This is a genomic window from Streptomyces sp. NPDC001515 (assembly GCF_053597115.1).
Window position 1 is genome coordinate 1 of the sequence record NZ_JBSFHN010000011.1, and the last position, 57,671, is coordinate 57,671.

Below are 57,671 nucleotides of genomic sequence, written 5' to 3' on the forward strand. Positions count from 1 at the left end.
CTTCCCGTACAGGAACCGGAAGAGGGCGAGCTGCAACTCCACCCAGTCCAGGCCGGTGGGCTCGGGGTAGCCGTGCCGAACGAGCACGTCCGCCAGGTCGATGGACAGCCCCCGGGTGAACCGGGCGTCGTCCTCGGGCGCGGGGTTGAGGGGGTAGGCGCGGGCGCTCACGCCGCACCGGCCGGCTGCACCGCGTCGGTGCGGTTGCTCAGGTCCCGGCGGGCGGCCATGACCCGGTTCCGGGCACGGCGGATACGCCGGACGTCCAGCTCGCTGGCCGGCCGGTCCAGGGTCATGATCTGCGCGTCCAGCAACTCGACCTCCGCCACGATGACGGGCATCTCGTGCTCGATCGCGTCCAGCTCCGTGTCCGTCGGCTCGAAGTCGAGCGACGCCGTAACGGCGCTCTGAAGCGCTCCGATGGTCTGCATGGGTCGTTTTCTCCTAGCGGTTGAACGGCCTGTAAGGGCACCCCCGGAGCGGCTACTCCGGGGGTGCTGGCCGTTTGGGTGGAGGCCACCTGGGCGGGTGGCAGTGCCCCGGGCCGGATTCGATCCGGCGGCATCACGCCGGGTCCGGGGCGGGCGTCTCTCAGCGGCCAGAACCGCCGGAGGAACGGCGGTTGACCTCGGCGAGCTTCTTCGACAGCGCGGCGCGCTCGTCTTCTGTCAGACTGATGAACACAGGTGCCTCCCATACAAGGGCCTGTTTCGCGGCACCCCGGTTGCCCCCGGGGTGCCGCTCGTGGTTCCGGACCATCCGGCTCCCCGCGACCCCGCCCGCACAGCCACACGGGCCGGACGGGCGGGGGAGGCAGCCGACCCCAGCTCAGGGGCTGCGGGCGGTCAGATGACGCGTTGGGCGTAGCCGTCCGTGCTGGTCAAGCCGGACGGCGCCTGCGGTCTTCGGAGATTCATCAGGGGCTCCGCTCTGTGTGGGTGGTCGGGGTCATGCCTTGCGAGGGGGACCTTGTCCCCGCTCTCCGACCACAGCTCAGGGGCTGCGGGCGGTCAGATGACGCGGTGGGCGCGGCCGGCGTGCCGGTCCAGCACGGACGGCGCCTGCGGTCTTCGTTGGAACATCAGCACTCCCTCGGTCGCGGGAGACGGGGTGAGGGCTCGGTTCTCGTTCGCGCGGCGCCGCTCGATCCGGGGAGATCCGAAGTCCCGGACGTCTGAGGGGGCGGCTTCAAGGTGTGCCGCGCGGTTCTTTGGAGTCGGTGGCGTGTCCCCCGTCTGGGGTGTCGGGCCCCGGTGTGACGGGGGCCCCTTCTCGGCCGACTGGTCTCCACTCGCCTCGGCCGGAACGGTCACGGTCGTCGTACTGCGGTGGATCACGCTATGGAGTTTTGGCGTGGCGGAGTCGGCCCCATCCGGGAGATTCCGGATCGGGCGACGGCCACACCAAGAGACTGGACCGGTGGACCGGTCCAGTCAAGTGGTGCGGTTCCGAGTTGCTGTTGCGTTGCAAGTAAAAGCGCTGGTGAGGCGGGGTGGGGAGGCATCAAAAAAAGCTGGACCGGTTCACCGGTCCAGCCCTTTCTGGTGCGCCTGTGATGCCTACATGGCGTAGGTGTCTACCTGCTCGAAGAGTGAGGATGGCGTCACGCCCTCCTCGCACACCAGCGGATTCCCCTGCTCGTCATACGCCGTGTGCAGAAGCACGGCCACGGGTGTGCCCTGGGGCACCCTCAAGCGGTCCGCCTCGATCTCGGACGCAAGGCGCACGGTGGTCACGTCCACGCCTTCGGTCGGGCCTCGGCCGGTCTGCCGACGGACGTAGCGCGTTGTGCCTTCGGCGATCGGGTTGGCGTCGGCGAGGCGTGGTGACGCCTCCGCGATCTCCGGGGGGAACCACGCCTCAACACAGCTATTCGGGGTTCCGTCAGGGAGTTGGAGGATGCGAACGCGCCGAAGTGCCTTAGCTCCCGGGGAGAGGCGGAGGGCGGTAGCGACGTGGACGGGGGGTTCCGCCCAGTCAGGCGTGCCGACGCGCAGGAACGGCATGCCGCCCAGGGTGCGTGCCGACCCTGCGCGGCGGGCGCCAGCGGGGCGTGCCACAGGCGTTTCCGTGACGACGAAGCCGGTTCCCTGCTTGGCCACGAGCAGACCATCATTCCGCAGTACGTCGACGGCCTTGATGGCGGTAGCCCGTGATACCTCCCACTGCTCGGCCAGTTCGCGGCCGGACGGGATCGTGTCCCCAGGGGCGATCTCGCCGGCAGCGATGCGGGCGCGCAGGGACTCTGCGATCTCTTCGTACTTCAAAACTGCCATGGTTTCTCCTATATCCCTGCGCTGGACTGGTCCACCGGTACACAGGATACTGCGACTATGTCGAATCTCGAATTGGCTCCTTCCGTGATGCAGTTCTATGGCGAGACGGTCAACGAGGACGGCCGCCTGCGCAGTTCGGCAGACGGCCGGATGGAACTGCTCAGAACCCAAGAACTCCTCCGACGCTTCCTGCCTCCCGCGCCAGCACGTGTGCTCGATGTGGGCGGGGGGACGGGGATTCATGCCGAGTGGCTGGTGAAGGACGGCTATGACGTCACCCTGGTGGACCCGGTACCTCGCCACGTTGAGGCCGCGTCGGCAGTGTGCTCAGCAACCGTTGAGGACGCGCGGGCCTTGTCTGAGCCGGACGCCACCTTTGACGTTGTGCAGCTCCTCGGGCCGCTGTACCACCTGCCCGACCCTGCTGACCGGCGACAGGCACTCGCAGAGGCCTGCCGGGTCGTCAAGCCGGGCGGATTGATCGCCGCTGCGGCGATCAACCGCTACGCGTCGCTATTCGAGCACGTGGCGTACGCCCACTTGCACACCGACCGAATCCATGCGTCTGTCTCCAAGATTCTGGAGACGGCCGTCTATGACGGCGCTAGGGGATTCACCCTGTCGTACTTCCATCGAGCCGAAGAGCTTGTGGCGGAACTGGCCGCCGCCGGCCTCCAGGATGTTCAGGTCTTCGGCATTGAGGGGCCAGCGTGGTCTCTTGTGAAAGCGGCTGAGCAGCAGCCAGGCGACGGACCGACGGATGACCTGATCAACTCCGCCATGGCGGCGGCGCGGATGGCAGAGCCATACCCGGAACTGCTCGCCGCCAGCTCCCACCTACTCGCCGTCGGCAGGGCGCCTGACAGCAGTCAGTGACGGCACTATCTGCTCCCATGTGTCCCGTGGGCCGTACCTACCGACGGTCCTGACCTGCGGATGGGGCCGTGGTGCTGGGCCGGTCATGGGCCGGTAAACGACGACCAAAGACGGCCAAGGACGACGAACGACGACAGGTAGTGAGAAGGCCCCGGGCGCTCCGCCGCAGGTCACGGGCCCCTGAGGTACCCATTTCCGTCCGGGGATGGACGTCAGGCAAGATGGGGTGTATCTGCCCACACATCGATAGCCGGACGGTTTCTCTTGGCTGAGTACATCTACACCATGCGCAAGACGCGCAAGGCGCACGGCGACAAGGTGATCCTCGATGACGTCACCCTGAACTTCCTGCCCGGCGCGAAGATCGGTGTCGTGGGTCCCAACGGCGCCGGTAAGTCCACGGTGCTGAAGATCATGGCGGGGCTGGAGCAGCCGTCCAACGGTGACGCGTTCCTGTCGCCCGGGTTCACCGTCGGCATCCTCATGCAGGAGCCGGAGCTCGACGAGTCGAAGACCGTTCTGGAGAACGTCCAGGACGGGGCCGCCGAGATCATGGGCAAGCTCAAGCGGTTCAACGAGGTCGCCGAGCTGATGGCGACCGACTACTCGGACGCGCTGATGGAGGAGATGGGCAAGCTCCAGGAGGACCTGGACCACGCCAACGCGTGGGACCTGGACGCCCAGCTGGAGCAGGCCATGGACGCCCTGGGCTGCCCGCCCGGCGACTGGCCGGTCGTGAACCTGTCCGGTGGCGAGAAGCGCCGCGTCGCGCTCTGCAAGCTCCTCATCGAGGCGCCCGACCTGCTGCTGCTCGACGAGCCCACCAACCACCTCGACGCCGAGTCGGTCAACTGGCTGGAGCAGCACCTCTCCAAGTACGCCGGCGCCGTCGTCGCGGTCACCCACGACCGCTACTTCCTGAACAACGTCGCCGAGTGGATCCTCGAACTCGACCGCGGCCGCGCGCACCCGTACGAGGGCAACTACTCCACCTACCTCGACAAGAAGGCCGCCCGCCTCAAGGTCGAGGGCCGCAAGGACGAGAAGCGCGCCAAGCGGCTCAAGGAAGAGCTGGAGTGGGTGCGGTCCAACGCCAAGGGCCGCCAGACCAAGTCCAAGGCCCGTCTCGCCCGGTACGAGGAGATGGCGGCCGAAGCCGACAAGATGCGGAAGCTGGACTTCGAGGAGATCCAGATCCCGCCGGGGCCGCGCCTCGGTTCCATCGTCGTCGAGGTCGAGCACCTCTCGAAGGCGTTCGGCGACAAGGTCCTCATCGACGACCTGTCGTTCACGCTGCCGCGCAACGGCATCGTCGGCGTCATCGGTCCGAACGGCGCGGGCAAGACCACGCTGTTCAAGATGATCCAGGGCCTGGAGACCCCCGACTCCGGATCGATCAAGATCGGTGAGACGGTCAAGATCTCCTACGTCGACCAGTCCCGCGCCAACATCGACCCGAAGAAGACCCTCTGGGCCGTCGTCTCGGACGAGCTGGACTACATCAACGTCGGCCAGGTCGAGATGCCGTCCCGCGCCTACGTCTCCGCGTTCGGCTTCAAGGGCCCGGACCAGCAGAAGCCGGCCGGGGTGCTCTCCGGTGGTGAGCGCAACCGCCTCAACCTGGCGCTGACGCTCAAGGAGGGCGGCAACCTGCTGCTCCTCGACGAGCCCACCAACGACCTGGACGTCGAGACCCTCTCCTCGCTGGAGAACGCCCTGCTCGAATTCCCGGGCGCGGCCGTGGTCATCTCCCACGACCGCTGGTTCCTGGACCGCGTCGCCACGCACATCCTGGCGTACGAGGGCGACTCCAAGTGGTACTGGTTCGAGGGCAACTTCGAGTCGTACGAGAAGAACAAGGTCGAGCGCCTCGGTGCGGACGCGGCCCGTCCGCACCGCGCCACGTACAAGAAGCTCACGCGAGGCTGATCGTCTTGGCTCGTCATCTCTACAGCTGCCCGCTGCGCTGGTCGGACATGGATGCCTTCGGCCACGTCAACAACGTGGTCTTCCTCCGCTATCTGGAGGAGGCGCGCATCGACTTCATGTTCCGGCTGGCGCCGGGGGACGGATCGCCGTCCTTCGCGGGAGGCTCCGTCGTGGCCCGGCACGAGATCGACTACGTGCGCCCGCTGGTCCACCGGCACGCGCCGGTGACCGTCGAGTCCTGGGTCACGAAGATCGGCGCCGCCTCGCTGACGATCGCGTACGAGATCAAGGACCCCGAGCAGGTCTACGTCCGCGCGTCGACGATCGTCGTCCCGTACGACCTGGCCGCGGAGCGGCCCCGGCGGATCACCGCCGAGGAGAGGCTCTTCCTCCAGGAGTACCTGGCCGAGGAGCCCGCGGCGGCATGACCGCACCCGTGCAGTCCCTGCTGTTCGCCGACCCGAGGGAGGCCGCGGATCTCGCGGCCTTCCTCGGCCGGCTGCTTCACTACGACCGGGGCGCGGCCGTGCGGCTCCAGGCGTCCGGCGGCGCGCTGGCCGTCTTCGGCCGGCCGCCGTCGTTCGAGGTGCTCGCGGTCCGCGCGGTACGGCTGGCCGGCACCCACGACCTCGATGTCACGGTCTCGGCCGGCGAACTGCTCGAATCGCTGGACACCGAGGGCCCTTCCGCCGGTACGGGCGGGCTGCCCGCCCCGGTGACCGGGCCGCCCTGGACCGGGGTGCTGCCCCCGCGCGGCGGCTGGCGCGAGGCGCCGCCCGGCGCCCTGCCCGGCCCCGTCGACCTCCGGGCCGCGCTGACCGCCGCCGTGACCGAGTTCCGCCGCCGCGACGAGGCCCTGCCCGAGCAACGGCGTACGCGCGCGGAGCGGGACCTCATCGGACGCGACATCTGGTCGCGCACCGTCGGGGACACGGAACTCCCGCTGCGCGCCGTCCACGCCGCCCAGGCGCTCGGCTTCCTGCGCGCCGCCCCGGACTTCCCCGTCGCCCTGCTCACCGCCGGTGCCTGGCTGCGGCTGCGCACCCCGTTCGGCGCGATCGCCGTCCGCCGCGCCGGCGCGGCCGGCGGGCTCGGGGGCCTCGCCGTCTCGGTCGGCGGCTGACGGCTGTCCGGACACGCCCTGAGCGCTACCAGCGCATATGGACGTCCTCCGCCCAGCCCAGCAGGCCCTCCACCGGGATCTCCGCGCCCTCGTCGGTGCGGATGTGCCCGTTGTAGTGGCCGAAGCACTGGTCGGTGCGGTTGGCGATCAGGCCCGCGTCGGTGCGGGTGCTGCGGTTGTGGAACGGGGTGAACGTCAGGTCGACCTGGTCGGACGAGGGCGTACGGACGGTCCAGGGGGCGAGCGGGTCGGTGGGCGACCAGCGCCACTCCAGCTCCTCGCCGATCTTGGTGAGCCGGCCGTCCACGCACAGGCCGTTCTCCGTGGAGCCGGTGCCCCGGGTCCAGCGCCCGCCGAACTGGAGGCCCACCGTCCGGCCCCCGGTGCGGCCGGAGGCGGCGCCCCAGTTCCAGTCGACGGTGCGGGGCCAGCGGCCCCGGCCGTGGTCCAGGACCGCCCAGGTGTCGTCCCCGTCGAAGTCCAGGAAGGCGTCACCGACGCGGACCCGGCCCGAGGCGGGGAGCGCGGTCTGCTTGGAGGTGTACTGGAAGCGCCGGTCGTTCCACGGCACCACGACGGAGAGCGACTCGTGCCCCGGCGGGCGGGCGACCAGGAGGTCCACCTCCAGCGGCACCCGTTCCGGAGTGAGACAGCGGGCCCTGAGACGGGTGCCGCCGGGCTCGTCGCGGATCTCGATCCTGACCTTGCCGGCGGACGGCCGCTCCGGGCCCACCACCACCGGCGGGACGCCCGGCGCACCCGCGACCGCGTCGGGGAGGCGCACGCCGAAGCCGCCGGGGACGATCGCGGAGCGTTCCGTCTCCAGCCCGCCCGGCGCGTACTCCAGCAGATAGACGGTGTTCAGGGCGAGGAAGTCGAGGTCGCTGACCGTCAGCGCCACCAGATGCGTGGGCGTCGTCACGCACCAGTACTCCCACCGCTTGGTACGGCCCCAGCCGGGCAGCCGGGTCCGGTGCAGCGGAAGCCGGGACCAGCCGACGGCGTCCGGGTTCAGCCGCCCGTCGGGCAGACAGAGGTCGACCGGCTCGGTGATCTCGCGTTCGGACGTCGTCATGCGCGGATCCTATAGCCGGCCCGGACCGGGGCCGGAGGCGGTCCGGAAGCGGTCACCCCTGCTTGGGGCCGTCCGGCCACACGCCGATGTGGTCCTGCTCCAGCTCCAGCATGACCCGGTGCTCCATGCCCAGCGCCTCCGTGTAGTCCGCGGGCAGTTGGAGCCGGCCGGCCCGGTCGAGCATCGCGTACTCGCGCGCCACCTGGGACTCCTGGCCCGTCGCCGCGTCCACCTCGGTGCGGCGCAGCACCTCGAACGAGGTGCGGCCGTCGCGGATGGCGACCGTGCGGCGGACCTCGTTGGCGACCGCCTGGTCGTGGGTGACGATCACGATCGTCGTGCCCAGCTCCTCGTTGGCCCGGCGGAACGCGGCGAAGACCTGCTCGCCGGTGGCCGAGTCCAGCTCACCGGTCGGTTCGTCCGCGAGGAGGACCGAGGGGGAGTTGGCCAGCGAGACGGCGATCGCCACCCGCTGCTGCTGGCCGCCGGACATCTGCTGCGGGCGCTTGTCCCGGCAGTCCTCGACCTCCAGCATCTTCAGCAGCGACTCGGCGCGGACCGTGCGCTCGCGGGTGCGGCCCCGCCCGCGCAACTGCATCGGCAGGGTGACGTTCTGGATCGCCGTCAGATACGGCAGGAGGTTGCGGGCGGTCTGCTGCCAGACGAAGCCGACGATGTCCCGGCGGTAGCGCAGCCGTTCCTTCTGTCCCATGGACAGCAGGTCGCAGCCCGCGACCTTCGCCGCCCCGGCGGTGGGCTCGTCGAGACCGGCCAGGATGTTCATCAGGGTCGACTTGCCGCTGCCGGACGCGCCGACCAGCGCCAGCAGTTCGCCCTCGGCGACCAGCAGGTCCAGACCCTGGAGGGCCTGCACCTCCACGCCGTCCGTGGTGAAGATGCGCACCAGCCGGTCGCAGGCGATCAGCGCGTCGTGCCCGTAGGAGGGCCGGTCGCGACGGGCCGTCGCCCGCTCTTCGAGCTCGGCGAGCGTGGAATCGGTCGACGGAGTCGTCATCGGGAGTCTCCTGCCCTGAGTTCGGTGATCGATCCGCGCCGCCCGGCCCACCAGGCCTGCACGCCCGCCACCGCCCCGGTCAGGACGATGACGCCGAGCGCCGGGAGGACCAGCGACCACGGATCGGTACGCAGCGGTGCGGTGTCGAGCAGGCCCGCGCCGGGGCCGGACGAGAGTGCCAGGCGCACGAGGTCGACGCCCGGGGCCAGCAGGGCGATGGTCGCCCAGCCGACGAGGAGCCCGCCGCCGGCCGCCAGCAGCGCCTGCGGCAGGGCCTCGAAGCCCAGCAGCCGGCCGCCCTGGCGGGAGGTCAGCCCCATGGTCCGCAGTCGGGCGAGCAGCGTGGTGCGCTCCGGTGCGGTCTGGAGCAGCGAGAGCAGGACGGCGAGCAGGGCGTACCCGGCACCGGCGACGATCGCCGCCAGGTAGATCCGCTCCGCGCCGGACTGCATCGGGGTGTCGACGTAGGTGGCGCGCTCCTCGGCGCGCAGCTGTACGGCGAAGTCCTGGCCCGAGGAACGGGCCGCCGTGCGCAGCGCCTTCGCGTCCAGGGCGGATCCGGTCACCAGCAGCGTCGTGGTCTTGCGGTGGGTGAGCGAGGCCGCGTCCACGACGATGAAGGAGCTGCCGTCGACGGCGGGCGTGCGGGTCACCGTGCCGGCGACCTCCACCCTGAAGTCCCCGGCCAGCGACTGGAGATCGCGGGGCTTCCCGCCGAGGCGTTCGGCGACGGACGGCGAGACCAGGGCCCGCACGATCCGGTCCTTGGGCGGCAGCGTCCCCTCGGGCACCGCCGGGCCCTTCGCCTTCAGCCGGCCGGCCGAGAAGGCGCCGAGCCCGGTGGAGCGGGCCAGCTCGGCGTACGTCCGGGGGTCGACGCCGATCAGGGTGGTGCCCTTGGCGTCCTCGACGCCGTTCTCGGCGGGGGGCAGCGCCACCCCGTACTCCACCTGGATCCGGGCGACGCCCCGTACCCCCTCGGTCTTCTCCACCGCGCGGATCAGCCCGTCCGACAGCGGTACGGAGTCGGCCTCGCCGCTGACCCGGGCGTCGGCGCCGGTGGCCCGGACCGCGGCGAAGTCGCGGGCGTCCGCGACCCCCGCCAGGACCGAACCGCCGAAGGCCGCCGTGGTCAGCGCGACCAGCAGGGCGAGCAGCGGCAGGGTGCCGGTGGCCGAGGTGCGTCCGGCGCGGGCCAGCGCCAGGAAGCCGACCGCGCCGCGCAGCCGGGACACCGACCGCAGGGCCAGCCGCAGTGGCAGCGGGTACAGCCGGACCAGCACCACGGCGGCGATGAGCGCGACCAGCACCGGCGCCGCGCTGACCAGCAGATCGGTGCCGCCCTCGGCGTCGGTGCCACGGCGGCGCAGGGCGGCGACGGCCCCGACGGCCAGGACCAGCAGGGTCAGTTCGGCGACGGTGCGCCGCCGGGACGGGCGGGCGGTCGCCAGGTCGTCCCGTTCGACATGGGTCTGCGGGGTGCGGTGTCGCAAGGTCGTGCGCAGCGGGAGCGCGGTGCAGACCAGGACGACGACGACCCCCGCCCCGATCGCCGCCGGCCACAGCCGGGCCTCGCCGACGGTCACCACGGCGAGCAGCAGCGCGAGCGCCCCGGCGGGCACGGCGGTGACGGCGGTCTCGGCGAGGAGCCGTCCGCCGATGCCCTTCAGGGAGCCGCCCCGGGCCCGCAGCAGCGCGAGTTCGTTATGGCGGCGGCTCGCCAGCAGCCCGCCCGTCATCAGCAGCACCACGACGGCGACCGCGCCGATGCCGACGGCGGCGACGGTGACGACCGGCTCGATCGCGGACCGCATCCCGTCGTACGCGGTGAGGACCTCGTCCAGGTCGGTCGCCAGGGTCGCTGTGGCACCGGCCACGTCCCGCATGGCCAGCAGCCCGGGGCCGCCCTCCAGCGACGCCACCGCGGTCCGCAGCCTCGGCACGTCCAGCGCGGTCAGCCGGGAACCGTCCGGCGCGATCCGCCAGTACACCTCCGGCTGCCCGGTGGTCGAGAGCAGGGCGGGTCCGGCGTCCGGCGGGAGCAGCAGCGCGGCGATCCAGTAGTAGCGCGGCGTCTCCTTGGTGGGCTTGGCCACCAGCGAGGGCGTCCGCAGCAGCGGCTCGGCCGACCAGTAGGAACCCTCGGGGTTCTTGGGGGCGACGATGCCGGTGATCCGTACGGTCAGGGTGCCGTCGCCCCGGGTCGGGACGGCGATCGTCGCGCCGGCCCTGATCCGCAGCGCCTTCGCGGTCGCCTCGGTGACGGCGGCCTCGACCTCCCGGCTCTCCAGCGTCACCCGGCCGTGCACGGCCGGCCAGGCGCCGGCGCGCAGGGTGGCGTGGTCGGGGAGGCCGGACTGGGTGACGTACGTCAGCTCCGGGTCCAGGCCGTACGGGCGCGGGAACCACGGCTCGCCCGCCCCGATCGGCTCCGAGGTGCGCATCCCGTACGCCGACTCGGCGGTGTCGGCGCGCACCGGATCGGGCAGCCGCTTCAGGATCTCGCCGTGGACGGCGGCCAGCGTGTCCTGGCGCACCGCGGCCTCGCGGGACTCCGGACGCAGCTCCAGTCCGGGCTGGGGCGCGCTCAGCTCCAGCACGCTGCGCGCCGGGGTGACGGCGCCCAGGTCGTGGCGGAGCCCCTTGGTCTCGTAGGCGTCGACGGAACGCGGGAAGGCGGCGGCGAGGAACGCGGTCACCAGCACCAGCAGGGCGAAGGCGCAGGCGGCTCCGGGAGCCGTGCGCAGCCGGGTGCGGACCCAGGGGGCGCAGGCGGTCGCGGCGCGGGGGAGTCTCGGTCGGGCGCTCATGTCAGTTGTCCCCCTGGGTGCGCAGCGATATCGCGGGGTCGGGGCGGCGCAGTGCCAGGGCCGCGACGATCAGCAGCGGTGCGACGGCGACCCCGGCCAGCAGCGCGGCGACCTGCCCGGCCGGCAGCTGCACCAGGACCGGCGGCACCGGCTGGGCCGCCTGCCCGGTCAGGACGATGAGCGGCACGACCGCCCGGGTGAGCAGGGCCCCGAGCAACGCCCCGACCAGCAGCCCGATCGCGATGAGCACGCCCTGTTCGGCGGCGGTCATCCGGGCCAGCTGGCGACGCGGCGTGCCCAGTGCCCGCAGGACGGCGAACTCGGCGGACCGCTCCCGCTGCGAGCCGACCGCGGCCACCGCGAAGCCGACCGCGGCCAGGGCGGCGGCGATCACCGCGACCGCGAGGAGCGCGGACTGCGGCCCGGCCCCCAGCGGGTCGCCGACCAGGTCGTCGGCGATCTCGTCGCGCACCAGGACCTGGGCGGGGTCGGTGTCGGGCTGCTTGCGCAGCGCGGCGGCGACCTCGGCCGTCCGGCCGGGTTCGGTGCTCAGCCACCACTCGGTGGCGGTCAGCCGGGCGGTCGGGCGGGAGGCGAAGACCTGGCCGAGGGAGCGCAGGTCCAGCAGGAGCGCCCCGCCGTCCCGGGCCCGCTGGGACTCGGCCGAGGCGGCGGAGGAGCCCGAGCCGGGGCCGGTGGTGGGCAGCCGGTCCACGGTGCGGGTGAGCGTCACCCGGACCGTCTCACCGGCCACGGTCACATCGATCTGCTGGCCGGGCTCGGCCCCCGTCGCCTTCAGATAGGCGGTCGTGGCCACGGCGTTGAGGGCCGGGGCCTTGGGGCGGGCGGCCGTGAGCCGCACACCGAGCACCGGCGTCGCGTACTCCGCCTCCTCGGCGCTGACCGATCCGGTGGAGTAGGCGACGGCGAGCGGGGTGGCGGCGGAGGCGGCCGGGGCGATCGCGGCCCCCGGCTTCACGTCGCCGAAGGAGTCCGCGGTCACCGCGCCCTGCCACCGGAAGCCGTCGGGGACCGGGACGGGGTGCTCGGTGCCGTCGGCCGCCGTGGTGCGCAGGGCGCTCACGGTCAGTCGGTGCGACTCCGCGCGGCCCACCGGCTGCTTGTCGCTCAGCTCGATCCCGGTGACGGCGAATCCGCCGGCCGAGGCCACGGCGAGGGAGACCGGGTGCGCCTTCCCGTCCACCGGGACGGACCCGACCGCGATGCGGTAAGGCAGCCCGTAGCGGTCCTCCAGGGCGACCGAGAGGACGGGCGTCATGCCGGACGGCGAGACCTTCCCGGGGGCGTCGTCGGCGGATATCCGTACGTCGAAGAGGAGGCGGGTGCTGCCCTTCGGCAGGAGCAGTCCGGTGCGGGCGGCCTTCGGCGGGGTGAGCGTGTCGAAGAGCCCGGACACCGGTCCGTCGGCCAGGTCGCCGCGCATCATCAGGTGTTCGTCGGCGTGCGCGGTGTCCAGGGCGAGGACCTCGGCGATGCGCTCGCCGGACAGGTCCACCGTGGTGCGGAAGGCGGGCGCCGCGTCCCGGACGCCGGGCAGCGAGCCGTACCCTGCGGCCTTCGCCGGGTCCCCGTTCGCCGCCCCGGTCAGCCGGACCGAGGCGCCGGCCCGGAAGTCGGCCTGGTCGCTCTGCGAACGGTTCCACGAGGCGCTCTGCCCGATCGCCAGCATGCCCATGGCCACCGCGAGCACCAGCAGCAGCACCGGGCCGGCGCCGCGCAGCGGACGGCGGCTGAACTGCCAGCCGGCCAGCGCCGTGGCCAGGCCCCGGCCGCCCGCGGCGCGGCGCTCGGCGAGCTTCGCGGCCGGCGGCAGCAGCCGCAGCGTCAGCACGGTCCCGGCGAGCAGGGCCAGGGCGGGCGCCGCCACCAGCAGCGGATCGATGCCGAGGTCGCCCTCGCGGTCACCGCTCAGCGCGCCGCCGCCCGAGCCCTTGGTCTGCCGGTCCAGTTGCCAGTAGGCCACGGCCGCGATCAGCAGCAGGGCCACGTCCGCACCGGCCCGCACCGGTCCGGGCAGCGCGGCGGCGCGGGTGGAGCGGCGGGATCCGGCGCTGGCCGCGAGGGCCGGGGCGACGACGGCCAGCGCGCAGGCGAGCGCGGTGACGGCGGCGACCAGCCACACCTGGCCGGTGACCGAGGAGTCCAGCCGCAGCCCGATCCGGGAGAGGTCGCTGCGGTCCGCGAGGAGCCGGGTCAGCGGTCCGGAGAGCAGCGGGGCGACGACGGCGGCCGGCAGCGCGAGCATCAGGGCCTCGATCGCCGCCAGCGAGGTGATCCGGGCCCGCGATCCGCCGCGCGCTCGCAGGAGTTCGGTCTCGCCGCCCCGCTCGCTGCTGAGCAGCCGGGCCACCAGCAGCAGCGCGTATCCGGCGAGCAGCACCAGCTGCACCGCCACGATCGTCAGCGTCGAACGGGAGACCAGCAGCGAGCGGTCGATCTGTTCCAGGACGGTGGGCAGCGAGGTCTGCGCGGTGGCGCCGTCGCGGAACTCGGGTGAGGCCAGCAGAGCCTTGGGCCCGGCCGTCGCCGCGTCGTGCAGCGCGTCCATCCGGCCGGTGGTCACGGCCCGGAAGTCGGCGGCGGCCAGCCAGGACGTCTCGCCGGTGCTGAGCCGGCCGGAGGCGAGCACGGCGGGGTCGGTGAGCAGCGGGCCGTAGGTCGTGAAGACGACCTTGCGCACCCCGCGCCCGCCGAGGTCGTCCAGCTGCCAGTACGGGTCGGACTGGTCGGCGGCCTTGTAGAGGCCGGTGACCAGGATCTCGGCGGGCGGGCCGCTCAGCCGGTCGGTGAGCTTCAGCCGGGCGCCGGGCTTCAGCCCGAGCGCGTCGGCGGCGGTGACGGGCAGCGCCACCTCGACGGGGCCCTTCGCCTTCCCGGCACCGGCCGAGGGCAGCCGGCCCGCGGTGAGCCGGATCCGGCTGCGGTCCAGGGCCGCGAAGTGCGTGAGGTCGGGATCGCCCCGGCGGGCGGCGGGGTCCTGGAGGCTGCGCGGCAGCGCGTAAGGACCGGTGGACTCCAGGGTCCGTACGGTGACCGGGAGTCCGTCGAAGGTGGTGCGGGCGGCGCGGCGCGCGGTCGCGTCGGCGGCGTCCCGTTCGGCGGGCTCCACCGGCGCGGCGACGACCAGGGTGGCGGAGGCGGCGGAGCGGTGGGTGAGCGTGTGGCGCAGCGCGGCGTCACCGATGGAGCCGGAGAAGGCGGTGAGCGCCGCCAGCACCGAGGTGGTGAGCAGGACGGCCAGGACGGCTGCGGCCAGCAGAAGCCGGTGGGCCCTCACCCGCAGAAAGACGAACCCCGTCACCTGGCCCCCTTGTCACCACGTGCCACGCACGCACTCACCCGCCCCCCGGCGTGTCGTACGGATGCTGTCAGACGGCCACTCGTGTGGGAAACCGCTTACGGGCGGACCTGGGGACACCTTGATGGGATTGTGATCGATATCCGGCTGCGGAGTACCGCATTCCGCACACGCGTGACCGGTCCGCACCCTGAGTGAGGGATTCCGGTCTCAGCCCTCGGTGTTCACCATCGAGGCGGCCGCATAGGTCAGGTAGTCCCACAGCTGGCGCTCGTGCTCCGGGGCGAGCCCCAGCTCGTCCAGCGCGACCCGCATATGGCCCAGCCAGGCGTCGTGCGCGGCCCGGTCCACCCGGAACGGCGCGTGCCGCATCCGCAGCCGGGGATGGCCCCGCCGCTCGCTGTAGGTGCGCGGCCCGCCCCAGTACTGCATGAGGAACAGTGCGAACCGCTCCTCGGCCGGCCCCAGGTCCTCCTCCGGATACATCGGCCGCAGCAACGGGTCCCCGGCCACCCCCTGGTAGAAGCGGTGGACCAGGCGGCGGAACGTCTCCTCGCCGCCGACCTGCTCGTAGAAGGTCAGCTCCTGCAGCGTGTCGCGCGGATTCTCAGTCACCCGTCCATGGTCGCAGACGCCGCCGCCGGACACGGGGGCCCGGGGAGGATCCCCCGCACAGCACGGCGGCCGGTACGGGAGCCCCGTACCGGCCGTCCACGCGTGCCCGCCGTCAGTCCCGGCGGATCCTGATCGTCGTCCACGCCCCGACGTGCACCTGGTCGCCGTCCTGGAGAGGAACGGGGACATAGGGCTGGATCGGGTCCTCGGCACCGTTCAGCGTGGTGCCGTTGGTGGAGTTCTGGTCCACCACGGCCCAGCTGCCGTCCGGCTGCTGCACCAGCACCGCGTGCTGGTGCGAGACGCCCGGGTCCTCCGGGGGCACCGACAGGTCGATGTCCGGGGACTCGCCCGTGCTGTGCCGGCGGCGGCCGATGGTGACCTGGGTGCCGGTGAGCGGCAACTGCTGCTCGGGGGAGTACGCCGGCAGGTTCAGCCCGGTCGCCTCCGGACCGCTGCGCTGCATCATCGCCAGGAAGTACTCACGGTCCGGCGCGATGACCGCCGTCCAGTTCATGGACTGGGGGGCCGGCGGCTGGACCGGTCCCTGGCCCCCGCCCTGGTGCGGCCCCGGGCCCTGGTGCGGGCCGGGTCCCTGGCCGGGGAACGGCGGCTGCTGCGGGCCCTGCGCCTGCGAGGGCGGCGAGAGCAGCCAGTCGTCACCGCCGGCCTGCGGGGCCTGCGGCCGCGGTGGGGCCGGCGGGCCCGGCTGCTCGAAGACCGGCGGAGCCGTCTGCTGCTGGAACGCGGGCGCCCCGCCCTGCTGCTGGAACGGCGGCGGGGGCGAGCCCTGCGGCGAGTTCTGCTGCTGGGCGTGCTGCTGCCCCTGCGGGAATCCGGGCGGCGCACCCTGCGGACCGCCCTGCGGCCCCTGCTGCTGGAACGGCGGCGGAGGCGGCGGCCCCTGGTGGCCCTGCGGCGGGAACGGGGACGGACCCGGACCCGGCGGACCGGGGCGGTCGGGGCCCGAGGAGAGCGGCTCGGCCGGCCGGTTCATCTGCGAGGGCCGCGAGCTCTGGTAGTCGAAGGGGTCGCGCTGCTGCGGCGGACCCGGAGGCTGCTGGGCCTGGAACCCCGGCGGGAGGTTGAGCCCGGGGACCGGGCCGGCTCCCGGAGCGCCCGGCTGCGGCGCCAGCGGGGTGTACGACGTGGCCGTGTTCGTCAGGAAGTTCCAGCGGCACTCCTCGCAGAACGGGGCCATCGCCTCGCGCGGGGTGCGGCACTGGGGGCAGAGTTCGGCCTGCTGGGTCGCGTCCGGCCCCTGGGGCTGCGGGTATCCGTAGCCGGGCGCGGGCGGCGGGGGAGGCGGCGGGGGCACGGCGCCAGCGGGCGCGCCCGGCCCGGCCATGCGGTGGCCGCAGACCTCGCACCAGTCCTCGGAACCCGACTGATGTCCGTTCGGGCAGGTCGGCATGTCGGCGCTTCCCTCCTTCCTCGTCCGGCCGCGGGGGCCGTCATTTTCTTCGTGCGCAGCCGCCCGGACCTCGTCGGCCGGGCGGCTCATCGGTGCCGGTACGGGGTTACTTCTTGACGCGAACGGTCTTGGTGGAGCGCGTTTCGAGGGTCATCTCGTCCGCTTCCGCGACCTTCGCCTTCAGTCGCACAGTACCCGTCGCCGCGTCGACGACGTCTACCACCTTCGAAAGCAGTTTCGCAGTGTCCTCGTTCCCGGACGCCGATGCCAACTGCACCGCGCGGCCGAGCTTGGCCGTCGCGCCGTCGAAGTCTCCCGACTTGCGGGCATCCAGCCCCTGCTGGATCACTTGTGCCAGTTCCGCCTGACCCGTGTAGTGCGCCACCTGCGGATTGATGGAGGTCGAGGCCGCCATGTCGTCCGTCCACACCGCGCGCACCAGCCCCTGCGAGAGCGTCTGCGGCGCCCCGCCCGCAGGGTCGGGGAGGATGAGCGAGACCCGGGCCGCCAGCATCTCCTGCCCGATGCCGGCCTCCGGGACCCGTACGCACACGTGGTAGTCGCGGGACTCGTCACCCCAGGAACCCGTGGGATAGTCGCCCGCCCGGGGCCCGGCCTCGGTGCGGCGGTCGGTCAGTTCGGCGACCGTCGGCGCGACCTGCTTGACGAACTTGATCTCCACGCCGACCGGGGTCCAGAGCCGCAGCGCCACGTCCGCGACCTCCTTGCCCATCGCGTTCTCCATCATCCGCGTGAAGTCCGCGGCCAGCCCGGCCGGATCGGCCACGATGTCGGCGGTGCCGAGCAGCGCGGAGGCGACCCCTGTGACCTCTTTCACTTCCCAGTCGGTTCCCACGCCGCGCGCGTCACACGTGAACCGGCCGGCGCAGGAGTCGAGCGCCGCCTTCAGGTCCTCCGGCGCCTCGTGCTCGTTGCGGCCGTCGGTCAGCAGGATCCCGTGCCGGATCTCCACGTCGGCGGCGCCCAGCAGCCGGTCGGCCAGCCGCAGCCAGGTCCCGATCGCCGTGCCGCCGCCCGCGCTGAGCCGGCGCAGCGCCTCCTTGGCCTGGGCCCGGGTCGTGGCGTCGGCGACCGCGAGGCGGCCGTTGCCCGGGTAGACCTCCTTGGCCACGTGCGTCCCGCCGACCACGGCGAAGGAGGTGCCGTCGCGCAGGGTGTCGATCGCGGCGGCCGTGGCGTCCCGGGCGTTGCGCATCTTCGTCGGCGGGTAGTCCATCGACCCCGAGCAGTCGACCATGATCACCACCGCCGCCCCGGCCGCGCCGCCCGTCAGCGGGACACCGCCCGTGGTGCCGCCCCCGGTGGAGGTGACGGTGATGATGCCGTTGACCTCGCGGCCGCCCTCGGGCAGGTACTCGTTCTGGTACACCTCGACGGAGAACTGCGGCACGTTCGACTTGGAGAAGTTGGCCATCTGATCGGCTCCTTGAGGCTCCACTCGTCAGGTGGAGGCCGTTTTACGGATGAAAGGCGTCATGGGCGTCATGGGCGCGGGGGACGGTCGGAACGGGACTCACCCTCTGCCGTAGGCGGATCCTGCCCCCTGCGCCGGTACGGCGAACGGCACCAGGGCCACTGTTACGTTGTCGTGGCCCCCGCCGTCGAGCGCGTGGCCCACCAGCACCCGGGCGCCGTGCAGCGGCCGTTCGTACGCCTCGGCGGGCACGGCGGCGGCCATCTCGGCGGCCGACTCCGCGTAGTTCCACAGACCGTCCGTGCAGACCACGACCACACCCGGCCGGTCCGGTTTGAACGAGGCGGTGTGCGGCTCCAGTTCGTACGCGTCGGCGCCGAGCCAGCCCGTGATGGCGTGGGCGCGTTCGTCGGCGTACGCCTCCGCCTCGTTCATCAGCCCGGCCGCGACCATCTGCGCGGCCCAGGAGTCGTCCTCGGTGAGCCGGGCCGGCGGGCCGGTGCGGTCGGTGGGCACCCAGTACACCCGGCTGTCGCCGACCCAGCCCACGACCAGCAGCCCGTTGGCCATGACCGCGCCGACCAGGGTGCACGCCGGAGCGTTCTGGTGGCGGTGCGGCTCGGGCTCCCCCGCCCCGGAGGCGTCCCGGGCCAGCACGTTGACCGCCTCGGCGGCGGCGACGATCGCCTCGTGCATCGCCGCTTGCGGATGCGTGCCGCGCGGCAGCGCCTCCAGCAGCGACTCGTTGGCGGCGGACGCGGCGGCGGCCGACGCCTCGTCGGGGCGGCTCGCCGAGGAGACCCCGTCGCAGACGATCGCGACGACGGCCGGGGTGCCGTCCGGCAGCGCGGTGGTCGACACCGCGAAGGAGTCCTCGTTGCGGTGGTGGCGCAGCCCCCGGTCGCTGACGGCCGCGACCGAGCCGAGCTCCAGCTCCATGTGGTCGCGCTCGCGCGGCTGGGCGTGGCCGCAGTTCTCGCAGTAGCCGTCGTCGTCGACCCGGCCGGCCCGGCAGGCCACGCAGACCTTGCCGCCGGCCACCGGGGCGGGCGACGGGTCGGTCCGGGGATCGGCCGCCGGCGCGACCGGTGCGGCGGGCACCGGCGGTGCGGCCGGCGCGGCCAGCTCGAAGTCGCCCGAGTCCGCCGCCCGTTCGGGCGCGGCCGGCGCGGCCGGGCCCGGGGTGGTGATGGCGACGGTCGGGCGGTCCGGCGGCGGCTCGGGGACGGCCGAGAGGTCGTACCCGCAGGCACCGCAGAACAGGTCGCCCGGTTCCAGCGGCTCCGCGCAGCCGGGGCACAGCGGCAGGGCGGACGCCTGGTGGTTCTGCTCCATGTTCACACCCACGTTCGGGGGCGGAAACGGTTGGCCCGCTCCACCAGTTCGATCCTCTCGTCGCCCGGCTCCGCAAGCCGGGCGAGCATCCGGTACGAACGCTCCAGCCCGAAACGCAGGCCGCGCTCGTCCACCTCACTGCCGAGCAGCGTCCTCGGCCCCTGCGCCCCGGCGTACGGAGCGGACTGCGGGTCCGGGGCACGGGCCGCGGGACTACCGGAGAGTACCCAGTCCAGGGCGGTGCCCAGCACCTCGGCCGACAGCCGCTCCCGGCGCACCGCGTCGAGCCCCATCCCGGCAAGCCCCGACACCTGGTCCGAGGCCGCCGTCAGATCCGCCATCAGCGGCTCGTCCGGCGCCCGCTCCCGCAGCCTCGCCCGCACCGCGGCGACCCGGGCCGCCGTGTAGTGGATCGAGGCCTCCGGCACCGACTCCAGCGTCCGCACCGCGCCCGGCCGGTCCCCGGCGGCCAGCTGCACCCGGGCCAGGCCGAACGCCGCGCTGACGAAGCTCGGATCGGTCATCCACACCAGCCGGTAGTACTCGGCGGCGTTGTCCAGCTGGCCCAGCACCTCCGCGCAGATCCCCAGCGCCAGCTTGGGCGCCGGCTCCCCGGGGAACGCGTCGTACACCGCGTCGAAGGACAGCGCCGCGTTCTCCCGGTCGCCGGTCACCAGCGAGGTGAGGCCCCGGTACCAGACCACGCGCCAGTCGTCCGGGTGTTTCGTCTCCAGCGCGGTCAGCGTCTCCACCGCCGTGCCGACGTCGCCCATCTCCAGGCAGGCCCGCAGCTCGCGCAGCCGGGTCTCCAGGGAGGCCGCGGGCACCGCCCGCAGTGCGGAGATCAGTTCGGCGGGGGCCGAGGCCATCACCCCGGCCAGGAAACCCGCGTTGGGGTCCGCCGCGTCGACCCGGGGCACCGGCAGCGCCAGCGAGGTCGCGCGCACGTCCAGCCCGGCCAGCCGGGGGACCGTTCCGGCGGCCACCGGGACGGAGGCAGCGACCGCCGCCCGGGGCGCCGGGATGACCGGCTGCGGCGGTACGGGGGGCGGGGCGCCGCCGTGGCCCGGGGCGCCGCCGCGCACATGCGTGGCCGTGGAGGGCAGCGGTCCGGCCCCCGGAGCGAAACCGGGCGGCGGGGCGGACGGCAGCGAGGCCGGGGCCGGGACCGACGGCGCGGTCGCGGGCGCGGCCGGCGCCGCCACGGGCGCGGACCGGCCGCGCCGCCCGAACAGACCGCCGCCGGACTCCGGGGCCCTGGCCCCCAGCCGCGACACCTCCCCGGACTGTTCCGCGAACAGCTCCGTGTCGGTCACCCGCAGCTCCGTGCCGAACAGCGTCGACAGCGCCGGGCGCGGCCGCCCCGTCTGGAGCGACACCACCTCGCGCAGCACCCCGGTCAACTGCTCCGCCATCTCGGCCGCCGAGGCGAACCGGCGGGCCGGGTCCGGGTCCGTGGCCCGCACCAGCAGCCGGTAGAAGGACTCGTAGGTGCGGAACACCTCGATGTTGTCCGGGTCCGGCAGCGAGTCCACGAACACGTTCGTGTAGCCCTGGAAGTCGAAGGTGAGGACCGCCAGCGTCCGCGCGACCGTGTACAGGTCGGAGGCGACGGACGGGCCGACCTCGGCCACCTCGGGGGCCTGGTAGCCCACCGTGCCGTAGATGGCCGACTCCTCGTCGTCCATCCGGCGCACCGCGCCCATGTCGATCAGCTTCAGCTGGTCCTCGGTCTGGATCGCGTTGTCGACCTTGAAGTCGCAGTACAGCAGGTTCCGGCTGTGCAGATGGCCCAGGGCCTCCAGCGCCTCGATGCCGAACGCGCACGCCTGCTCCACCGGGAGCGGGTCCCGCTTGCCGGCCGGGGTGCGGCGCTCGTTGGCGATCTCCTTGAGCGATTTGCCGCCCACGTACTCCATGACGATGTACCCGTCGAGCGAACCCGTCCGCTGGTCCAGGTGCTCGACGAAGTTGTAGATCCGGACGATGTTGGAGTGCTCGATCTCCGCGAGGAAGCGGCGCTCGGAGATGGCCGCCGCCATCGCGTCCTGGTCACCCGTGTCCAGCAGGCCCTTGAGGACCACCCACCGGTCCGAGACCGCCTTGTCCACCGCCAGGTACACCCAGCCGAGCCCGCCGTGCGCCAGACAGCCGGCGACCTCGTACTGCCCGTGCACCACATCGCCCTCGTGGAGCTTGGGCACGAAGGAGTACGGGTGGCCGCACTTGGTGCAGAAGCCCTCCGTGCGCCCCGGCCGCTCGCCCCGGGCCCGGCCCACCGGCGCCCCGCAGTCCGACCGCGAGCAGAACCGCTTGCGCTCGGGCACCTCCGGGTTCTCCATCACGGCGGTCCGCGGATCGGGGCGCGGCACGTCCGGGACGAGCACCAGACCGGCGCCCAGCCGGTTGCGGCCCGAGGCGTTCGTCGACTTCGCCGAGGAGCGCACCGAGACCGAACGCGAGGTGCTGCGCCCCGACAGGGCGCGCGACAGCCGCCCCGACACCGAGCGGCGCGAGGTCGAGGAGCGGGAGGTCGAGGAGCGCGAGGAGTGCGCCGACCGCGACGACGCCTGCGAACCACTGCGCGCCGAGGAGCTGTTGCTGCCCCGGACGCCGCCCGCGACGCCCGTGGGCGGCGAGGCGATCATCCCGCTCGGCGAGACGACCGGCGCCAGCCCGCAGGTGTCGCAGTACAGCTCACCGCCGCCCATGTCCTCGTAGCTGCCCTCGCACGCGGGACGCTGGCACTGCGTACTCATCGTCATTCCCCCTGTCCGCCCCGGTGCCGAACCGGCCGCGATGCTCCGTTCCTACCCGCCCCGCGCGCCCCTCGCGCCCGGCCCCTCACGCGGGCCCCCGGCGGTCCTCGGGCCCCGAGGCCCCCCGACCGGCCATCAGATCCAGCGCCGCGTCCTGGTAGCGCTGCACCGCCCCGGCCGCGACCCGCAGATCGCACGGCGCGCTCCACAGCATCCGGCGCGCCGCGTCGTACCGCTCGATCAGCACCGGATCCTCCGCCAGTCCGTGCCGGGCCACCTTCGCCTTGTACGCGTCGAGCCGGCCGCGCAGCTCCGCCCGTACGGCCAAGGGCGCGGTCACCGCCGTCAACTGCTCGCGGGCCCGCTCCAACTCCTCCTCCGCCTGCCGCTCCAGCGCGTCCAGCAGCGGCGACAGCCGGTGCCACTGGGCGTGCCTGCGGTACTCGGACGCGGCGGCCAGCCGCTCCTGGAGGGCGGTCGGCGGCCCGTTGACCACCGGGACCTCGGACGCGGCGATCTTCGCGAGCACCTCGCCGCGCGCCGCCCTCGCCTCCGCCAAAGTGCGGTCGGCGCGGGAGAGCACGTCCCGGAGCTGGACCAGCCGCTGCTCGGCGTCCTGCCGGACCGCGAGCACCGCCTCGACCTCCCGGCGCACCTCGTCCAGCGCGCGGGCCGCCCAGTCGTAGCGCGCGGTGTCGGGCCGGCCGCCACCGGGCGCCGAACTGCCGGGCCCCGGCAGCCAGAAGGCCAGCGGATCGGAGACCACCTGCCTGCGCAGCGCCGCCAGCTCCTCGGTGATGGCCTCCAGATCGTCGCCCGCCGGGTGCTCCCCGGGCCGCACGCCCACCGAATGCGCCAGCGAGTGGGTGCGGCGCAGTTCGGCGGCGAGGAGGTCTATCCGGGCGGGCATCGCCGACCACACCGCGTCCGAGGCGACGACCATGTCGAGCGAGCGCGCGTACAGCTCGTTCATCCGGCCGACCAGCTCCTCCAGCGAGAAGCGCTCGGAGAGCCGGGCCGGACCGGCGGCGGGATCCGGGGCGCCCGCGGCGTGCGCCACGGTCACGCCCTGGTCGCGCAGGATCTCGGTGAGCGCCAGCAGGTCCTCGCGGTTGGGCTGGCGCCGCCGTGCCCGTATCGTGCGCGCCCGGTCCAGCGCGCCGGTGTACGCGTCGAAGTACGCCCAGAGCAGCGTGATCGCCCGCTCGGTGCCGGCCCACCGCTCGCGGGTGACGCCGGTCAGCTCGGCACCCTCAAGGAGCCGGCGGCCGGCGTGGTCCTGGAGCGCGAGGAGCGAGGTCTCGATCGCCTCGTGCTCCGCGCCGAGCCGGGCCAGCGCGCGGTCGGCCTCGTCCCGGTCCATGACCGGACCGGGAGGCCGGGCCGCGTAACTGGGGAAGGGGCCCGCGACGCCCATCGATCACCTCTCCGCATCTTCCCGCCGGGCGGGGCCCGGCAGGATCCGTACTGCCCATCCGCGGTCCGGGTACCCGCGTTCCTACAGTCTGGCCCGGTCCGCGGTCCCGGCGGGAACCTCCGGAGGCGTGCTAGGACCGGTACTTCGGCGCGGGCGGCCCCTTGACGCCGGGCAGGCCGTCCTCCAGCCAGGCGCGGTAGGACCGCATCCAGGCGCTGTCCGCCCCGCCCGCGCGGTAGTCGACGAGCACCTGGTTGACCCGGGCCACCAGGTCGTCGGCGCCCTTCTTCGCGGCCACGCCGTAGTACTCGGTGGTGAAGGGGTCACCCTTCAGCTCCACCGCCGGGTCCTGCGCGGCCTGGCCGGCCGCGAGGGCGTTGTCCGTGACGACCGCGTCGACCTCGCCCATCTGGAGCCGCACCAGGCAGTCCAGCTGGTTGGGGACGGTCAGCAGGTCCTCGTCGGCGGCGGTGCCGTCGTGCTCGTCCTTGTAGACCGAGCCGAACGACTCCTTCTCCAGCGCCTCGTAGGCCGTGGACCCCTCGGCGGTGCAGATCCGCTTGCCGGCCAGCGAGGAGTTGAAACCGGTGATCGTCCGGTCCGCCTTCGGGGCGAGGACCTGCTGACCGGCCTGGAAGTACGCCGTGGAGAACGAGACCTGCTTCAGCCGGGCGCAGTTGATCGTCATCGTCCGCACGACGACGTCGACCTTGTCGTTCTCCAGCGCGGCGATGCGCTGGTTGGTCGGGATCGCCCGGAAGATCACCTTGTCCCCGCTGCCCAGGATGTCCTTGGCCAGCGCCCGCACCAGATCGATGTCGAAGCCCTCCAGATCACCGGTCTCCGGATTGCGGAAGCCCCACTGGAAGCTGTTCTGGTCCACTCCGGCGATCAGCTTGCCGCGCTTCTTGATCTTCTCGATGGCTGGGCCGTCGGCGCCCGACGGCGGCAGGCTGGCCTCCGGGTCCGTGCAGTCGTCGGCCCGCGCCTGGACGGCGTGCGCCGTGGCCGCGCCCGAAGCCTCCTGGCCCAGCGCGTCCTTGGTGCCGTGGGAGAGCGGCAGCAGGGTCAGCGAGGCCGTCAGCGCGCACGCCGCCGCCATGGCGCTCACCCCGCCCCAGCCGCGCAGCCGGCGTGGCCGGTCCGCGCGGGCCGCCCCCGGGTCCTTCCGAGTCATCGCTCCCCCTGTCACCGGAACTCCGAGAGCCTGCGGTTGATCCCGACGATGGCCGCGACCGCGCCCACGACCGCCAGCGCCGCGGCTCCGATCGGCAGCCCGCCCAGCGCCCCGCGCCCGTCCTTCGCGGCCTCGGTGAACTCCGCCTGCTCATGCGTGATCGCCTTGTGCAGCGCGTCGTCCACCTGCTTGAAGGACTCGCCCGTCGACCCCTTCGACCCGATGATCAGCTCCAGCGCGGCCTCGTAGTCGCCGGCGTCGTCGGCCTTGCGGGCCGTGCGGTGGCGGGTCTGCCACTCCCCGACCGCCGAGACGGCGGTGGCCACCGGCTCGCTGCCCGGGGCGTCGCCGTCGGCGAGCTTCCCGGCACGGGCCAGCTCCTCGCCCAGCGCCTTCATGCCCGTCCCGTAGTCGGTCTCGTACTTGTCGTTCTTGCCGTCCGCCGTGAGCACCGCACCGCGCGCGACCACAGTCAGGTTCTCATTGGCGCGGGCCTTGAGCGAGTCGATGCGGGCCCGGTTGAGCACATCGAGGGACCGCTGGCCGTGCGCGTCGGCCTGGGCCAGATCGGAGCGCGACACCGTGTGCCCCACCGCCAGCCAGAGCAGCACCACCGTGGCGGCGGCGGTCGCGGCCAGCAGACCGTGGTTGAACACCCGGTTCGTCCTGCGGTAGTTGCGCCGCTGGGCCCAGAACAGCACGGCCAGCGCCACGATGCCGGCGGCCAGCGAGAGATACGGCCAGGTGCGGGCGGCCCGGTAGTCCTGGTCGAGCCGGTCGGTCTCCGCCGTGTACAGCCGCTCGGCGGCCGGCAGCAGGTCGTTCGCCATCTTCTGGTTGGCGTACCGGAGATAGGCGCCGCCCAGCGGCAGCCCCTGCCGGTTGTTGGCGCGGGCCCGCTCGATCAGCCCGGTGTAGCGCGGGAGTTCCTCGTTGAGCTTGGTGATCTCCTGGCCGGAGCGGGTCGAGGCGTCCGTGGTCGCGGCGGCCTCCACCAGCAGCCGGGAGGCGTCGTCGATGTCCTTCACGTACTGGTCGTGGACCTCGCGCGGCTCCTGCGGACCGGCCAGGAATCCGCTCGCCGCCGCGGCGTCGGCGTCGGCCAGCGAACGGTAGATGTCCGCCGCCTTGGCGCTCAGCGGCTGGCTGCGCTCGACCACGTCATTGGCCGCCGCCGCCCGGTCGTTGATCTCGAAGGCCGTGACGGCCCCGAACGCGACGACGAGCAGCGCCAGCACGGCCCCGATGATCTGGAGCCGGCCCGGCTCGGTGGTCGCCGCGGCCCGCAGCCGCTCCGCCACCAGGGTCCGGGCACTGTGCTGCGGTGGTACGGGCACGGCCGCCGGCACCGGCTGCCGCTCCGGCGCGCGCTCGGGCGCCGGGCGCACATTCGGCGGGTATGTCACTTGACCTCCCCCTCGGTCACTGACGGTGGCCCGCCCCCCGGCCGTTCGGGGGACTGGTACCCGGCCAGAAGTATGGCCGCAGGGACCCGCGTCCATCTCGTGAACGCCCGGATCCTGCACCGGTCCATGACGCGACCGGTGGTGACCGGCCGCGGTCCAACAGCATTCGATCAAGCCGCGCGCCGTCGATCAAGCCGATCGGCGGCGCAATCCCCGGGGGCGGAGCGATCTCCCCATCCGTGAACACGCCCGGGACCGCTGATCGGTTCCCGCACGCCGGGGCCCCGGAGCGCCCCGCCGCCCGCCGGAGGGGGCCGGCGGACGGCGGGGCACGGGGGGTGAACGGGGCGTACGGGGCGACGCGGCGTCAGACGTACTGCGCGCGCAGCCTGCGGTGCACCTCGGGCGCCGCACCCGTGTGATCCAGGCCCAGCAGCCCCGCGCCCAGCACCGGGGACTCGGTCACCACCCGCACCACTGCCTTCGGGGCGCGTACGGCGAGCAGTTCGGCGACGCGCTCGTCCACCTGCGGATGGCGGGCGGCGAGCACGCTGCCGCCCAGCACCACCGGCACCTCCTCGTCGAGCAGCCCCAGCCGGGACAGCGCGACCGAGGAGAGCGCCACGACCTCCTCGGCCAGCCGGTCCACCAGGGCGCGGGCCACCGGGTCGCCGTCGCGGGCCGTGGCGAACAGCACCGGCGCCAGCTCGTGCCGGCGCGCGCCCTCGATCCGGCCCAGGTGCAGCGCCTCGATCAGCGCGTACATCGAGTCCAGTCCGAAGTGGGCCGGCAGCGTCCGGGCCAGCTCGGTCGGCTCGCCCCGGCCGTCCTCGGCGCGCGCGGCGTACCACATCGCCTCCTCGGACAGCCCCGAACCGCCGCCCCAGTCACCGGAGATCCGGCCGATCGCGGGGAAGCGCGCGGTCCGCCCGTCCGGCACCATGCCGACGCAGTTGATCCCCGCGCCGCAGACCACGGCCACGCCGCGCGGTTCGTCGACGCCGGCCCGCAGGATCGCGAAGGTGTCGTTGCGCACCTCCACGGTGCGGCCCCAGCCGCGCTCCCGCAGCGCCCCGGTCAGCTCCTCCTCCTCGACCGGGAGATCGGCGTTGGCGAGGCAGGCCGACACATGGGCCACCGGCCCCGCGTCCGGACCGGCCGCCGCCAGCACCCGTTCCACGGCGGCGCCCAGCGCGTCCACCGCCGTCCGGACGCCGACCACCGGAGGCTGGAAGCCGCCCCCGCGGGCCGTGGACAGCACCGTGCCGTCCGCCCCGATGAGGGCCACATCGGTCTTGCTGTTCCCCGCGTCGATCGCGAGGACGGAACCGTTCACGCCCACGAAAGGTGCTCCCGGTTGTGCGCGATCAGCTTGTCGGTGAGCGCCTCGGCGTACGCGAACTGGCCGATCAGGGGGTGCGCCAGCAGCGCCTTGAACACCCGGTCGCGGCCTCCGTGCAGCGCGGCCCGCAGCGCCAGGTCCTCGTACGCCGTGACATCGGCGATCAGCCCCGCGTACAGCGGGTCCACGGCGTCCACGGCGAGCGGCACCGCACCCGAGCGGTCGACCTTCGCCTGCACCTCGATCACCGCGTCGTCCGGCAGGAAGGGCAGCGTGCCGTTGTTGTACGTGTTGACCACCTGGTGCGCCGAACCGCCGCCGCCGAGCAGCGAGGCCGCCAGGTCGACGGCCGCCTCCGAGTAGAAGGCGCCGCCGCGCTTGGCGAGCAGTTCGGGCTTCTCGTCCAGCGCCGGATCGCCGTACATCGTGAGGAGTTCCTTCTCCATCGCGGCCACCTCGGCCGCCCGCGACGGCTTGGTTCCCATCTCCCGCACGACCTCGTCGTGCGCGTAGAAGTACCGCAGGTAGTACGAGGGGACGACGCCCAGCCGGTCGACGATCGCGCGCGGCATGTGCAGATCGTCCGCGATCGCGGCACCGTGCTCGGAGATCAGCCGGGGCAGCACGTTCTCGCCGCCGGGGCCGCCGAGGCGCACCCCCAGCTCCCAGGTCAGATGGTTGAGGCCGACGTGGTCCAGGTGGACTTCGGCGGGGGCCACGTCCAGCAGCCGGGCGAACTTGCGCTGGAAGCCGATCGCCACGTTGCACAGGCCGACGGCCTTGTGACCGGCCTGGAGCAGCGCCCGGGTGACGATGCCGACCGGGTTGGTGAAGTCGATGATCCAGGCATCGGGATTGGTGCGCCGGACCCGCTCGGCGATGTCCAGGACGACCGGGACGGTGCGCAGGGCCTTGGCGAGGCCGCCGGCCCCGGTGGTCTCCTGGCCGACGCAGCCGCACTCCAGCGGCCAGGTCTCGTCCTGGTTACGGGCGGCCTGGCCGCCCACGCGCAGTTGGAGCAGGACGGCGTCGGCGTCCGCGACGCCCGCGTCCAGGTCGGCGGTGGTGACGATCCGCCCCGGGTGCCCCTGCTTGGCGAAGATCCGCCGGGCGAGGCCGCCCACGAGGTCGAGCCGGTCGGCCGCCGGGTCGACGAGCACCAGCTCCTCGACCGGCAGCGTGTCGCGCAGCCGCGCGAATCCGTCGATCAGTTCGGGGGTGTAGGTGGACCCGCCACCCACTACTGCGAGCTTCATGGTTCAGCCCTTTACTCCGGTCAGTGTGACGCCCTCGACAAAGGCCTTCTGTGCGAAGAAGAAGACGACGATCACAGGGGCCATGACCAGAACGGTCGCGGCCATGGTCAGGTTCCAGTCGGTGTGGTGCGCGCCCTTGAAGGACTCCAGTCCATAACTCAGCGTCCAGGCCCCCGGGTTCTCGGAGGCGTAGATCTGCGGGCCGAAGTAGTCGTTCCAGGCGTAGAAGAACTGGAAGAGGGCGACGGCGGCGATGCCCGGCTTGGCCATCGGCACCACGACGCGCAGCAGGGTGCGCAGTTCGCCGCAGCCGTCGACCTTGGCCGCGTCCAGGTACTCGTTCGGGATGGTCAGCAGGAACTGCCGCAGCAGGAAGATGGAGAACGCGTCCCCGAACGCCATCGGGATGATCAGCGGCCAGAGCGTGCCGGACATGTCCATCTGCTTGGCCCAGAACAGGTACATCGGAATCACGACGACCTGCGGCGGCAGCATCATCATCGAGATGACGAGCAGCAGCGACAGATGCCGGCCGCGGAAGCGGAACTTGGCGAGCGCGTACGCCACGGGCAGCGAGGACACGACGGTGAGGACGGTGCCCAGACCCGCGTACAGGAGGGTGTTGCGCCACCAGGTCAGGAATCCCTCTGTTTCGAATACCTGTTTGTAATTGCTCCATTCGAAGGGATGCGGCCACAGATCGCGGGTGAGTGCCTGCTGGTCGCTCATCAGCGAAGTGAGCACGAGGAAGACGAACGGCAGCACGAAGAAGAGTGCCGCGGCGACGCCGAGTGCGTGCACACCGATCCAGTGCAGCAGCGCCTTGCGGCGTGCCGTGCGGGCGGCCGGGGTCTCCGGGGCGGCGGGACCGGCCGCCCGGGGGGTGTCGAGGACCTGCGCCATGTCAGTCACCTGCCTGGATCAGTCCGCTGCGGCGCCGCATCAGCAGTGCGGTGAACGCCATGGCGAGCACGAAGAGGACGAGCGCGACCACACAGGCGGAGCCGTAGTCGAAGCGCTGGAACCCGAGGTTGTAGACGAGCTGCGGAAGGGTCAGTGTCGACTTGTCGGGATAGCCCGGTTCGAACTGCTGCCCGGAGCCGCCCATCACGCCCGACGCGACCTTCCCGGCCACGAACGGCTGGGTGTAGTACTGCATCGTCTGGATGACGCCGGTGACCACCGCGAACATGATGATCGGCGAGATGTTCGGCAGGGTGACGAAGCGGAACCGCTGGAACGAGCCCGCCCCGTCCAGCTCCGCCGCCTCGTACTGCTCCTTCGGTACGTCCAGGAGCGCGGCCATGAAGATCACCATCAGGTCGCCCACGCCCCAGACCGCGAGGGCGGTCAGGGCCGGCTTGGACCAGGTGGGGTCGGTGAACCAGCCGGGCGTGCCCAGACCGAGGGCGCCCAGGACCGAGTTGACCGGTCCGGTGCCCGGGTTGAGCAGGAAGACGAAGCCCAGGGTGGCGGCGACCGGCGGCGCCAGGTACGGCAGGTAGAACAGCGTCCGGAAGACGCCGGCGCCCGTCTTGATCTTCGTGATCAGCATGCCGACCCCGAGGCCGAAGACCACCCGGCAGGCCACCATGACCACGACCAGCCAGAGCGTGTTGCGCAGGGCGGGCCAGAACATCGGGTAGTCGCCGAAGACGAACGACCAGTTCTTCAGGCCGCTGAACTCGGGGGGCGTGAAGCCGTCGTAGCTGGTGAAGGAGAAGTAGACCGTGGAGATCAGCGGGTAGGCGAAGAAGACGCAGAACCCGATCAGCCACGGCGACATGAAGGCCGCCGTGCGAAGCGCCGCGCGGCGGCGCTTCGCACGGAGTGTGTACGTGCTCATCGCTTCGGCTCTACTTCGCCTGGTCGATCGCCGCGTCGATCTCCTCGGCGGTCTTCTCCAGACCCGCCTTGATGTCCGTCTGCTTGCCCTTCTCGACGTCGAAGCCGAGGTTCTGCAGGGACGTCAGGTACGCGCCGCCGTTCACGGAGGGAGGCGTCGTGGTCGACTTCGGGTTGGCCGCGATGTCCAGGAAGGTCTTGAAGCGCGGGTCGTACGTCAGCTTCGGGGACTTCAGCGCCTCCAGCGTGGAGGGCACGTTGTGGATGGCGTTGGCGAAGTTCACGACCGCGTCGGTGTCGGTCGTCATGAACTTGACCAGCTCCCAGGCGGCGTTCTGCTTCTTGGAGGTGGCCGCGATGCCGGCGATGGTGCCGGTCAGATAGCCCTTGCCGTAGCCGGCGGCGTCGTCGTCCGCGACGGGCATCGGCGCGACACCGATCTCGAACGCCGGCTTGGTCTCCTCGGCCATGCCGAGCCGCCACTCGCCGTCCAGCTGCATGGCCACCTGGCCGGTGTGGAACGGGTGCTTGGCACCCCACTCGTCACCGAAACCGGTCCGGAACTTCTCCAGCTTCTCGTAGCCGCCGAGCAGGTCGACGAGCTTCTTCTGGTTGGTGAGCATCGCAGCGAACGCCGGGTCCTTCGCGATGTTGGACTTGCCGTCGGCGTCGAAGTACACCGGGTTCCAGCTGCCGAGGTAGTGCTCGGTCGTCGACTCGTAGCCGTGGTAGTTCGGCATGAACCCGAGCTGCTCGTACGAGTCGCCCTTGGCCTTCGTCAGCTTCTTCGCGTCGGCCGCGAACTCCGACCAGGTCTTCGGCGGGCTCGCGATCCCGGCCGCCTTGAAGGCGTCCTTGTTGTAGTACAGGCCGTACGCGTCACCCAGCAGCGGCACCGTGCAGCGCACGCCGTTGAACTGGGTGTACTCGTTCATCGCCTTCGGGAAGGTCGCGTCCGGGTCGATCCCGTCCTTCTTCAGGAACGGGTTGAGGTCGACGAACGCCTTCGACGAGCAGAACTTGCCGACGTTGTTCGTGGTGAACGAGGAGACGACGTCCGGCGCCTTGGAACCGCCCGCGCGCAGCGCCTGGTTGATCTTGTCGTCGGTCATGTTGCCGACGGCCTTCACATGGATGTTGGGGTGCGCCTTCTCGAAGGCGGCGATCGTCGCCTCGATGCCCTTCACCTCGTTCGGGGCGCTCCAGCCGTGCCAGAAGGTGATGGTCGTCTCCTTGGAGGCGTCATCACTGGCACCGGAGTCGCTCTGCCCCGTACAGGCGGAGGCGAACAGGGCTATCGCGGCGGTCGCGGCGAGTGCGGCGACCGGCTTCCGGCGGTTTCCGGACATGGTGGTGTCTCCCGGTGAAGGGTTGGGACGGGGAAGGGACCTGCGAGAGGCATACGAGAGGGGTACGGGGGTGGCCCGGGGGAGCCGGGCGGTCAGCGCGAGGTGTCGAAGACCTCGTCGCGGGTGGTGACGAGGGCGCTCTCCAGAGCGCCCCGCAGAACGGGACGGTGGGTGACCCGGCCGGCGATGAGCCGGGGCCGGGACGCGGCGAGCTCGGCCAGCTCGGCCGCCACCCGGAGCCGCAGCGGCTCTCCGCCGAGGGCGATCAGCTCGCCGGACAGGACGACGACCTCGGGGTCCAGGACGGCGACGAGGGAGGCGAGACCGGTGGCCAGACCCGTGGCGTAGCGGTCGAGCAGCACGCTGTACGGCCCCTCGTAACCCCGCTCCACGGAGGCGGAGGCCCGCTCCACCAGTCCGGCGGCGATCTCGTGGTGGGTGCCGCCGGCGCGGACCGCCTCGTCGTCGATGCCCAGCTCGCGCGCCAGCCTGGGCAGCACCTGGGCACCGGCCAGCTCCTGGAAGCCGCCCGCGTTGGCCTTGGTGACCTGGCGGACCAGCGGGGCTCCCGGCACCGGCAGGAAGCCGACCTCCCCGGCGCCGCCGGTGAAGCCGCGGTGCAGCCGGCCGTTGATCACGAGGGCGGCGCCCAGCCCCTCCTCGTTCCACAGCAGGACGAAGTCGTCGTGGCCCCGCGCCGCGCCGCGCCGCTGTTCGGCCACCGCGACGAGGTTGACGTCGTTCTCGTACTCGACGGGCATCGGCAGGAAGGCGGCCAGCTCCTCCAGGAGGGTGGGGGAGTGCCAGCCGGGCAGGTGCGACGCGTACCGCAGCCGCCCGGTCCCCGGGTCGAACGCCCCCGGGGTGCCGATGACGACCCGGTGCACGTCCGACCGGGTCAGCCCGGCGTCCTTGACCGCCCCGTCGAGCGCCCGCGTCACCTGCCCCACCACGCTCTCGGCGCGCCGCCCGGGGGCCCGGCCGGGGGTGCGCAGCTCGAACTCCCCGACCGTCTCCCCGGTCACATCGGCCACGGCGGCGACGATCCGGTGCGCGTTCACATCGAGCCCGGCCACGTGCGCCGCCGACGCGTTCACCGCGTACAACTGCGCGTTCGGCCCCGGCCGCCCGGCCGCGGTCCCCGTCGCCACGACGAGTCCGGCCGCCTCCAGACGGGCCAGCAGCTGCGAGGCGGTCGGCTTGGACAGCCCCGTCAGCTTCCCGATCCTGGTGCGCGACAGCGGCCCGTGCTCCAGCAGCAGATCGAGGGCGGCCCGGTCGTTCATGGCCCGCAGAACGCGGGGGGTGCCCGGCGTGGTTCCGGCCATGTCACTGCACCTGCCCTCTGTCGACCTCTGTTAGGAAACTTTCCTATTCGGTGAGAGGACCGTAGGGCGCGGGTCACCGAAGCGTCAATGGCCCGCACCGGGGTGGCAACCAAAGCGTTACCTGGGCCGGTGCGGGCCATGAGGCGGAAGGGGAGGGAGGGCGGTGGCTACTTCGCGATGTTCGGCGACGACGGCGGTATCGGGGTCGTCGCCAGGGACTGGGGAGAGGTCGCGGAGGCGAACGCCGAGGGAGCGGACATGCCCGCCGTGGGGTCGGCGGGGGAGGGGGCCTCGGACTGGGCGGGGATCTCGCCGATCATCTGGATGCCCGCCCGGTCGAAGGCGTGCTTGATGCGCCAGCGCAGTTCGCGCTCCACACCCACGGACTTGCCGGGCATGGTCTTCGCGCTCACCCGGACCGTCACGGAGTCGAGCAGGACCGCGTCCAGGCCCAGGACCTCGACCGGGCCCCACAGGCGCTCGGTCCACGGGTCCTCCTTGGCCATCGCGGCGGCGGCCTCGGTGATCAGCTCGCGGACCCGCTCCAGGTCCTCGGTGGGGCGGACCTGGACGTCGACACCGGCGGTGGACCAGCCCTGGCTCAGGTTGCCGATCCGCTTGACCTCGCCGTTGCGCACATACCAGATCTCGCCGTTGTCGCCGCGCAGCTTGGTCACGCGCAGACCGACCTCGACCACCTCGCCGGAGGCGACGCCCGCGTCGATGGTGTCACCGACGCCGTACTGGTCCTCCAGGATCATGAAGACACCGGAGAGGAAGTCGGTGACCAGATTGCGGGCGCCGAAGCCGAGGGCCACGCCCGCCACCCCGGCCGATGCCAGCAGCGGGGCCAGATTGATCTGGAAGGCGCCCAGGATCATCAGGGCGGCGGTGCCGAGGATGAGGAACGAGGCGACCGAGCGCAGGACGGAACCGATCGCCTCCGAGCGCTGCCGGCGCCGCTCCGCGTTGACCAGCAGCCCGCCGAGTGCGGTGCCCTCCACCGCCTGGGCGCTGCGGTTCATCCGCTCGATGAGCTTGGTCAGGGCGCGGCGGACCAGGATGCGCAGCGCGATGGCGATGGCGGCGATGAGGACGATCCGCAGACCGGTGTTGAGCCAGGTGGACCAGTTCTCCTCGACCCACCCCGCGGCATTGCCGGCCTGCTTCGCCGCCTCGTCCAGCGAGCCGCCCGGCTCGGGCGACGGTGCGGCGGCCAACAGGGCGGACAGGGACACGGTGAGACCTCCGGTTGGACGAGCGCGGGACAACCACACTAACGGGGCAACCGGAATGGTCGGTTGCCGTGATCGAGGGGAGAGACGCGGCTCACCCAGGGAGGCGGAAGAGGCGGACGGGCCGTGGCGCGGGGGGCTCGGCACGGCGCACACGGGCGTCCTGTGGCCGATCGCACACCCCGCGCGCGCCCGGACCGGGGGCGCACGAGCACCTGATCCGGCCCGTCGCCGCGCACGGAACGCGACGTTCCGGAGAAAAATCCCTCCAGCCCGTTACCCGCACGTGGTGGCGCTCCTACCAGGCAGGAGGGGAGACTGAGACCGGATCGTCCCGGCGCGAGCCACGCGCCGCCGGCGTACAAGGAGGCGTCCACGTGCCGCATGTCCTGGTTCTCAACGCGTCGTACGAGCCGCTCGGCGTCGTACCGCTCCGCCGCGCACTCGTCCTCGTCCTGGAGAACAAGGCCATCTGCCTGGAGGAGTCCGGTGCCTTCATGCACAGTGCCACCCGCGTCGTCCCCGCCCCCAGCGTCGTCCGTCTGAAACGGTTCGTGCGCATCCCCTACCGGGGGCCGGTCCCCCTGACCCGCCGGGCGCTCTTCGCCCGGGACGGCGGACGCTGCATGTACTGCGGCGCCGCCGCCACCAGCGTCGACCACGTCATTCCGCGCAGCCGCGGCGGGCAGCACGCCTGGGACAACGTGGTGGCCGCCTGCCGCCGCTGCAACCACGTCAAGGCCGACCGCCACCTGCCCGAGCTCGGCTGGCGGCTCCACCAGGAGCCCGCCCCGCCCACCGGACTGGCCTGGCGGATCATCGGCACGGGCCACCGCGATCCACGCTGGCTGCCCTATCTCCAACCCTTCGGCGCCGATGACGCGATGGCCCGGATCGACGGCGTGTCCGCCTGAGATCCGGGCCGTCGCGTCTTCGGGCGTGCGGTCGGCGGGGCCGTACGGGTCACGGGGCGTCCGTCACCGCGTACGCCCGGACCGACCAGAGCGAGTAGCCGTACGCGGTGGCGCGCCCGTCGCCCTGGACCCGGAGGAAGCGGGTGTCCTTCGCGTCCATCCGGACCGACTCCCGCCCGCCCCGGCCGTCCCGGACGGTGGCCGCCGTGCGCCAGGTGCGGCCGTCCGCCGAGACCTGTATGCGGTAGCGGGAGGCGTAGGCGTCCTGCCAGTCCAGCACCACCCGGCCCACCCGGGCCGGGGCGGGCAGCTCGGCCTGCCACCAGGAGCCGTCCTCGGCCGGTGAGGACCACCGGGTCTCCGGGTCCCCGTCGGTCGCGGCGGAGGCCGGGAAGTCCGGGGTCTCGTCGGCGGACGAGGACGCGGTGGCGGTGCGCAGCAGATCGGGGCCGCCCGTGCGGGGGAAGGCGCGCACGGTCAGCGTGGTCTCCTCGGCGCCGAAGGAGAGCGGCACCTCGTACGACCCGGCGGGGGTGCCGGCCGGGACGGTGACCTCCACCGGCACCTCGGTACGGGAACCGCGCGGGACGGTCGTCCGCTCGGGCAGCCGCACCGTGATGCCCTTCGGGGCCTTCGCGGTGAGCGCACCCCGCACCTCGGCCGGCCGCCGGGCCGAGAGCCGGGCCGCCACCTTCTGCGGTCCGCCGCCGATCTCCGCGTCCGTCTCGTCGCGCTCCAGATCGAGCCGGGCCACCGGTTCGTCGCCGAACCACGGCACGAGCGCCCGCACCGCGGGCGCCACCGCCCCGGCGGTGGGCGCGGCGCCCGCCAGCGGCGGAATGACCAGGGGCGGCGGGGTGACGATCACGGGGGAGGCGGACGGCCAGCTGATCCGGACCGCGTCGACCCGCAGGCCCTGACCGGACGCCTGGGTCCAGCCGCTCGCCGACAGGGTGCCGAGCGCGCGCCAGCCCTCGCCCGGCACATGGGCCTGGACGGTCGTCCCGGCCGCCGGCGCCTCGCCGTCCGGCTCCGTCATCGCCGTGACCGCCTCCAGCGGGCGGACCCGGTCCAGCCGGACCGTATAGCTGCCCGGCGCCTCGGTCACCTCGCCCCGGCGCCGGTCCGAACCGGTCCAGGCGTCGGCCTCCTCGCGCACCCGGTCCAGGAACGGCCCGAGCACCCCCTTGCCGACCGTCGCCCCGCCCGCCTTCACCGCCCGGACCGCCGGTTCCAGGGCCAGCGAGGCCCGCCAGGCCGCCCCCCCGTCCCCGCGCGCCTGCGCCAGCAGGAGATCCACGGCCAGTTCACCCGCCCGGCCGTAGCGGGACAACTGCTCGCTCCAGGGACGCACTTCGTCGTCGAGCCGCCCGCCGGCCAGCCCGGCCAGCCGCTGCGGGGTCTCGCGCATCACCGTGAACGCCCCGCGCAGCCGGTGCGCCGCCTCCTCGCGTCCGGCCGCGCCCTCGGGCCTGCGGGACGCCCAGAACGCGTCCAGCAGCGGACGCAGATATGCCGACTCGTCGCCGCCCAGCACCGACCCCGCGCTGTTGCCCGCCAGCGCGCGCAGCGCGTCCCGGCTGCGGGCGTCGCCGCCCGCGAGGTCGTCCAGGGCCGCCTGCCAGGACTCCTGCGGCCGATAGCCCTTCGGGTTCCAGGCGAAGTCGGCCGCGGTGAACAGCGGTATGCGCGAGGCGGACGGCTGCTCCATCGCGTTGGCCAGCAGCGCCGCCGAGCCGGTGGCGACGGCCGGATCGCGGCCGGTGTACGGGCCGAGGAAGATCCGGTCCTGCGCGTAGTCGTTGACCGGGTAGTTGTCCATGGTCACCAGCGGGTGGCGGAACGCCGAGCGGGCCCCGGCCAGTTCGCCGCCGGTGATGGTCCTCGGCACCACCCCGACCCCGGTCCAGGCCACCTGCACCCCGGGGTCCAGCTCGCGGGCGAGCGCCGTGCGGTAGTCCGTCGCCCCGTCCTGGTAGAACTCCGTCGGCATCATCGACAGCGCTTCCGCGCCCGGATGGCGCTCCGCCAGATGCCGGGCCACCGCGCTCACCACCCGCGCCTGCGCGCGGGCCGCCGCCTCGGGGCCGCTGCCGAAGGTGTCCGCGTCGGCCGAGCAGTGCCACTCGCTGTAGCTGACGTCCTGGAACTGCACCTGGAACACCCGGAACCCGAGCGCCCACATGGCATCGATCTTCTTCGTCAGCGCCTTCAGATCGCGGTCCGAGGACAGACACATCGACTGCCCGGGGGCCACGGCCCAGCCGAGCGTCACATGCTCGGCGGCGGCCCGCTCGGCCAGCGCCCGGAAGTCGGCGCGCCGGTCGGCGGGGTACGGGTCGCGCCAGCGGTCCTGGCGGTACGGATCGTCGCCCGCCGCGTAGAGGTACCGGTTCTGCTTGGTGCGCCCCATGAAGCCGAGCTGGGCCAGCCGGTCCTGCTGCGACCAGGGCTGCCCGTAGAAGCCCTCGGTCATCCCGCGCACCCCGCCGGCCGGCCAGTCGCGGACCGCGACCCCGGCGACGCGCCCGTCCGTGATGAGCTGACGGAGCGTCTGCACGGCGTGGAACAGCCCGTCCTCGCCCGCCCCGTCGACGGCGACGGTGTCCCGGCCGGCGACCCGGCCGACCGCGATGCGGTAGCCGCCGGAGGGGAGATCGGCGCGGTCCGGCGCGTGCAGGGCGCGCAGCGCCTGCGCGGCGCCGCTCCCGCCGAACCGGATCACCGGGCCCTTCCCGGACGGCCCCGTGGAGACGGTGCGCACCCCGGCGTCGCCCAGCATCCGGCGCAGCGCGGTGACCGCGTACGGATCGGCGTCGTCGGAGGCCAGCAGCGTCACCTCGTCGGAGAGCCGGACCGCCGGGCCGGCCGCCGTGATGCTCTGCGGCCTCGGCCAGACGGCGGGCGGGGCCGTCCCGTCCTCGCGGTCGGGCGTGGTGACGGCGGGCGTGCCGGGCGCCGAGGGGGCGGCGACGGCGGCCGGGGTGCCGGCGGAGAGCAGCCCGCCGAGCACGGCCACGGCGACCGCCGTCGCGTGCTTCCTGCCCCTGAGCCGCATGCCTGTCTCCCTCGCTTCCCGCCGGTGGGCTCCGAGCCCACCACCCGCGCGCGAGGGTGTCAATGCACGTGGTCGTTGTGGTGCAAATGCCCGATGTGGCATGCGGGGTGAACGAGGTGTGAAGGACACCCGTACACGCGAAAGACGACGCCGAATGGCCGAAATCGACGGACGTCTTGCGGGCAACCGGCGCCCGGGGAACGGAATGTGACCCGGAGCACGTTGAACTCGTTGTCGTAACGCCTACGTCTGCGGACCTGTCCGCGGGGTAGGCCTGCTGTGTCCTGTTCTCCACGGCCAGGAGGCCACCATGCCCGCCGCAGCGCAGCTTCTGCTCTCCGCCCTGTCCCCGCAGGCGCCGGACCCCGCCCCGCTGATCAGCGCGTCCCCGGCCACCCTCGCACCCTCCCCGCTCACCAGCGAGGCCCCGCTCGCCGACGCCATACCCCTGACCAGCGAGCCCCCGCTCGCCGACGCCACCCCGCTGACCAGCGAACCCCCGCTCGCCGTCCTCGCCCCGCTGACCAGCGAGCCGGCCTCCTCCGGCAGCGCCGCCTTCGCGGACGTGCCCGGCCCGCGCGCGGAGGGCTCGTCCTACCCAGGAGTCTGAATGGGCTTGTCCCGGCTCGCCGCCCTGCACGGCGTCGCCACCTCCTTCTCCCCGTCCGCCGATGTCACCGTGCCCGTCCCCGAGGGGACGGTCGTGGCCGTGCTCGCCGCCCTCGGCGTCGACGCCACCACTCCCGACGCGGTACGGGACGCGCTCGCCGCCGCCGAGGCCGCCGCCGCGTCCCGGCTGCTCCCGGACACCGTGGTGGTGTGGGAGGGCGAACCGCTGCCGGCCGCCCTCACCGCGCTGCCGCCCGGCACGGAGCTGACCGTGCGCCTCGAAGACCCCGACGCGCCCCCGCCACCCCCGATGCGCGTCCCCGCCACGGGCGCGGCACCGACGGTTTCCGGCCAGGATTCCGGCCGGGCCGCCCCACCGCCCCGCTGGTGGACCCAGCCGCCCCCCGGCGTCCACCGGCTGACGCTCCGCGCCTCCGGGGCCCGCGTCGAGAGCCGTACGCTCGTCGTCGCCCCCGCCCGCGTCCCGCAGCCGCCCCGCCGCAGCCACGGCTTCCTCGTCCAGCTGTACTCCCTGCTCTCCGCCCGCTCCTGGGGCATGGGCGACCTCGGTGACCTGGCCGACCTCGCCGCCTGGTCCGGCCGCGCCTTCGGCGCCGGCTTCGTCCAGGTCAACCCCCTGCACGCGGCGGTGCACGGCACCCCCACCGACCCCTCGCCCTACCGCCCCTCCTCGCGGCGCTTCCCCGACCCGGTGCACCTGCGCGTCGAGGCCGTCCCGGAGTACGGGCACGTGGCCGACCCCGCCGCCCTCGCCACCCTGCGCAGACGCGCCGACGAACTCAGCCGGGCCGTCCTCGACAAGGGCGCGCTGATCGACCGGGACGCCGTCTGGGCCCTCAAGCGCCAGGCCCTCGACCACATCCTCGACGTCCCCCTCACCCCCGGCCGCCGGGCCGCCTACTGCGACTTCCTGGCCGCCCAGGGACAGGCCCTCGACGACCACGCCCTCTGGTGTGCCCTGGCCGAGACGCACGGCTCCGACTGGCACACCTGGCCGGCCGGACTGCGCGACCCGCGCTCCAAGGAGACCGCCCGCGCCCGCGCCGAGCTGATGGACCGGGTCGACCACCACTGCCGGCTCGCCTGGCTGACCGACTGCCAGCTCGCCGAGGCGCAGCGCGCCGCCGAGGACGCCGGAATGGCCGTCGGGATCGTCCACGACCTCGCCGTCGGCGTCCACCCCGGCGGCGCCGACACCTGGGCCCAGCAGGACGCCTTCGCCCTCGGCATGTCCGTCGGCGCGCCGCCGGACGCCTTCAACGCGCACGGCCAGGACTGGGGCCTGCCGCCCTGGAACCCCGGCGCCCTCGCCGCCTCCGGCTACGCCCCGTTCCGGGGACTGCTGCGCGGGCTCCTCGCCCACGCCGGGGCCCTGCGCATCGACCACGTCATGGGACTGTTCCGGCTCTGGTGGGTGCCCGAGGGCCGCCCGCCCACCGAAGGTACCTACGTCTCCCACGACGGCGAGGCCATGCTCGCCGTCCTCGTCCTGGAGGCCCACCGGGCCGGTGCCGCCGTCCTGGGCGAGGACCTCGGCACGGTGGAGCCCGGCGTCCGCGAGGCCCTCGCCCGCCGCGGCGTCCTCGGCACCTCCGTGCTCTGGTTCGAACGGGACTGGTCGGGCACCGGACGTCCGCTCGCCCCCGAGGAGTGGCGCGAGGACTGCCTGGCCACCGCCACCACCCACGACCTGCCGTCCACCGCGGCCCGGCTCACCGGCGACCATGTGACGCTGCGCCACCGCCTCGGCCTGCTCGCCCGCCCCCTGGAGCAGGAGCGCACCGAGGACGGCGCCGAGACCGCCGAATGGCTCGCCCTGTTCACCCGCCTCGGCCTGCTCCCCGAGGGCGGTGACGACGAGGAGGCCGCCGTCCGGGCCGTCCACCGCTTCCTGCTCCGCACCCCCGCCCGGATGACCGGGGTCTGGCTGCCGGACACCGTCGGCGACCGCCGCCCGCAGAACCTCCCCGGCACCTGGGACCAGTACCCCAACTGGCGGCTTCCCGTCGCCGACGCCGAGGGCCGCCCCGTCACCCTGGAGGAACTCGCCGCCTCACCCCGGCTGCACCGGCTGATGGACACCCTCGGACCCCGTACGGCACCCCCGGGCGCGCGGCCCGCGTAGGCGTTCGCTACGTTTGCACCGTGGACAAGAAGAACGCTATGCGCGCCGGCGCCGTCGCCGCCGGAACGACGCTGATGATGCTGCTGATGTCGTCCCCCGCGCTCGCGCTCACCCGCGACGACGGTGACGACCCCGGTTCCGGCCTGAGCGTGATCGACACGATCGGCCTGTTCGTCGTGGCGCCCATCGTCCTGTTCGCGGTCATCGCGGGCCTGGTCATGGTCCTCGACAAGTCCAAGAAGGCCTAGGCCCGTATGGAGTTCCCCGTCGTCCGCCCGGAGGGCGGGCGCGGCGGCGAACTCCCTCCGGGCGCCGGGCCCCCACGCGTGCGCCGCCGGTACACCCGTACCGCGCGGCGCATTCGGCTGTCCGGGCCCGGGACGCGGGCCCGTCCGGAGAGGCCGGGCCCATGACCGAGTGGGACGTCAGGAAGCTCCGCATCCTGCGCGCCCTGCACGAGCGGGGCACCGTCACCGCCGCCGCCGAGGCTCTGCGGATGACCCCGTCCGCCGTCTCCCAGCAGCTCTCCGGCCTCTCCCGGCAGCTCGGCGTCCCGCTGCTCGAAGCGCGCGGCCGGCGCGTCCGCCTCACCGACGCCGCCCACCTCGTCCTGCGCCACGCCGAGGCCGTATTCGCCGAACTGGAGCGCGCCGACGCCGAACTGACCGGCTACCGGCGCGGCGAGGCCGGCGAGGTCCGCGTCGCCGCGTTCGCCACCGCCGTACCCGCCCTGGTGGTGCCCGCCGTGCAGCGACTGCGCGCCGGGGAACGCCCGGGGCCGGACATCCGCGTGCGGGAGGCGGAGGCCGCCCAGGCATACGAACTCCTCGCCGCCGGAGACGTGGACGTGGCGCTCTCGCTGGCCGCGCACGCCCCGACCGCCCGCGACCCCCGCTTCACGGTGCTGCCGCTGCTCGCGGACCCGCTGGACGTGGCGCTGCCCGCCGGGCACCCGCTCGCCGCCGCCCGCGGGCTCCGGCTCGCCGACCTCGCGGCCGAACCCTGGATCTTCGGCGGCTCCGGACCCTGGTCGCAGATCACCACGGCCGCCTGCGAGGCCGCCGGCTTCGTCCCCGAGCAGGCCCACAGCGCCTCCGGCTGGACCGCGATCCTCGCCCTGGTCGAGGCGGGCATGGGGGTCGCGCTGGTACCGCGCATGGCCTCGGCCGAACGGCAGGGGCGCGACGGGGTGGTCATGCGCGCCCTGGACGCCGACCGGCCCCGCCGCCACGTGGTCGCCGCGGTCCGCCGGGGAGCCGAGGCGGGGCCCGCGGTGGCCCGGGTGCTCGAAGCCCTGCGCACGGCCGCCGCACCCCACACCGGGCCGACCGTTCAGAAGGACTGAACGGTCTGTGCGGAAACTTTCGATGGACCCGGTGCCCCGGGCCGTAGAACAGTGACCGCATGACCCTGCAGCAGGACGCCACCCACCCCGAGGATCCCCACGCCAACGACGCGGCCCCGTACGGCGGAGGTGACCCCTACGCCGACTACCGCACCGCCGACCTCCCGTTCACCCATCTCGTCGACCTCGCCGACCGCCGGCTCGGCGCGGGCGTCATCGCGGCCAACGACGAGTTCTTCGCCGAGCGCGAGAACCTGCTGGTCCGCGAGCGCGCCGTCTTCGACCCCGAGCGCTTCGGCCACAAGGGCAAGATCATGGACGGCTGGGAGACCCGCCGCCGGCGCGGCGCGGACGCCACCCACCCCTTCCCCGCCCCGGACGAGCACGACTGGGCCCTGATCCGCCTCGGCGCCCCCGGCATCGTGCGCGGCCTCGTCGTCGACACCGCGCACTTCCGGGGCAACTACCCGCAGCGCGTCTCCGTCCAGGCCACGTCCGTCCCCGGCGCGCCCGGCCCCGACGCCCTCCTCGCCGACGACGTGAAGTGGGAGGAGATCGTCCCGCCGACCCCCGTGCGCGGCCACGCCGCCAACGGCTTCGAGATCACCGGCGGACGCCGCTACACCCATCTGCGTCTGTGCCAGCACCCCGACGGCGGCATCGCCCGGCTGCGCGTGCACGGCGAGGTCGTCCCCGACCCGGCCTGGCTCGCCGCTCTCGGCACCTTCGACCTGATCTCGGTCCTCAACGGCGGCAGCTGCGAGGACGCCTCGGACCGCTTCTACTCCTCGCCGACCCAGATCATCCTGCCCGGCACCTCCCGCAAGATGGACGACGGCTGGGAGAACCGCCGCCGCCGCGTCCGCGACACCAACGACTGGGTCCGCTTCCGGCTGCCCGCCCAGGGCGCGGTCCGCGCGGTCGAGATCGACACCGCCTACCTCAAGGGCAACGCGGCCGGCTGGATCGCCCTCCAGGGCCGCAACGGCGAGACGGGGGAGTGGTTCGAGATCATCCCGCGCACCCGGCTCCAGCCCGACACCCTCCACCGCTTCCCGCTCCACGCCCAGGCCGTCGTCACCCACGTCCGCCTCGACGCCTTCCCCGACGGCGGGATCGCCCGCATGCGCCTGCACGGCTCCCTCACCGAATCCGGCACGGCGGAACTGACCGCCCGCTACGAGGAGTCGAGCGCCTGACGCCTGACGCCTGACGCCTGACGCCTGACGCCTGGTGCATGAGTAAGGGGCACCCCTCTGGAGGGGTGCCCCTTACGCGTACCTCGGGTGCGTCCCGGCTACGCGGTCGCCGCCGCCGCGTCCGCCGCGCGCGCCTTCAGCGCCCGCTCCACGCCCGCGCGGGACTCCGACATCAGCCGGCGCAGACCCGCACCCGGCTCCGCCGAGGCCAGCCAGGCGTCCGTGGCGTCCAGGGTCTCCTGCGAGACCTGGAGCGACGGGTAGAGCCCGATCGCGACCTGCTGGGCCATCTCGTGGCTGCGCGCGTCCCAGACCCCCTTCACCGCGGCGAAGAACTTCTCCGCGTACGGGGCGAGCAGCTCACGCTGGTCGGTCTGGACGAAGCCCGCGATGACCGCCTCCTGGAGGGAGTTCGGCAGCTTGTCGGACTCGACCACCGACGCCCACGCCTCGGCCTTCGCGTCCTCCAGGGGCCGGGCCGCACGGGCCGCGGCGGCGTGTCGCTCGCCCGCCGCCGTCCGGTCGCGCGCGTACTCCGCGTCGATCGCCGCCTCGTCGAACTGCCCGGTGGCCGCCAGCCGCTCGACCAGCGCCCAGCGCAGCTCCGTGTCGACGGCCAGTCCCTCGACGCTCTCCGTGCCGTCCAGCAGCGCCTGCAGCAGGTCCAGCTGGAGCGGGGTACGGGCCGTGGCCGCGAAGGCGCGGGCCCAGGCCAGCTGGTGGTCGCTGCCCGGCTCGGCCGCGCGCAGATGGGCCAGCGTCGCCTCGGTCCACCGGCTCAGCCCCGCCTCGCGCCACTCCGGCGCCGCGTACTGGTCCAGCGCCATCTTCACCTGGCGGTGCAGCGACTGGACGACACCGATGTCCGTCTCCTTGCCGACGCCGGACAGCACCAGCTCCAGGTAGTCCCGGGTGGCCAGCTCGCCGTCGCGGACCATGTCCCACGCCGACGCCCAGCACAGCGCGCGCGGCAGCGAGGCGGTGAAGTCGCCCAGGTGCTCCGTGACGACCCGCAGCGACGCCTCGTCCAGCCGGACCTTGGCGTACGACAGGTCGTCGTCGTTCAGCAGGACGACGGCCGGACGCTTCGTGCCCGCCGGGAACGGCACCTCGGTGCGCGCGCCGTCCACGTCCAGCTCGATGCGCTCGGAGCGCACCAGCTTCCCGGCCCCGTCGAGGTCGTAGAAACCGATCGCGATCCGGTGCGGACGCAGCGTGGGCTCGCCCTTCGCGCCCGCGGGCAGCGCCGGCGCCTCCTGGAGCACGTGGAAGGAGGTGAGGCGCCCCTCGGCGTCCGTCTCGATCTCCGGGCGCAGGATGTTGATGCCGGCGGTCTCCAGCCACGCCTTCGACCAGGTCCGCAGATCGCGGCCCGAGGTCTTCTCCAGCGCGCCGAGCAGATCGGCCAGCCGGGTGTTCCCGAAGGCGTGCGCCTTGAAGTACGCCTGCACGCCCTGGAAGAACGCGTCCCTGCCGACGTACGCCACCAGCTGCTTGAGGACCGAGGCGCCCTTGGCGTAGGTGATGCCGTCGAAGTTGACCAGGACGTCGTCCAGGTCACGGATGTCGGCCATGATCGGGTGCGTGGAGGGCAGCTGGTCCTGCCGGTAGGCCCACGTCTTCATGGAGTTGGCGAACGTGGTCCAGGAGTGCGGCCATCGCGAGCCCTCGGCGTCCGCCAGGCAGGCGATCGAGGTGTACGTGGCGAAGGACTCGTTCAGCCAGAGGTCGTTCCACCACTCCATGGTGACCAGGTCGCCGAACCACATGTGGGCCAGCTCGTGGAGGATCGTCTCGGCCCGCGTCTCGTACGCCGCGTCCGTCACCTTGGAGCGGAAGACGTACTGGTCGCGGATGGTCACCGCGCCCGCGTTCTCCATCGCGCCCGCGTTGAACTCCGGGACGAAGAGCTGGTCGTACTTCTCGAACGGGTACGCGTAGTCGAACTTCTCCTGGAACCAGTCGAAGCCCATCCGCGTGACGTCGAAGATCGCGTCCGCGTCCAGGAACTCGGCGAGCGAGGGACGGCAGTAGATGCCGAGCGGAACGGTCCGGCCGTCCTTCTCGTAGCTGCTGTGCACCGCGTGGTACGGACCGACGATCAGCGCCGTGATGTACGAGGAGATGCGGGGCGTCGGCGCGAACGTCCAGACGTCGTCCTTCGGCTCGGGCGTCGGCGAGTTGGAGATCACGGTCCAGCCCGCCGGGGCCTTCACGGTGAACTGGAAGGTCGCCTTGAGGTCCGGCTGCTCGAAGCTCGCGAAGACCCGGCGCGCGTCGGGGACCTCGAACTGGGTGTAGAGGTACGCCTGCTCGTCGACCGGGTCGACGAAGCGGTGCAGCCCCTCGCCGGTGTTGGTGTACGCGCAGTCAGCAACGACCCGCAGCTCGTTGGAGCCCGCCAGCAGTCGCGGCAGGGTGATGCGCGAGTCGCGGAACACGGCGGCGACGTCCAGCGCCGTGCCGTTCAGCTCGACCTCGTGCACCGCGGGGGCGACCAGGTCGATGAAGGTCTCCGCACCGGCTTCGGCGGAGTCGAAGCGCACGACGGTGACGGACCGGTAGGTCCCGCCCGCCTGCGCCCCCGAGAGGTCGAGATCGATCTCGTACGCGTCCACGGTCAGCAGGCGCGCCCGCTCCTGTGCCTCTTCGCGGGTCAGATTCGTGCCAGGCACGCGGTCATCTCCTTGCTCTGTGATGTTTCCGGTCATCCTTCCACGCGGCCGGTCCCAGAGCGATGTCCGTTTCCCGCCGGACGTGGGGGCGTCCGGAGCCCATGCTCGGACCATGACCCTTTACCAGGTACGCGCGATCGAACCGGCCGCGCTCAAGGAACTCCGGACCACCGACGACGCCGCCCGGCCCTGCGTCCCGTACACCGCGACGGAGGCGGGCGCGCCCCTGCGCTGCTGCCTGCGGGGGAACGAGGTGGGGGAGGAGATCGCCCTGGTCGGCTACGCGCCGCTGCGGCGCTGGGCGGCCGCCACGTGGGCCCGGCCCGGGGCGTACGACGAGACGGGGCCGGTCTTCATCCACGCCGGCGCGTGCGAGGGACCGGCACAGGACCGGAGCGGCTATCCGTTCTCCCGGGCGGGCGCCCTGCGCACCGTGCGCCGCTACGACGCGGAGGGGCGGATCGTGGGCGGCCGGCTGCTGGAGATCCCGGCCGACGAGGAGCGCGGCTTCGACGCGGCGTTCGCGGAGGCATTCGCCGATCCGGCGGTGGCCCTGGTGCACGTCAGGGCCGTCGAGTACGGCTGCTGGCACTTCGAGGTGCGCAGGCCGTGACCGGGTCCGTGTCCCGGCCGTGTGCGCCGGCCCCCGTTCCCGCCGCCGGCAAGGGGCCGGGAACGGGGGCCGGAGGGGTCAGCGGGACAGCTCGGCGGCGACCAGCTCCGCGATCTGCACCGCGTTGAGCGCGGCACCCTTGCGCAGGTTGTCGTTGGAGACGAACAGCGCGAGGCCGTTCTCCACCGTCTCGTCGACCCGGATGCGTCCCACGAAGGACGCGTCCTTCCCCGCCGCCTGGAGCGGGGTGGGGATCTCGGAGAGCTCGACGCCCGGGGCGTCCTTCAGCAGCTCGTAGGCGCGCTCCACGCTGATCGGACGGGCGAAGCGGGCGTTGACCTGGAGCGAGTGGCCGGAGAAGACCGGGACGCGGACACAGGTCCCGGAGACCTTCAGCCCGGGGATCTCCAGGATCTTGCGGGACTCGTTGCGGAGCTTCTGCTCCTCGTCGGTCTCGAAGGAGCCGTCGTCGACGATCGAGCCGGCCAGCGGCAGCACGTTGAAGGCGATCGGACGCTTGTAGACGCCCGGCTCGGGGAAGTCGACGGCCTCGCCGTCGTGGGTGAGCTTGTCGGCGTCGGCGACGACCTTGGACGCCTGGCCGTGCAGCTCGGCCACACCGGCCACCCCGGAGCCGGAGACCGCCTGGTAGGTGGCGACGGTCAGCGTCTCCAGACCGGCCTCCTCGTGCAGCGGGCGCAGCACGGGCATGGCGGCCATCGTGGTGCAGTTCGGGTTGGCGATGATGCCCTTGGGGCGGTCCGCGACGGCGTGCGGGTTGACCTCGGAGACGACCAGCGGGACCTCGGTGTCCTTGCGCCAGGCGGAGGAGTTGTCGATCACGACGGCGCCCTGCGAGGCGACCTTCTCGGCGAGCGCCTTCGAGGTGGCACCGCCGGCGGAGAACAGCACGATGTCCAGGCCGGTGTAGTCGGCCGTGGCGGCGTCCTCGACGGTGATCTCCCGGCCCTCCCACTCGATCGTGGAACCCGCGGAACGGGCGGAGGCGAAGAGCCGCAGTTCGTCGGCCGGGAACTTCCGCTCGGCCAGGATCCTGCGCATGACTGTGCCGACCTGACCGGTGGCGCCGACGATTCCGACCTTCACAGGAACTCCCTCAGACGTACGAACGGGCACGGTTGCCGCTCCATGATGCGTATGTCCACGGCTTCCTTGTCCAATCCATTGTCCGGGGGACGGACAGCCCGCACAGCGCGGTGGGGCGGACGCCGGTGAGCGTCCGCCCCACTGTCGTACGGATCACACGATCGCGGAAGCGATCAAGCGATCAATCGATCATCGAAACGATCAATCGATCGGCGAGCGATCGACCGATCACGCTGCTCCTACTGCGTCACCTTCTCGATCACGACGCTGCCGGTGCCGGCCGCGGTGCCGCGCCCGTTCACCAGCTGGACCTCGCCGAAGAACTGCCGGCCCGCGGGGGCCACCCCGGCGACCTTCACCTCGGCCGAGACCTGCGCCGAGGCGCCGGAGGCCAGGTCGACCGCCTTCGACTCGTCGACGCTGATCGTGCCGAGCGTCGGCGTGTAGTACACGTCGCGGTAGTCGTACGCCGTGGTTCCGGCCGGGACGTCGTAGCCGTGGACGAGGACCGTGTACGTGCCCGCGGCGGGCTTCACCAGGCTGACGGACTCCTCGGAGCCGGCCGTGGTGGACGCGGCCACCTGGGTGGCGCCCCGGAAGACGTACAGGTCCAGGTCGGCGTTGGTGTCCTCGGTGGAGCCGATGGCGACGTCCAGCCGCTCGACGCCCTCGCCGATGGTGACCTCCTTGAGGATCTGGTCACCGGTGGAGATCGACGGACGCTCGACGTCGGCCGAGCCCAGCGAACCGCCCTTGAGCTTGCCCGCCAGGTCACCGCCGTTGTTGGTGACCGTCCAGTTCACCGTGGCCGGGGTGCCGATCTTCGCCTCGGCGAGCTTCTGCACCGCCGGGTCGAAAGTCGCGCCGAGCAGCGAGACGTCCAGCTTGTACGGGTTGTCGAGCAGCGGCGAGGTGCGCCGGGCCTCGATCTCGATCTCCCAGACACCGGCCTGCGGGTCGGCGTACGAGCGCACGTCCGGGCGGCAGGTGTTGGCCGGGTTCTCGTAGTTCGGGTAGCAGAACGGCGTTCCGCTGTCCTCCATCTGGACCCCGTACGGGTGGATGGAGATGAAGCGGGTCTGGCTGCCCGAGCGCAGCGCGCCGAGGGCGACCTCAAGGGTCTTGGCGCCCTCCGGAACGTTCACGAAGTACGACGTGGTGCTGTTGCGCTGCACCGAGCCGGACGCGGAGTACGCGTAGGACGGCTTCACCAGGTCCTTGGCGACGACGACCGTGGCGAGGATCTGGTGGTCCACCCCGGAGGTCTTCGCGTCGTCCACCGTGAGGATGGCGCTGTGCACGCCCGCGGTGCGCGGCTTCGCCTGGACCTTGACGGTGACCGGCTTGCCCAGCGGCAGCTTGACGCTCTTCGCGCCGAGCAGCTTGAAGGTCCCGTCGTCGTACTTCCAGGCCAGCTTGTGCGTGACGTCCTTGTCCGGGCCCGTGGTGCGGGTGACCGTCACGTCGTACGTCTTGGTCTGGCCGGCCTTGAGGCCGCCCTCGCGGTCGTACAGACCGGTGCCGAAGCCCGGGGTCTTCAGCGCGAAGTCGATCGCGGTGTCGACCGGGGCCTTGACGCTGTACTCGTGCGCCGGGGCGCCCTGCTTCTCGATCTGCTTCCAGGCGCCGACGATGTCGATCAGACCGGAGCCCTGCGCGTGCGCGGGGACGCCCTTGATCTCGGTGGCGGTGGAGGTCAGCGCGGTGCGCAGGTCGGCCGGGGGCAGCTCGATGTGCTTCTGCTTCGCGGCGGAGAGCAGCAGCGCCGTGGCGCCGGCGGCCTGCGGGGAGGCCATCGACGTGCCCTGGAGCATGGAGTAGCCGGCCGGCAGGTCGTAGCCCGCCTCCTTGACCGGGCCGCCGGGCAGCCAGGTCTGGGTGGTGTTGATCGCCGCGCCGGGGGCGGTCAGCGTCGGGGTGAAACCGCCGTCCTCACGCGGACCGCGCGAGGAGAAGGGCAGCATGTCGTACTTCTTGGTGACGCCGGAGCCGTAGTTGGCGGCCCAGGTCTCCTTGGAGATGGACGCGCCGACGGAGATGACGTGGTCGGCGAGGCCGGGGTCGCTGATGGTGTTCAGCCCCGGGCCGTCGTTGCCGGCCGCGATGACGAGCTGGACGCCGTAGATGTCGACGAGCCGCTTGTAGAGCTCGGCGCGTGCGTTGTTGCCGTCGTTGAGCGGCGGCAGTCCGCCGATCGACATGTTGACGACGTCGACGCCGCGGTTCACGACGAGGTCGATCATGCCCTCGGTGAGCGCGATGTTGGTGCAGCCGCCGGCCCAGGTGCAGGCGCGCGAGGAGACGAGCTTCGCGCCGGGCGCGGCACCGTTCATCTTGCCGCCGAACAGGCCGTTCGCGGCGGTGATGCCCGCGACGTGCGTGCCGTGCTCGGACTCGATGACGCCGATGCTGACGTAGTCGGAGGTGGCTCCGGCCGCGTTGTACACGACGTTCTTGCGGGTCTCGACGACGAACGGGATGCGCTCGACGACATCGGTGCGCGGGTCGTCCGTACCGAAGTAGGAGACCTGGTGCTTCTCCTTGTACGGCTTGAGGACCGCGTCGTCGGAGAAGTTCCCGTTGTTGTTCAGGTCCACCCGGACGGAACCGGTGACCGGGTCGTACAGGACGGCCCAGGTGTCGGTGGTGTCCCCGTCGCGGTTGAGGTCGCCCGCCATGTCGCCGCCCTTGGTGGCGGCCTCGGCGAAGACGCTGACGCGGTACGAACCGGCTGGGGCGGAGTAGGTGCGGCCCTTGTAGGTGAACGTCGGGCCGGACACGGCGTCCGTCATCCGCAGCCAGGTGCCGTCGTCGTCGCTGACCGGGTCGGTGGCCGTCACCCAGTCGGTGATCTTGGTCTCGCCCGTGGTGGTCTTCTGCAGCGCGGGGTGGCCGAGGTCGACACCGGAGTCCAGGATGCCGATGGTCACGCCGCGGCCGTCGGCCTTCGGGTGCTGCTTGACGAAGTCGACCGCGCCCGTCTCGAAGGACGGGTTGTACGGGTTCTTCGCCGGGGTCTTCCTGTCGGGCGCCGGGTAGGTGCCCGTCGACTTCACCGAGGCCTTGGCACCGGCCGCGCGGTCGGCCGCCGGGGTCGGGTCGTCCAGCACGATCTCCTGCTTGAGATCGATGCCGTGGACCGAGGACAGCTTCGACGCCGCCTTGATGGCGGCGTCGGCCGCCGAGGTCGGCACGGTCGCCCGTACGTAACCGAGCTTGTCGTACGCCCGGCCCAGCACGGAGCCCTTGACGGAGTCCAGCTGCGCGGCGACCTGCTCGGTCGCACCGGGCGCGGTGGCGACCATCATCGTGATGCTCTTCTCGCCCTTGGCCTTGGCCTTGGCGAGGACGTCGGCGTCGGCCTTGCCGAGCTTGTCCGCCGGGGCGGAGCCCGTGGCGGCGGCCTTGACGGGGGCGGCTGCCGGGTCGTCGGCCGCGAACACGGGGCCGGCACCGGAGGCGGCGAGCGCGGCCACGAGTCCGGCGGCGGCCGCGACGCGGGCCGCGCGTCTGGCCCCAGGTATGGAGCCGGGGGATTCGGAGGTCATCTGCATCCCTGAATGTGAAAGAGAGAGTCCGGAAATCGGTACCGGATGATCGCTCACCCTTTCGCAAATGACCGCTGTTTGTGGAGGGTTTGTGGGGGGTGAGATGCGGTCATGGCGTAATCCCGCCAGTGGTGACGAAGCGTCACCCGGGACGAATGCGCCGATAGGTGGCGCGCGGTGCGGTCTCCCGAATACCGGCGGGAACCCTGGGACCACAGGGGTGTACGAGACCCGGGAGGTCAGCGGTTTCCCTGGGACCCGTGGGACAGGTGGGGCGCACGCCCTCAGCGGGGAAGGATCATGACATACGCGGCGGGCTCCCGGTCGGCCGCCGCCATCAACGCCGTCCGCACCACGGCCGCCTGCTGCCGGGGGGTGTCCCGCAGCTTCCCCGGCGACAGATGGACGACGGTGACGCCGAGCCGCTCCAGGTGCTCACGCCGCTCCGCGTACGCGGACCACGCGCTCTCGTGCTCCTCCCGCAGCCGCCCGTCGGGCAGCCGGCTGTGGCGCGGCACCCGTGCCTCCAGCTCCACGGCGACCGCCTCCTGCGGCCAGTACGCGTCCACCGCGCCCAGATGCGGACCGCCGGGCAGCCGCAGCTCCACGTTCCACAGCGGTTCCGGCAGCCCGTGCGCCCGCACCAGGTCGTACAGCCGCTCTTCGGCGAGCGCCCGCCCCTCGGCGAGCAGCGAGTCCACCGCGTGCACCACCTGGGGGCGGCCGAGCACCTTCGCCCGGTTCAGCTCGCCCACCACGACCGCCGGTTCGCAGTGTCCGCCGCGGACCGCCTCCGTCAGCAGCCGGCGCACCACCAGGGCGTCCCCCAGCCCCGCCACGGCGTCCGCCAGCGCCCGGCCCGCCGGGGCCACCGGCAGCCCGTCCACCACCTCCGGCTCGGGCAGGTCGGAGGTGCGCGTCAGCCGGACGTGGCCGGTCGAGCGCAGCCGCCGGGCGCGCGGCACCAGCACGTCGACCCGGTCCGTGGCCAGGGCGGGCGGCGCGGTGGTGAAGCCGTGCAGCGAGAGCGCGGCCAGGCCGGTGAGCATCGCCTCGCCGTACCCGGGATCGGCTGCCCCGGCGCGCGCCGGCGCGGAGCGCCGTCCGGCGGCGGGCGGCCGTCCCGCGTACAGCAGCGCCGACCGCAGCCGTTCGCGGTCGCTCAGCGGTCCGGGGTGCAGGACGAAGACGCCGGGAAGCGGCTGCTGCCACGGGCCGCCGGGCAGGCACCGGCCGGCGCTCTGCGCGGGGGAGACCCCCCGGGCCTTCAGCTGAGCGGCCGACAGGACGCGTTCGCGGACGTCCGAAGCGAGACGGGAGTGACAGGGGGAGAGTGGGGTGTCCTGGGTCATGCTTCGGTCTATCCCGTCGGCGGCCGGGGTCTGAACCCCTGTTACAGGCCCGTCGACATACCCGGACAACACCGTCCTAAAGTACGGACGTTCGACTCCCGAAAAGGCCCGACCCGCCGCGTTTTCCCGCCGGTCACCGGGGGCGCGCCACCGTCACCGGGCGCCGGGCGCACACGCCCCGCGCACCCGGCGGAAGCACCCGGCGGAAGCACCCGGAACGGAGCACCGAGGCCCGTCCCCCGCACGGGGGAACGGGCCTCGGGCACGCGGACCGGAAACGCCGGATCAGTCCTCGGCGGAGTCGCACGCCTGGGCGCGCAGCGCCCGCGCCAGGTCGTCCCGGGACTCCAGGACCAGACGCCGCAGCGCGGGCGCCGCGTCCGCGTGCTCCGCGAGCCAGGCGTCCGCCGCCGCGAGCGTCGCCGGGTCGTCCTGGAGCGCGGGGAACAGCCCCCGCACCACGGACATCCCGATCTGGATCGAGCGCTCGGCCCAGACCCGCTCGATCGCGGCGAAGTACTTCTCCGCGTACGGCGCCAGCAGCTCGCGCTGCGAGGACTGGGAGAAGCCCAGGATCGTGGCCTCCACCAGGGCGTTGGAGAGCGCGTCCGACTCCACGACGGCCGCCCACGCCTGCGCCTTGACCGAGGCCGAGGGACGCGAGGCCAGGCACCGCACCTGATGGCGCTTGCCGGACGCCGTGTCGTCCCGGGCCAGTTCGGCCGCGACCGCGGACTCGTCGGCCGCGCCGTGCGAGGCCAGCGGGGACAGCAGCGCCCAGCGCAGCTCCTGGTCGACGTCCAGTCCGTCGATCCGGGCCGTGCCGTCGAGCAGCCCGGACAGCAGCTGGAAGTCCGTGTCCGAGGAAGCCACGGCGGCGAAGAACCGGGCCCAGGCCAGCTGGTGCTCGCTGCCCGGCTCCGCGAGCCGCAGCTCGCGCAGCGCGCCCTCGGCCAGGCTCCGGGCGCCCTCCTCGCGCCACGCCGGCGCCGCGTAGTGCACCAGCGCCGTACGCGTCCAGGTGTGCAGCATCTGCAGCACCCCGATGTCCGTCTCCCGGCCGGAGAAGGCCAGCACCAGCGCGACGAAGTCGCGGGCGGGCATCAGCCCGTCGCGGGTGAGGTTCCACAGCGCGGACCAGCACAGCGCGCGGGCCAGCGGGTCGGTCAGATCGCCCAGGTGCGCGCGGAGCGTGTCCAGCGACGCCTCGTCGAACCGGACCTTGCAGTACGTCAGGTCGTCGTCGTTGACCAGGATCAGCTCGGGCCGCAGCGAACCGGCCAGCTCCGCGATCACGGTACGGGGGCCCGACACGTCCGCCTCGGCACGCGCGTAGCGCACCAGGTCGCCGTCGGGCGTACGGCGGTACAGGCCGACCGCGACCCGATGCGGGCGCAGCTCCGGGTGCGTGTCCGCCGCCTCCTGGAGGACGGCCAGCTCGGTGATCCGGTCGGAGGCGTCGTAGGTGGCGACCGGGGTCAGCGCGTTGACGCCCGCGGTCTGCAGCCAGGAACGCGACCACGCGGTCATGTCCCGGCCCGAGGTCTCGGCCAGCACCGAGAGCAGGTCGCCCAGGCGGGTGTTGCCGTAGGCGTGCTTCTTGAAGTAGCGCCGCGCGCCCTCCAGGAACGCCTCCCGGCCCGCGTACGCCACGAGCTGCTTGAGCACCGAGGCGCCCTTGGCGTAGGTGATGCCGTCGAAGTTGAGCTTCGCGTCCTCCAGGTCACGGATGTCGGCCGTGATCGGGTGGGTGGACGGCAGCTGGTCGGCGCGGTACGCCCAGGACTTGCGGTTGTTGGCGAAGGTGATCCAGCCGTCCTTGAAGCGCGTGGCCTCCACCATGGCGAAGACGCCCATGAAGTCGGCGAACGACTCCTTGAGCCACAGGTCGTCCCACCACTGCATGGTGACGAGGTCCCCGAACCACATGTGCGCCATCTCGTGCAGGATGACGTTGGCCCGGCTCTCGTACGCCGCCTGCGTCACCTTGCCGCGGTAGATGTACTCCTCGCGGAACGTCACACAGCCCGGGTTCTCCATCGCCCCGAGGTTGTACTCGGGAACGAACGCCTGGTCGTACTTCCCGAACGGGTACGGGTAGTCGAAGTTGTCGTGGAAGAAGTCCAGGCCCTGCTTGGTGATCAGGAAGATGTCGTCCGCGTCGAAGTGCCGGGCGAGCCCCTTGCGGCACATCGCGCCGAGCGGGATCTCGAGCGTGGTGCCGTCGTCGAACGTACGGCTGTAGGAGTCGGTCACGTAGTGGTACGGACCGGCGACGACCGCCGTGATGTACGTCGAGATCGGCTTCGTCTCGGCGAACCGCCACACCCCGCCCTCGCGGGACTCCTCGGCCCCGTTGCTCCACACCGTCCACTCCTCGGGCGCCGTCACCCGGAAGCGGTAGGGGGCCTTGAGGTCGGGCTGCTCGAAGTTGGCGAAGACGCGGCGCGCGTCCGCCGGCTCGTACTGGGTGTAGAGGTAGACCTCGCCGTCCTCCGGGTCGACGAAGCGGTGCATCCCCTCGCCCGTCCTGCTGTACGCGCACTGCGCGTCGACCACCAGGACGTTCTCGCCCTCGGGCAGGTCGGCCAGCGTCACGCGCGTTCCGTCGAAGACGGTGGCGGGGTCCAGCGCCGTCCCGTTCAGCGTCACCGCGTTCACGGACGGGGCGATCAGGTCCGCGAAGGTCGTCGCGCCGGGCTGGGCGGAACGGAACCGGATCGTCGTCACCGAGCGGAAGGTCCGCGGCGCGGCCCCCTGCCCGTCCTCCCCGTCGGGCCCGCCGACCGCGGAACGGACGTCGAGCTCGACGTCGTATCCGTCGACGGTCAGCAGCTCGGCCCGTTCACGGGCCTCGTCGCGGGACAGGTTCTCACCGGGCACGAGCACACTCCTTTGTGTCACGTTCGAATACTTTGATCCTCCCATGCCCGTCCGGAGCCCGGCGGGCGGGAATGGCCGACGCGTCCGTCGGTGTTCTGGGTCACAGGATGCGATCGGTCCTCTTGAGGAGAGACATGTCTGACAACAGCACGTCCACCGGCAGAACCCCCGTCGATTTCTGGTTCGACCCGCTCTGCCCGTGGGCCTGGATGACCTCCCGCTGGATGCTGGAGGTGGAGAAGGTCCGCGACGTCGAGGTCCGCTGGCACGTGATGAGCCTGGCCGTGCTGAACGAGGACCGGCTCGACGAACTGCCCGAGGAGTACCGCGACCTTCTGGAGAACAAGGCGTGGGGCCCGGTCCGCGTCGTGATCGCCGCCCAGCAGAAGCACGGCGACGACATCGTCGGCCCGCTCTACACCGCGCTCGGCACCCGTTTCCACAACCGCGGGGAGGGCCCCACCCGCGAGGCGGTCCTCGGCGCCCTGGAGGACGTCGGCCTGCCCGCCGAACTCGCCGAGTACGCGGACTCCGACGCCTACGACACCGAGCTGCGCGCCTCCCACCGCGAGGGCATCGAGAAGGTCGGCCAGGACGTCGGCACCCCGGTCATCGCCGTGCCCGGCCCGGACGGCGAGCAGATCGCCTTCTTCGGCCCGGTCGTCACCCCCGCCCCGAAGGGCGAGGAGGCGGCGAAGCTGTGGGACGGGACCCTGCTGGTCGCCTCGATCCCCGGTTTCTACGAGATCAAGCGCACCCGCACCCAGGGCCCCGTCTTCGACTGAGCCGCCGCACGCCGCACGCCGCACGCCGCACACCGAGCGATGTACGCCGCACGTTGTCCGCGTACGAAGAGGGCCCCCGCGAGTCACGTCCTCGCGGGGGCCCTCCTTCATCCGCCTGCCGGGTGAAGGGTGAGAAGACGATCACGAGGCAGGACGTCCGGGGCGCCGGTCAGGGCGCGAGCAGGAGCACGTCCGCGCGCTCCTTGGCGGCGGCGTAGCGCTGGGCCACGTCCTGCCAGTTGACGACGCGCCACATGGCCTCGATGAAGTCGACCTTCTGGTTCTTGTACTGGAGGTAGAAGGCGTGCTCCCAGGCGTCGAAGACCAGCACGGGCACCGAGCCCTGGCCCACGTTGCCCTGGTGGTCGTAGACCTGCTCGACGATCAGCCGGCCGCTGACGGGCTCGTAGGCGAGGACGCCCCAGCCGGAGCCCTGCGTGGTGGCAGCGGCCTTGGTGAGCTGGGCCTTGAAACCGGCGAAGGAGCCGAAGGACTCGGTGATCGCGTCCGCGAGGTCGCCGACCCCGTCCGCCGCGAGCGGTTCGCCGCCGCCGTCACCGGTCATGTTGTGCCAGTAGATGGAGTGCAGGATGTGGCCGGAGAGGTGGAACGCGAGGTTCTTCTGCAGCCCGTTGATGGCCCCCCACGCCTCCTTGTCGCGCGCCTCCGCCAGCTGCTCCAGGGTGTCGTTCGCCCCCTTCACGTACGCGGCGTGGTGCTTGTCGTGGTGCAGCTCGATGATCTGCGGGTCGATGACCGGTTCGAGCGCCGCGTAGTCGTACGGGAGTTCCGGAAGCGTGTACGTGGCCATGGTTCGAAGCCTCCAACTGCTGCCCTGTGGTTATTGCAATCTATATGCAAGAGCAGGCTAACAGCAGGAAGGGCTGAGGGGTGGTCAGTCCTTCGGCGTAGGACCGGTGCGTCGCGACGGTCCGGTAGCGACGGTCCGGTGGCGACGGGACGATGCGGTTTCGTTGCGACGGTCCGGTGGCGTCACGTCGTTCTGGTCGCGTCGCGACGCTATCGTCGCGACGCGACCGCCGTGACGCTCCCGTTGCGACGCTCCCGTAACGACGCGCCACCCCCGTCCGCACGCGAAAA

Annotated in this window: 41 protein-coding genes; 13 read left to right on the plus strand and 28 right to left on the minus strand. The window is 72.7% G+C overall.

Annotated features, from left to right (window positions below; translation table 11 throughout):
* Positions 1-167 precede the first annotated feature (167 nt).
* Both ACWCXC_RS13880 and ACWCXC_RS13885 read right to left on the minus strand, forming a co-directional pair.
* Positions 168-431 (minus strand): DUF6284 family protein, encoded by a 264-nt coding sequence (locus ACWCXC_RS13880; RefSeq protein WP_450888806.1) that lies wholly within the window; start codon positions 429-431, stop codon positions 168-170.
* A gap of 1,128 nt (positions 432-1,559) precedes the next feature.
* Positions 1,560-2,276 carry a GntR family transcriptional regulator gene (locus tag ACWCXC_RS13885; protein ID WP_450888808.1) on the minus strand — a complete coding sequence of 239 codons (717 nt, stop codon included), beginning with the start codon at positions 2,274-2,276 and terminating at the stop codon, positions 1,560-1,562.
* A gap of 57 nt (positions 2,277-2,333) precedes the next feature.
* On the opposite strand from ACWCXC_RS13885, the gene ACWCXC_RS13890 reads away from it, so the two are divergent.
* The 4 genes from ACWCXC_RS13890 to ACWCXC_RS13905 all read left to right on the plus strand — a co-directional run bounded on the left by ACWCXC_RS13890 (position 2,334) and on the right by ACWCXC_RS13905 (position 6,204).
* Positions 2,334-3,152 (plus strand): class I SAM-dependent methyltransferase, encoded by an 819-nt coding sequence (locus ACWCXC_RS13890; protein ID WP_450888810.1) that lies wholly within the window; start codon positions 2,334-2,336, stop codon positions 3,150-3,152.
* 264 nt (positions 3,153-3,416) lie between these two features.
* A complete protein-coding gene (ettA, locus tag ACWCXC_RS13895) occupies positions 3,417-5,081 on the plus strand; it encodes an energy-dependent translational throttle protein EttA (RefSeq protein ID WP_450680536.1) in 1,665 nt (554 codons plus the stop codon).
* Positions 5,082-5,086: 5 nt separating this feature from the next.
* Positions 5,087-5,509, plus strand: a complete 423-nt coding sequence (locus tag ACWCXC_RS13900) for an acyl-CoA thioesterase (protein WP_383651301.1) — start codon at positions 5,087-5,089, stop codon at positions 5,507-5,509.
* Positions 5,506-6,204, plus strand: coding sequence for a hypothetical protein (locus tag ACWCXC_RS13905; protein ID WP_450680535.1), 699 nt, complete (start codon positions 5,506-5,508; stop codon positions 6,202-6,204). Before ACWCXC_RS13900 ends, ACWCXC_RS13905 begins: the two co-directional genes overlap by 4 nt.
* A 25-nt stretch (positions 6,205-6,229) precedes the next feature.
* On the opposite strand, the gene ACWCXC_RS13910 is transcribed toward ACWCXC_RS13905, so the two are convergent.
* The 9 genes from ACWCXC_RS13910 to ACWCXC_RS13950 form a co-directional block, all read right to left on the minus strand.
* Positions 6,230-7,279, minus strand: a complete 1,050-nt coding sequence (locus ACWCXC_RS13910; protein ID WP_450888813.1) for a DUF2804 domain-containing protein — start codon at positions 7,277-7,279, stop codon at positions 6,230-6,232.
* A 52-nt stretch (positions 7,280-7,331) separates the two neighbouring features.
* Positions 7,332-8,294 carry an ABC transporter ATP-binding protein gene (locus tag ACWCXC_RS13915; protein ID WP_450888815.1) on the minus strand — a complete coding sequence of 321 codons (963 nt, stop codon included), beginning with the start codon at positions 8,292-8,294 and terminating at the stop codon, positions 7,332-7,334.
* Positions 8,291-11,104 carry an ABC transporter permease gene (locus tag ACWCXC_RS13920; protein ID WP_450888817.1) on the minus strand — a complete coding sequence of 938 codons (2,814 nt, stop codon included), beginning with the start codon at positions 11,102-11,104 and terminating at the stop codon, positions 8,291-8,293. Before ACWCXC_RS13920 ends, ACWCXC_RS13915 begins: the two co-directional genes overlap by 4 nt.
* Position 11,105: 1 nt before the next feature.
* The gene (locus tag ACWCXC_RS13925; protein WP_450888819.1) at positions 11,106-14,426 is read right to left on the minus strand and encodes an ABC transporter permease; all 3,321 of its coding nucleotides are present in this window, start codon (positions 14,424-14,426) and stop codon (positions 11,106-11,108) included.
* A gap of 207 nt (positions 14,427-14,633) precedes the next feature.
* A complete protein-coding gene (locus tag ACWCXC_RS13930; protein WP_383651281.1) occupies positions 14,634-15,038 on the minus strand; it encodes a globin in 405 nt (134 codons plus the stop codon).
* A 112-nt stretch (positions 15,039-15,150) separates the two neighbouring features.
* Positions 15,151-16,452 carry an FHA domain-containing protein gene (locus ACWCXC_RS13935; RefSeq protein ID WP_450888821.1) on the minus strand — a complete coding sequence of 434 codons (1,302 nt, stop codon included), beginning with the start codon at positions 16,450-16,452 and terminating at the stop codon, positions 15,151-15,153.
* 106 nt (positions 16,453-16,558) lie between these two features.
* Positions 16,559-17,887, minus strand: coding sequence for a vWA domain-containing protein (locus tag ACWCXC_RS13940; protein WP_450684637.1), 1,329 nt, complete (start codon positions 17,885-17,887; stop codon positions 16,559-16,561).
* 99 nt (positions 17,888-17,986) lie between these two features.
* Positions 17,987-19,228, minus strand: coding sequence for a PP2C family protein-serine/threonine phosphatase (locus ACWCXC_RS13945; RefSeq protein WP_450888824.1), 1,242 nt, complete (start codon positions 19,226-19,228; stop codon positions 17,987-17,989).
* A complete protein-coding gene (locus tag ACWCXC_RS13950; protein ID WP_450888957.1) occupies positions 19,225-21,609 on the minus strand; it encodes a tetratricopeptide repeat protein in 2,385 nt (794 codons plus the stop codon). The genes ACWCXC_RS13945 and ACWCXC_RS13950 overlap by 4 nt, the downstream gene beginning before the upstream one ends.
* Between ACWCXC_RS13950 and ACWCXC_RS13955 the strand changes: the two genes are divergently transcribed.
* The gene (locus tag ACWCXC_RS13955; RefSeq protein ID WP_450888965.1) at positions 21,536-21,943 is read left to right on the plus strand and encodes a hypothetical protein; all 408 of its coding nucleotides are present in this window, start codon (positions 21,536-21,538) and stop codon (positions 21,941-21,943) included. The genes ACWCXC_RS13950 and ACWCXC_RS13955 overlap by 74 nt on opposite strands.
* A 123-nt stretch (positions 21,944-22,066) precedes the next feature.
* On the opposite strand, the gene ACWCXC_RS13960 is transcribed toward ACWCXC_RS13955, so the two are convergent.
* The 10 genes from ACWCXC_RS13960 to ACWCXC_RS14005 form a co-directional block, all read right to left on the minus strand.
* Positions 22,067-23,398: a hypothetical protein gene (locus ACWCXC_RS13960; RefSeq protein WP_450888826.1), complete on the minus strand. Its 1,332-nt coding sequence runs from the start codon at positions 23,396-23,398 to the stop codon at positions 22,067-22,069.
* A 130-nt stretch (positions 23,399-23,528) separates the two neighbouring features.
* Positions 23,529-24,500, minus strand: a complete 972-nt coding sequence (locus ACWCXC_RS13965; RefSeq protein ID WP_450684641.1) for a glutamate ABC transporter substrate-binding protein — start codon at positions 24,498-24,500, stop codon at positions 23,529-23,531.
* Between the two features lie 86 nt (positions 24,501-24,586).
* Entirely contained in the window at positions 24,587-25,981 is a 1,395-nt protein-coding gene (locus tag ACWCXC_RS13970; protein WP_450684634.1) for a hypothetical protein, read from the minus strand.
* 367 nt (positions 25,982-26,348) lie between these two features.
* Positions 26,349-27,323: an N-acetylglucosamine kinase gene (locus ACWCXC_RS13975; RefSeq protein ID WP_450888828.1), complete on the minus strand. Its 975-nt coding sequence runs from the start codon at positions 27,321-27,323 to the stop codon at positions 26,349-26,351.
* Entirely contained in the window at positions 27,314-28,579 is a 1,266-nt protein-coding gene (locus ACWCXC_RS13980) for a 6-phospho-beta-glucosidase (protein WP_450888830.1), read from the minus strand. Before ACWCXC_RS13980 ends, ACWCXC_RS13975 begins: the two co-directional genes overlap by 10 nt.
* A gap of 3 nt (positions 28,580-28,582) precedes the next feature.
* Positions 28,583-29,482, minus strand: a complete 900-nt coding sequence (locus ACWCXC_RS13985) for a carbohydrate ABC transporter permease (protein ID WP_450684631.1) — start codon at positions 29,480-29,482, stop codon at positions 28,583-28,585.
* A gap of 1 nt (position 29,483) precedes the next feature.
* On the minus strand, positions 29,484-30,425 hold the full coding sequence (locus ACWCXC_RS13990; RefSeq protein WP_450684630.1) for a carbohydrate ABC transporter permease: 942 nt from the start codon (positions 30,423-30,425) through the stop codon (positions 29,484-29,486).
* Between the two features lie 10 nt (positions 30,426-30,435).
* Positions 30,436-31,773, minus strand: a complete 1,338-nt coding sequence (locus ACWCXC_RS13995) for an ABC transporter substrate-binding protein (RefSeq protein ID WP_450684629.1) — start codon at positions 31,771-31,773, stop codon at positions 30,436-30,438.
* A 92-nt stretch (positions 31,774-31,865) separates the two neighbouring features.
* The gene (locus tag ACWCXC_RS14000) at positions 31,866-33,101 is read right to left on the minus strand and encodes an ROK family protein (RefSeq protein ID WP_450684628.1); all 1,236 of its coding nucleotides are present in this window, start codon (positions 33,099-33,101) and stop codon (positions 31,866-31,868) included.
* 167 nt (positions 33,102-33,268) lie between these two features.
* The gene (locus tag ACWCXC_RS14005) at positions 33,269-34,339 is read right to left on the minus strand and encodes a mechanosensitive ion channel family protein (RefSeq protein ID WP_450684627.1); all 1,071 of its coding nucleotides are present in this window, start codon (positions 34,337-34,339) and stop codon (positions 33,269-33,271) included.
* 374 nt (positions 34,340-34,713) lie between these two features.
* Here ACWCXC_RS14005 and ACWCXC_RS14010 point away from each other — a divergent pair, with 374 nt between their 5' ends.
* Entirely contained in the window at positions 34,714-35,250 is a 537-nt protein-coding gene (locus tag ACWCXC_RS14010; RefSeq protein WP_383633449.1) for an HNH endonuclease, read from the plus strand.
* Between the two features lie 49 nt (positions 35,251-35,299).
* Here ACWCXC_RS14010 and ACWCXC_RS14015 read toward each other — a convergent pair whose 3' ends face one another.
* On the minus strand, positions 35,300-38,308 hold the full coding sequence (locus ACWCXC_RS14015; RefSeq protein WP_450888834.1) for a beta-N-acetylglucosaminidase domain-containing protein: 3,009 nt from the start codon (positions 38,306-38,308) through the stop codon (positions 35,300-35,302).
* Positions 38,309-38,618: 310 nt separating this feature from the next.
* On the opposite strand from ACWCXC_RS14015, the gene ACWCXC_RS14020 reads away from it, so the two are divergent.
* The 5 genes from ACWCXC_RS14020 (at position 38,619) to alc (ending at position 43,607) form a co-directional block, all read left to right on the plus strand.
* Positions 38,619-38,918: a hypothetical protein gene (locus tag ACWCXC_RS14020; protein WP_450684625.1), complete on the plus strand. Its 300-nt coding sequence runs from the start codon at positions 38,619-38,621 to the stop codon at positions 38,916-38,918.
* Positions 38,919-41,063, plus strand: coding sequence for a 4-alpha-glucanotransferase (malQ, locus tag ACWCXC_RS14025; protein ID WP_450684624.1), 2,145 nt, complete (start codon positions 38,919-38,921; stop codon positions 41,061-41,063).
* 20 nt (positions 41,064-41,083) lie between these two features.
* A complete protein-coding gene (locus ACWCXC_RS14030; protein WP_383633438.1) occupies positions 41,084-41,311 on the plus strand; it encodes a hypothetical protein in 228 nt (75 codons plus the stop codon).
* A gap of 161 nt (positions 41,312-41,472) precedes the next feature.
* On the plus strand, positions 41,473-42,408 hold the full coding sequence (locus ACWCXC_RS14035) for a LysR family transcriptional regulator (RefSeq protein WP_450888837.1): 936 nt from the start codon (positions 41,473-41,475) through the stop codon (positions 42,406-42,408).
* A gap of 59 nt (positions 42,409-42,467) precedes the next feature.
* Positions 42,468-43,607: an allantoicase gene (gene alc / locus ACWCXC_RS14040; protein ID WP_450684622.1), complete on the plus strand. Its 1,140-nt coding sequence runs from the start codon at positions 42,468-42,470 to the stop codon at positions 43,605-43,607.
* A gap of 98 nt (positions 43,608-43,705) precedes the next feature.
* On the opposite strand, the gene pepN (ACWCXC_RS14045) is transcribed toward alc, so the two are convergent.
* Positions 43,706-46,282, minus strand: coding sequence for an aminopeptidase N (gene pepN / locus ACWCXC_RS14045; RefSeq protein ID WP_450888839.1), 2,577 nt, complete (start codon positions 46,280-46,282; stop codon positions 43,706-43,708).
* A gap of 112 nt (positions 46,283-46,394) precedes the next feature.
* On the opposite strand from pepN (ACWCXC_RS14045), the gene ACWCXC_RS14050 reads away from it, so the two are divergent.
* Complete coding sequence (locus ACWCXC_RS14050) at positions 46,395-46,895, plus strand: DUF1203 domain-containing protein (protein ID WP_450684620.1); 501 nt, start codon at positions 46,395-46,397, stop codon at positions 46,893-46,895.
* A gap of 78 nt (positions 46,896-46,973) precedes the next feature.
* Here ACWCXC_RS14050 and ACWCXC_RS14055 read toward each other — a convergent pair whose 3' ends face one another.
* The 4 genes from ACWCXC_RS14055 to pepN (ACWCXC_RS14070) form a co-directional block, all read right to left on the minus strand.
* Positions 46,974-48,002: an aspartate-semialdehyde dehydrogenase gene (locus ACWCXC_RS14055; protein ID WP_450684619.1), complete on the minus strand. Its 1,029-nt coding sequence runs from the start codon at positions 48,000-48,002 to the stop codon at positions 46,974-46,976.
* A gap of 239 nt (positions 48,003-48,241) precedes the next feature.
* Positions 48,242-51,556 (minus strand): S8 family serine peptidase, encoded by a 3,315-nt coding sequence (locus ACWCXC_RS14060; protein WP_450684618.1) that lies wholly within the window; start codon positions 51,554-51,556, stop codon positions 48,242-48,244.
* Positions 51,557-51,834: 278 nt separating this feature from the next.
* Positions 51,835-52,902 carry a hypothetical protein gene (locus ACWCXC_RS14065; protein WP_450888842.1) on the minus strand — a complete coding sequence of 356 codons (1,068 nt, stop codon included), beginning with the start codon at positions 52,900-52,902 and terminating at the stop codon, positions 51,835-51,837.
* Positions 52,903-53,187: 285 nt separating this feature from the next.
* Complete coding sequence (pepN, locus tag ACWCXC_RS14070) at positions 53,188-55,785, minus strand: aminopeptidase N (protein WP_450888844.1); 2,598 nt, start codon at positions 55,783-55,785, stop codon at positions 53,188-53,190.
* Positions 55,786-55,919: 134 nt separating this feature from the next.
* On the opposite strand from pepN (ACWCXC_RS14070), the gene ACWCXC_RS14075 reads away from it, so the two are divergent.
* Positions 55,920-56,570, plus strand: a complete 651-nt coding sequence (locus ACWCXC_RS14075; RefSeq protein ID WP_450684615.1) for a mycothiol-dependent nitroreductase Rv2466c family protein — start codon at positions 55,920-55,922, stop codon at positions 56,568-56,570.
* Positions 56,571-56,739: 169 nt separating this feature from the next.
* On the opposite strand, the gene ACWCXC_RS14080 is transcribed toward ACWCXC_RS14075, so the two are convergent.
* Positions 56,740-57,381, minus strand: a complete 642-nt coding sequence (locus ACWCXC_RS14080) for a superoxide dismutase (protein ID WP_450684614.1) — start codon at positions 57,379-57,381, stop codon at positions 56,740-56,742.
* Positions 57,382-57,671: the final 290 nt, after the last annotated feature.

What these genes read in the sequence shown, in the direction of transcription:
- ACWCXC_RS13910 (WP_450888813.1), bottom strand. Translation starts at nt 7,279, where the DNA reads ATGACGACGTCCGAACGCGAGATCACCGAGCCGGTCGACCTCTGTCTG.
- ACWCXC_RS13880 (WP_450888806.1), bottom strand. Translation starts at nt 431, where the DNA reads ATGCAGACCATCGGAGCGCTTCAGAGCGCCGTTACGGCGTCGCTCGAC.
- ACWCXC_RS13985 (WP_450684631.1), bottom strand. Translation starts at nt 29,482, where the DNA reads ATGGCGCAGGTCCTCGACACCCCCCGGGCGGCCGGTCCCGCCGCCCCG.
- ACWCXC_RS13890 (WP_450888810.1), top strand. Translation starts at nt 2,334, where the DNA reads ATGTCGAATCTCGAATTGGCTCCTTCCGTGATGCAGTTCTATGGCGAG.
- ACWCXC_RS13980 (WP_450888830.1), bottom strand. Translation starts at nt 28,579, where the DNA reads ATGAAGCTCGCAGTAGTGGGTGGCGGGTCCACCTACACCCCCGAACTG.
- ACWCXC_RS13995 (WP_450684629.1), bottom strand. Translation starts at nt 31,773, where the DNA reads ATGTCCGGAAACCGCCGGAAGCCGGTCGCCGCACTCGCCGCGACCGCC.
- ACWCXC_RS13915 (WP_450888815.1), bottom strand. Translation starts at nt 8,294, where the DNA reads ATGACGACTCCGTCGACCGATTCCACGCTCGCCGAGCTCGAAGAGCGG.
- malQ (WP_450684624.1), top strand. Translation starts at nt 38,919, where the DNA reads ATGGGCTTGTCCCGGCTCGCCGCCCTGCACGGCGTCGCCACCTCCTTC.
- ACWCXC_RS14015 (WP_450888834.1), bottom strand. Translation starts at nt 38,308, where the DNA reads ATGCGGCTCAGGGGCAGGAAGCACGCGACGGCGGTCGCCGTGGCCGTG.
- ACWCXC_RS14000 (WP_450684628.1), bottom strand. Translation starts at nt 33,101, where the DNA reads ATGGCCGGAACCACGCCGGGCACCCCCCGCGTTCTGCGGGCCATGAAC.
- ACWCXC_RS13965 (WP_450684641.1), bottom strand. Translation starts at nt 24,500, where the DNA reads ATGGCGGCGGCGTGCGCGCTGACGGCCTCGCTGACCCTGCTGCCGCTC.
- alc (WP_450684622.1), top strand. Translation starts at nt 42,468, where the DNA reads ATGACCCTGCAGCAGGACGCCACCCACCCCGAGGATCCCCACGCCAAC.
- ACWCXC_RS13920 (WP_450888817.1), bottom strand. Translation starts at nt 11,104, where the DNA reads ATGAGCGCCCGACCGAGACTCCCCCGCGCCGCGACCGCCTGCGCCCCC.
- ACWCXC_RS14050 (WP_450684620.1), top strand. Translation starts at nt 46,395, where the DNA reads ATGACCCTTTACCAGGTACGCGCGATCGAACCGGCCGCGCTCAAGGAA.
- ACWCXC_RS14060 (WP_450684618.1), bottom strand. Translation starts at nt 51,556, where the DNA reads ATGCAGATGACCTCCGAATCCCCCGGCTCCATACCTGGGGCCAGACGC.
- ACWCXC_RS13990 (WP_450684630.1), bottom strand. Translation starts at nt 30,425, where the DNA reads ATGAGCACGTACACACTCCGTGCGAAGCGCCGCCGCGCGGCGCTTCGC.
- ACWCXC_RS14080 (WP_450684614.1), bottom strand. Translation starts at nt 57,381, where the DNA reads ATGGCCACGTACACGCTTCCGGAACTCCCGTACGACTACGCGGCGCTC.
- ACWCXC_RS13940 (WP_450684637.1), bottom strand. Translation starts at nt 17,887, where the DNA reads ATGGCCAACTTCTCCAAGTCGAACGTGCCGCAGTTCTCCGTCGAGGTG.
- ACWCXC_RS14020 (WP_450684625.1), top strand. Translation starts at nt 38,619, where the DNA reads ATGCCCGCCGCAGCGCAGCTTCTGCTCTCCGCCCTGTCCCCGCAGGCG.
- ACWCXC_RS13960 (WP_450888826.1), bottom strand. Translation starts at nt 23,398, where the DNA reads ATGGGCGTCGCGGGCCCCTTCCCCAGTTACGCGGCCCGGCCTCCCGGT.
- ACWCXC_RS14035 (WP_450888837.1), top strand. Translation starts at nt 41,473, where the DNA reads ATGACCGAGTGGGACGTCAGGAAGCTCCGCATCCTGCGCGCCCTGCAC.
- ACWCXC_RS13935 (WP_450888821.1), bottom strand. Translation starts at nt 16,452, where the DNA reads ATGCCGACCTGCCCGAACGGACATCAGTCGGGTTCCGAGGACTGGTGC.
- ACWCXC_RS14065 (WP_450888842.1), bottom strand. Translation starts at nt 52,902, where the DNA reads ATGACCCAGGACACCCCACTCTCCCCCTGTCACTCCCGTCTCGCTTCG.
- ACWCXC_RS14075 (WP_450684615.1), top strand. Translation starts at nt 55,920, where the DNA reads ATGTCTGACAACAGCACGTCCACCGGCAGAACCCCCGTCGATTTCTGG.
- ACWCXC_RS13905 (WP_450680535.1), top strand. Translation starts at nt 5,506, where the DNA reads ATGACCGCACCCGTGCAGTCCCTGCTGTTCGCCGACCCGAGGGAGGCC.
- ACWCXC_RS13885 (WP_450888808.1), bottom strand. Translation starts at nt 2,276, where the DNA reads ATGGCAGTTTTGAAGTACGAAGAGATCGCAGAGTCCCTGCGCGCCCGC.